A 57671-nucleotide genomic window follows, 5' to 3' on the forward strand; every position below is an offset into this window, starting at 1 on the left:
GCGACTTGAAAACGCTGAACCCACAACGACACACAGCGACTTGAAAACGCTGAACCCACAACGACACACAGCGACTTGAAGCCGCTGAACCAAATCCATAATCGACTCGATTTTTCAGGTCGATGTATAGCGCCAGACACCTCGGTCGGCCCCCTCTCCCCCCGGGAGAGGGCTGGGGTGAGGGTAGCTCTTGATTCAACCCTCTAGGAGCAACTCCCCCAGAGGACTACAATCCCCACCCCGCCTCAATGGCCGATCTCCTTCACCCATGCTGACCTGCTCCGTACACCCACTCCCCTATCGCGCCAACCCCGCCGGATTTTTCGCGGCAATTCGTCATGCCCCTGGCGCCGTACTGCTCGACAGCGGCCGGCCAAGCGCCGAACGCGGCCGTTATGACCTGCTCAGTGCCTGGCCGCTGGAACAACTGGCCATAGCACCCGACGAAAATGGCGGCGATTTCCTGCAACGCCTGCGCGATAACCTGGCACGCCTGGGCGAAGCCACTATCCCCGAGCCATTTGAACTGCCCTTCGCCGGCGGCTTGATCGGCTACCTGAGCTACGACTTCGGCCGGCATCTGGAAAACCTGCCGAGTCAGGCGCTGGATGACCTGCAACTACCCGATGCGCGTTTCGGCCTCTACGACTGGGCGCTGATCAGCGATCACCTGCGCATGAGCAGCCAACTGGTATTCCACCCGACGCTGGCGGACAGCGAGCGTCAGCGCCTGATCGACCTGTTCAGCCAGCCTGCCCCGCAAACGCTCGAGCCATTCCACTTGCAGGCGCCGATGCACGCCGACTTGAGCGTTGATGAATATCGCCAGGCCATCGAGCGCATCCAGCAATACATCCAGGCTGGCGACTGCTATCAGGTCAACTTCGCCCAGCGTTTCCGCGCGCCCTGCCAGGGTGATCCGTGGACCGCGTACAACGCGCTGCGGGCGGCGTGCCCGACACCGTTTTCCGGTTTCCAGAGCCTGCCCGACGGCGGCGCGGTGTTGAGCCTGTCGCCCGAGCGTTTCGTCAAGGTCAGTGAGCGCCAGGTCGAAACCCGACCGATCAAGGGTACCCGCCCCCGCGGCCGGAACGCCGAAGTAGATGCGGCGAACGCCGCCGAATTACTGGCAAGCCCAAAAGATCGCGCAGAGAACCTGATGATTGTCGACCTGCTGCGCAACGACCTCGGGCGCACCTGTCGTATCGGCTCGGTACGGGTGCCTGAATTATTCAGCCTGGAAAGCTATCCGAATGTGCATCACCTGGTGAGCAGCGTCACCGGGGAACTGGCGCAGGGCCGCGATGCCCTGGACCTGATCGCCGGCAGTTTCCCGGGCGGCTCGATCACCGGAGCGCCGAAGATTCGCGCCATGCAGATCATCGACGAACTGGAACCGACCCGGCGAGGCCTGTACTGCGGTTCATTGCTGTACCTGGACGTACGCGGCGAGATGGACAGCTCCATCGCCATTCGCAGCTTGCTGGTCAAGGATGGCCAGGTGTGTTGCTGGGGCGGTGGCGGGATCGTCGCCGATTCCGAGTGGCAGGCCGAATATCAGGAGTCGATCACCAAAGTGAAGGTGCTGCTCGATACCCTGCAGAATCTTTAAGAGCTTCGCGGGCAAGCCCGCTCCCACAGGTTACATGTTGTTCACAGATTTTGTGATCAACGCAAAACCACTGTGGGAGCGGGCTTGCCCGCGAAGGCGTCAGTTCAGACGACTACAGGCTCAAAGTCCGATTCGAAGCCTTGATAAACTCCTGCTTGAGCTCCTCGAACGTGTGCACTGCCGGGAACTGCGGGAACTCGGCAATCACGTTGTCCGGCGCATGGAACAGGATCCCGGCATCCGCCTCGCCCAGCATGGTGGTGTCGTTATAGGAATCACCCGCCGCAATCACCCGGTAGTAAAGGCTCTTGAACGCCAACACCGACTGGCGCTTGGGGTCTTTTTGGCGCAACTGGTAACCCGTCACTCGCCCGCTCTCATCAGTAATCAGACGATGGCAAAGCAAGGTCGGGAAACCCAGCTGACGCATCAGCGGCTGGGAGAACTCGTAAAAGGTGTCCGACAGAATCACCACCTGGAAGCGCTCGCGCAGCCAGTCGACAAACTCGATGGCACCGTCCAGCGGCTTGAGCGTGGCGATCACTTCCTGGATGTCGGCCAGCTTCAGGCCATGCTCGTCGAGAATCCGCAGGCGCTGTTTCATCAGCACGTCGTAGTCGGGAATGTCCCGGGTGGTGGCCCTGAGGGATTCGATCCCGGTTTTTTCGGCGAAGGCGATCCAGATTTCCGGGACCAGCACACCTTCAAGATCCAGACAGGCAATTTCCACAAGACACCCCATTTGTATTGATTATTGAGTCGAGCGTGTAAAAAGACTGCCGAACTCTAGCGACTCGGGCCTGCCTGCGCAACGCAGTGGGCCCCCGATCCGCCCGGCTTTTTGTTACCATCGGCCCATATAGAGCGCCCAGCGCCACCGACCTGTAGGAAGCCGCCCTGATGAGCCCAACGTTCGACGTCGTGGAACTCGCCACGACCTATGCCAACAAATCCGCCCAGGACATCCTGAAACTGGCATTTGCCGAGTTCGGTGATGACCTGTGGATATCCTTCAGCGGTGCCGAGGACGTGGTACTGGTGGACATGGCATGGAAGCTGAACAAGAACGTCAAAGTGTTCAGCCTCGACACCGGCCGCTTGCACCCCGAGACCTACCGCTTCATCGATCAGGTGCGCGAGCACTACAAGATCGACATCGAACTGGTGTCACCGGATTACACCAGGCTCGAACCGTTCGTGAAGGAAAAAGGCCTGTTCAGTTTCTACAAGGACGGTCACGGCGAATGCTGCGGCATCCGCAAGATCGAGCCGCTGCGGCGCAAGCTGTCCGGCGTGAAGGCCTGGGCCACCGGCCAGCGTCGGGACCAGAGCCCGGGCACCCGCAGCGCCGTCGCCGTGATGGAAATCGACTCCGCGTTCTCCACCCCGCAGCGCACCCTGTACAAGTTCAACCCGCTGGCGCAGATGACCAGCGAAGAGATCTGGGGCTACATCCGCATGCTGGAACTGCCTTACAACAGCCTGCATGAGCGCGGCTTCATCAGCATCGGCTGCGAGCCGTGCACCCGCCCGGTGCTGCCGAACCAGCACGAACGCGAAGGCCGCTGGTGGTGGGAAGAAGCCACCCAGAAAGAATGCGGGCTGCATGCCGGGAACATCATCGGCAAATCCTGATTCCACGCGTTCTGCGGACGAGTGTGGACGCGAGAAATTAGCGATTGGCAGATAGACCGAGGCGCTGCCATCGGTCTGTTGCCTGACTCAAACCGCACTAAATCGCCGCCCCAACCCCTGCTCGGCAAACTGTTCAATAATGAAATCGACAAACGCCCGGGTCTTGCCCGGCATCAACTTGTGCTCGGCGTAATAGATGGAAATGTTGCCGTCATCGACATACCAGTCCGGCAGCACTCGCTGTAAAGCACCTGCCTCCAGGTACCCCACCGCGAAAGGCATGCTCACCAGCGCAATGCCCAACCCTTGGGCTGCCGTGGCACAAGCGGCTTGCGAATCACTCAGGGTCATCCGCGCTCTGAGACTCAACGGACAATGCTGCTGACTTCGGCTGGTCAACTGCCAGGAACGCACCCTTCCGGTCTGCGGCGAGCGGATCAGGATGCCATCGTGAAGCTTGAGATCATCAGGCTCGACAATCGCGGCATGGCTCGCCAGGTAATCGGCGGACGCCACCAACACCCGATGCGCCGGGGTCAGCTTGCGTGCCACCACCCCCTGGGGCAGTTCGAACCCGCCGCCGATGGCCGCGTCGAAACCCTGGGCGATAAGGTCCACCTGGCGGTTATCGAAATGCCAGTCCGGATTGATCGCCGGATAGCGCCGCAGAAATTCACCCAGCAGCGGCACCACGTACAGGCACCCGAACACCGTGCCCATGCTGACTTTCAACGTTCCCGCCGGACGCCCTTCGGCGCTGGCCAGGTTGGCCACGGCATTCTGGATGGTTTGCAGGCTGGCGCTGACTTCGCCGAGAAACAGCTGACCGGCCTCGGTCAGCGTCAGGCTGCGGGTACTGCGCTGGAACAACCTGACACCCAGGCGCGCCTCAAGCTTGGCAACGCTCTTGCCCACCGCCGCCGGGGTCAGGCTCAAGCGCCGCGCCGCTTCGGCAAAGCTGCCGACCTCGGCACTGCGCACGAAGCATTCGATACTGCTGAAGGTTTCCATACAAGCCACTATAAACTTCTGGTTTACTCAGACTATAGCAATTACCGTCTACACAGCCTGTAATCCTTTATCGATACTAGGCTCCATCAACCGGGACATCTCGCCTCGGGAAGTTGGAGATCGATATGACTACTCAGAATCTCAGCGGCAAAGTGGCCTTGATTCAAGGCGGCTCTCGCGGCATCGGCGCGGCCATCGTCAACCGCCTGGCCGCTGAAGGCGCAACCGTTGCCTTCACTTATGTGAGCTCCACGGCCAAGGCCCGGGAACTTCAAGACAGCATCACCGCCAATGGCGGCAAAGCGCTGGCAATCAAGGCTGACAGTGCAGACGCCGAGGCTATCCGCAACGCCGTGACCGCCACGGTAGAAGCCTTCGGCCGCCTGGATATCCTGGTCAATAACGCAGGCGTACTGGCCGTCGCGCCGCTGGCCGATTTCAAACTCGAAGACTTCGACCAGACCCTGGCCATCAACGTGCGCAGCGTGTTCATTGCCTCTCAGGCGGCGGCAAAATACATGACTGAAGGCGGCCGCATCATCAATATCGGCAGCACCAACGCCGATCGCATGCCCTTTGCCGGTGGCGGCCCCTATGCCATGAGCAAATCGGCGCTGGTCGGCCTGACCAAAGGCCTGGCCCGCGACCTTGGGCCCCAAGGCATCACCATCAATAACGTGCAGCCTGGCCCGGTCGACACCGACATGAACCCGGCCCATGGCGATTTCGCTGAAAGCCTGATTCCGCTGATGGCCGTGGGTCGTTACGGCAAAGCTGAGGAGATTGCCAGTTTCGTGGCTTACCTGGTCGGTCCAGAGGCCGGCTATATCACTGGTGCCAGCCTGACGATTGACGGTGGCTTCGGCGCTTGAAGAGTAAACACAATCCAAAATGTGGCGAGGGGGCTTGCCCCCGTTGGGCTGCGTAGCCGCCCCAAAACAGTGTTTTGGGACTACTGCGTAGTCCAACGGGGGCAAGCCCCCTCGCCACACAGGCTCACTCCCACAAGGATTTTGCTAACTTCGGCAACGTCCAACGATCAAGTCCATTCAAGCGCCGGCAAGCCACAAACACCCGGCTCGAACGCCTTCAAGCTACGCAGGATGCCATCGGCATGGGCGTACTTTTCATCGGCCATCGCCGCATCGGGAATCGCGATCGCCGTCATCCCCGCCGCTTTCGCCGCCGTGACGCCAAATGGCGAATCTTCGAACACCAGGCAGTCCTGCGGCGCAACACCCAGGCGACGCGCCGCCGTCAGGAAGATATCCGGCGCCGGTTTGGCCGCGCCAACCTCCGGGTCATCGGCGGTGACGATGAAGTCGAACATGGCAAACCAGTCGCGATGCAAGGTGGTTTTCTGGCTGAACGACTGACTCGAGGAACTGGTCCCCACCGCAATGGGGATGTTGTTGGCCTTCAGATGCCGGACCAACTGCTGTGCACCAGGCATCGCCTGCGCCCCGGGAAAACGCTCCCGCATCAGGGGTTCGCGAATCACCAGGAATTCTTCAGCGGTGATAGGTAGCTCCAGCGCCTCGACGACATAGCGCGCCAGATCACCTGCACCGCGTCCGATGATGTTCTGTTTGATGCTCCAATCGAAAGTCCGGCCATAACGCGCGGCAATGATGGACGTGACTTCGGTGTAAATGCCCTCAGTGTCCAGCAGCAAGCCGTCCATATCGAAGATCACAGCTTTGATCGGGCCGAACTCTTTGAGCGGTGCATTCATCACGTCTGATCCGTTTCCAAAGGCATCCCGGATGGCCCAGACAGGGGCGCTTCCAGGTGGATTAAAGGTTTCAGCAGCATAGCGAGCCAAGATGGCCCAGGGCAATGCGAAATCCTGCAGTTCGCCAGCCAGATAGCAAGAAGCCCGGCATCAGCCGGGCTTGTGCATTGCAAAGTCACGCCGCACTAACCTCCCGTCCCCCCTCCTCCACTGCCGGTGCCACCGCCGGCACTTCCCGTGCCGCCACCACTGCCCTCGGAACTGCCTGAGCCGCCAGCCCCGCTTCCGGAACCACTGCCCATCGTATTTCCCCCACGCATCGGTTCACTGGCCGCTCCTGGATTGGTGCTGCTGCCATTGGCATCGGCACCATTACCGCCACCGATAGAACCCGGCGGCAACGCATTCTCAGGCCCCGGGCCGGCATTCATTTCCGTGGACGGTGGCATTCCGCCCTTGTCGACGGGGGCGCCGTCTCCGGCAAACACCGCCCATGAACTGACCGATAACAATCCGGCCAGCGCCATGCCTGTCCATTTTGATTGGTTCATGGTGCACCTCCTTTAAAGGTTGCTTACCTCACTTCTGGCAGCTGTCACTTTTCAAGGGTACCGCTCAATCGAGGAGCGCAAATGCAGGACAGCCAATCCATCAGCGCGGTTCAGCCGAGCCGTCCTCGCCCGCATCGTCCGGGTCAGAGGGAATGGCCTCGACATCACCGCGCTCCACATTATCGTCAGGGACTTGTTCGACGCCTGCCTCATCGTCGGGCGGACGTTGATCGCGACTCAGGGAATCGGTCGGGGAAGGCAGCGGGTACTCGGGGGTTTCGTCAACGTTGCTGTCTTTTGGATCGGCGTTCATCTCGCACCTCTCAAGGGGCCTGAAAGGCAGGCCTTGATACTTCGAGGACGGTGCGATGGGCACGTTCGCCCGGGGAGACAATCGGTCCATCAAACATGAAGACGATCAGTGGTCATCGTCTTCCTGGGCTTCATTTTCTTCGTGCTCGATATTGCCCACGTCACCCGCTTCATCCGCATCGTTGAGCGGTACGGTCGCATCGTCCATCAATGAACCCGGATCTTCGTTGCCGGGATCATTGATGAACGGTAGTCCGCCTGGGCCTTTTTCTTCCTCGCCTTCGGTTTCAGGGGTCATGGCATGCCTCACACCCGCCAGAGACAGGGCTCGTGGTTACTGTCGTATCAGTGATGCTTGTTATGGTGCTTGTTTTTGTGCTTATGACCGCCTCCGGAGTGGGAGTTGTCGTTGTCGCTGCCCAGGTTGTTGCCGATGGCACCACCAGCTGCACCACCCAGACCGGCACCGATGGCCGAGCCGGTCGAGCCGCCCAGACTGTTGCCGATTATCGAGCCACCCGCCGAACCCAGGCCACCACCCACGGCCGCCTCAGTGCGACTGCCTTTGGGTGCCGCGACCGCGCTACCTGCCGCGCCGCCAAGGCCGGCGCCGACCGCGGCACCGGTACTGCCGCCCACTTGTCCACCCACAACGTTACCCAATACGCCGCCAAGCCCACCCCCTACCGCCGCGTCGGTATTACCCGACGCCAGGGCCACCGGTGCAACAAACATGGCGAAAACCAGGGCGGGCAACGTCAAGCGTCGTGCATTCAGACTGCCATTTGCGCATTTATTGTTGTTGGATACGGGCTTCATGGTGTGCCTCACTTTCTTCCGGGGAATGTAGATTTGAGCCGTTAAACTGAATTTCGTTCATCAACGAAAAAGCCCGGCATCAAACCGGGCTTTTTCGCAGGATCCATCGGGATCAGTGATGCTTGTGACCTTTGGCCATGTTGTTGCCCACGCCGCCGCCCAGTGCACCACCAAGGCCTGCGCCGATGGTCGAACCGGTCTTGCCGCCGAGGCTGTTGCCGATGACCGAACCACCGGCCGCGCCCACACCGCCGCCTATGGCAGCGCTGGTGCGGTGGCCTTTTTTGGCGGCAACGGCACTGCCTGCTGCACCCGCGACACCCGCACCAATCGCTGCGCCCGTGCTGCCACCCATTTGGTGACCAACAACGTTACCCAACGCGCCACCCAGGCCGCCACCCAGCGCAGCAGTGGTGTCGCTGGCCATTGCACCTTGAGCAACCAAAAGCCCCAGAACCAGAGCGGGCAGTGTTAAACGCATGACAAACCTCAAACAATAGGATTAAGCATAAGGGGGCGAGATTGAATGCTTTCGCGCAGACAAAGTCCAGCATGCCGGTTCAACTTCGCGATGGGCGACAGTTGGACAGCATTATCGGGAAAGGTTTTATCACAGGCAAAAAAAAGCCCGCTGGGGAACGGGCAGGTATTGCTTTCTAACGGATGAGCTCAGACTACGTCGGGGGTCGTGAAAAGTTTGTGAAAAAAAGTACCGTTAGTCATCCGATCAAAAATTCTTCACCTATGAAAAACCCCGCTCAATGACGTAACGCTGTTCACTTAAGCTGGGGCACACACATATGTGGCGAGGGGGCTTGTCGGACCGCCGCATCGCCCCGTTCGGCTGCGAAGCAGTCGTAAAACCATCACTCGCGGTGTGCTTGGTACACCTCGATGGCTGGTTTTGGGGCCGCTTCGCAGCCGAACGGGGCGATGCGGCGGTCCGACAAGCCCCCTCGCCACAGATTTTGTACTTGCCTGATGATCGTGTTAAGTGAACAGCATTACGCTCAATGACAGGGTTTGTTGGTGGCTCAATCACTTCCTGATCGGGGCCGCGACCTTGGGTAGAAACTTGCCCTTGAGTACCCGGCAGGCTCGGCTCCTGATCTTGTCGACCTCGGTCTTGTCCTCTCCAAAGCCGGATACATAGTGGGTCTGGCCACACTGTACATAGTTGTTGATCGGAAACTCTGCGCCATCGTCTTCGATATATGGATCAGCCATCACTTCACCCCTCTCAAAAACGGGATCGACACCGGCAAGCCCTTTGCCTGAAAAATATCGACCACCAAGTTTTTCAGACTAGCCGGTCACTACTGGACTTGTAATTCACAATCCTCGATCCCCGACGAATGGCCGATACCGTGGCTCATCTCAATTTGACCGCCGTTCCTGTTACAAAAACCACCACCATCCCCCCCTTGCCGGCGGGCATGCTGATTTCATAATCGAGCCCTACCACTGCATCCGCCTGCAGTGCCCGCGCCCGGTCCTTGATCTCTTCAGTCGCCTGAATGCGCGCTTCCTGCAATGCCCGCTCCAGGGTCTGGGAGCGCCCGCCAAAAATGTCGCGCATCCCGGCAAACATGTCTCGGACAACGTTGATGCCTTGTACCGACTCGGCGCTGACGATGTCCAGGTAGGCGGTGATGGAGCGGCCTTCAACGGCATGGGTCGTGGTTGTGATCATCGGATTTCCTTGTTGTCCGGGTAGTGAGCCAGCGCAGCAAAAACCGGCAGCCTCAGCCAATCGCACGAAGACGATTGTGTTCGAAAGTGGCGGCCAGTCTACAGGTGTAACCAAACAGCCTGAAGACCGACTCTGCCCGGCAAGGCCGACTCGCACGCGAGAGCAGTACAACGCGTGGAAAATATCACTGGGTAGAAACCGAAAAACCCCCGACTTCCTGGCAAAGTCGGGGGTTTTGTCTGGTCGAACTGGCGGTTTATCAGCCTTGCAGGTTGCGGTGTCGCAACGCCCCGAGCCTAGCGAATGCCGGCACCGGCCATGGACTCTGGAATCCACTGCGCCGTTGAAAGCGGATCGGTGTAGCGGATACCACCATGGGGGCCTACCACGCCATTGATGTTGTAGGTGCCACGGGACAGATCGTAAGTCATGAAAGGAGTGGCATCCGGAACCTGCTGGTCATAGCTCTGACTGAGGAAAGCAAAGGAGCCACGGTATAGCTGGCCACCGGTGTCGTACTGATCGGAAGCCACAGCGGCCCAGGTATCTTCATCCAGGTAAAAGCGGCGCTTCTGGTAGATGTGCTTTGCACCGGGCTTGAGGTTGCCCTCGACGACGTAGACCCGGTGCTTTTCCCAGCGTACGAAGTCCGGGGAAATGAAATTGGGAGTGGTCAGCGACTTGGCTTCCCGTGCGTAGGTCAGTTTGTAAGTGTTGTAGGGCACAATCATTTCTTGTTTGCCCACCAGCGTCCAGTCGTACAGCTCCAGGGCACGGGCCGTGCCGGGGTTCGGCGTGTCGTAGGCGAGGATCGAAATCTGTTTGACCCGGCGTTGGGCCGGCATGTACTGCCAGGCACGGCCAGGGCGCTGCAGCGGGTTGGTGGCGTTCTTGAGCATGATCGACTCGCCAGCTCGCCGCGCAGGTGCGCTATAGGACAGTTTTAACTGGTAGTAGATGTCGGAGTTGTCGATGGGCTTCGACATATTTTCATAAATTGGAAAGGAGACGAACGCCTCGCCCGTGACAGCCAGGCTCGGCACTCCCGACGTGTCGACGCTCCAGGAGTCGTACTTGGAATGGATGTTGACGCCCTGGTAACGCAGCAGGAAATTCCACATCGCCTCGGCGCCCGATTGCGGGATCGGGAACGGCACACCAGGCAATACATTTTCGAAGGCGATGCCGCCGTTGAGGGACCTGGCACCGGTGGCGTTCTTGCGGCTGTTTTCCTGTACCGCCTGGGGCAGCGCTGCGGTGCGATGGGTCGGATACACGTCAATGCGGTAGCCGGGATAGCGCCTGGCCAGCTCGACGGTGGTGGCCGTGAGCATGCCCTTGTACTGGTCAATGTTCTTGCCATTGATCACCAGCAACGGTTTTTCGTCCGCAAAGGGGTCCGGGCGCATGCTGTCGCCGCTCTTGAAGCCGGCCGGGGCCGTTTTCAGGCCACCGCTGTAAGGTGGGATGGAGCCATCGGCATTACCGGTTTTTTCAGCGCCTACCAGAGTCAGGCTGGTGCCCAGCCGGGCCGCTTCCTGACTCGATACCAATGCCTGAGCATCAATCGCCACACTCAGCAGGAGTGAAGCAGCCAGAAGACTTTTCACGAATTTCATATTGTTATTCTCCGGCCTGGCGGACCAGGCACTTTGTACTCAGGCGCAGCAGTCGCATCCGTCGGCTCAAGCGGCAGTTCGCTGTACACCCTGCCTCAGATATCGGCCTTCCAAGGCTGGCAGTGCATTCAAACAGGACTGGAAAACTCTTCGCGTTGCGCCGGCTTGCAGTTGCTCGCCCGGTTTAGGTCGCCTTGTGAGCGACCAGACTGGCTCAATCGCCAGATGTTTTTTTATGGCTGACATTAAAGAGCCCCCGAATCGAGGGGGCTTTTCATTCGACGACAGGCGCTTGGCTATTGATGACAGCACCCGACGATCCCGCGGACGACCTCGCGCCCGTGGTGGCTTGCGCCAGGACCAGCAGCGCGTTTTCAAAGTCGTACTGTTCGATGGCGTGATTCAGCTCACGGAAATGCTCGGGAAAAACCGTGGCCAACAGTGCTTTGTGCTCCTGCAGCAGTTGTTCCGCTTTCGGATTGTCGTCACGCAGCAAGGCATCCAATTGAGCAATCACCGTATCGCCCAGCGACAAGTCAACCGGACCGCATACCGTTGCCACCGGCTCGGGCAAGGCCCGGGCAATGCTGGTTATCTGTCGCTCCAACAAGCCCTGCAGCGACTGCAGAGTGTCGATGGAGGCCGCGCCATGGCGGCCATCGACATCTTGGCGCAACTGCTGTTCAAGGTTGTTGGCGTGGCGCTGCAACTCGTACGCGCCGATCATCCCGGCCAGGCCCTTCAGCGTATGCGCCAGGCGCTCGGCGGTGGAACGATCGTCTCGCGCCAGCGCGTCGCGTATGTCCTGCATCGTGGATGACTGGCTCGTGGAAAATCCGCGCAACAGGCTGATGTAGCGATCGGGTTTGCCCTGCACCGTGCGCAGGCCCACCTGGATATCGAGACCGGGAATGGCCGCCGGCAGCACGTCAACCAGGGACCCCGTATCGACCGCTCCAGCTCTCAGCGCACAAGGCGCCACGCCGGTCGGTTTGATCCAGCGCAACAGCGTGCGAAACAGCACCTCTGGATCGATCGGCTTGGCGACAAAATCCACCATGCCCGCGCTCAGACAACGCTCCCGATCTACCTGCATGGCGTTGGCGGTCATGGCCACGATCGGCAGATCACCCTTGCCTGGCAGATCCCTGATGGCCCGCGCCGCGCTCACGCCGTCGAGTACTGGCATCTGCATATCCATGAGCACCAGGTCGTAGTCAGCCGTTTGCACCCTGGCGACAGCAATTTGTCCATTGTCGGCGATATCCACCAGCAAGCCGGCGTCGGTCAGCAATTCTGTCGCCACCTGCTGGTTCAGTTCGTTGTCTTCGGCCAGCAGGATTCTCGCACCACGGATCGTTGCCATGGCGTCCTCCACTGCCCCATCGTCAGGCATTGACTCGACTTCACCCTGCGTGTTGCTGAGCAGTTTGCCCATGGCGTCAAACAGCGTGGAGGGGCTGACCGGCTTGACCAACACGGCCTCCAGCCCGGTGTCGCTCGCATCGGCCAGCAAGTTGTCGTGGCCGTAAGCCGTCACCAGCGCCATGCGCGGCACCTTGCCAGCATGCCCACGCTTGATCAGTTTCGCCGTCTCAATGCCGTCCATGCCTGGCATCTGCCAATCCAGCAACACGACATCAAATGGCGTGCCTGCAACATTGGCGTCGCGCAGTGCGCCGATGGCCATCACCCCCGACTCCGTGCTGAGTACCCTGAAGCCCATCTCGGTCAACATTTCCGAGAGGGTGTGTCGGGCGCTGGCATTGTCGTCCACTACCAGTACCCGGCGACCATGCAGGTCCGGGCGTTGAAGCTTTCTGCGCGCGGTGGCCACAATGCCGACACGGGCCGTGAACCAGAAGGTCGAACCCTGACCGACAATGCTGTCCATGCCGACCGCACCGCCCATCAACTGAGCGAGTTTTTTCGCAATCACCAGGCCCAGGCCGGTGCCGCCGTACTTGCGGGTAGTCGAGGTGTCTGCCTGCTGAAAGCTTTGAAACAGACGCTGCATCTGCTCTTTAGACAGACCGATGCCGGTGTCCTTGACCGCAAAGTACAACAGCGCATCGGACTCGCCGCGCTCCTGCAGATTGACCTCGATGGTGATCTGGCCGCGCTCAGTGAACTTGACGGCGTTGCTGGCATAGTTGACCAGAATTTGCCCCATGCGCAGCGCGTCGCCCAGCATCACCGGCGGGACATCGCGGCCTACATCGAGGATCAACTCCAGATTGCGTTGCGCGGCGCGGGTCCCGACCAGATTCACCACATTGTCCAGCAGTTCCTCAAGAGTGAACTCGCCCTGGTCGACGTTAAGCATGCCGGCTTCAATCTTGGAAAAATCGAGCACGTCGTTGATGATGCCCAGCAAATGCCTGCCGGACTGCTGGATCTTCTCGATGTAGTCGCGCTGACGAGGATTCAGGTCGGTTTTCAGCGCCAGGTAGCTCATGCCGATGATTGCGTTCATTGGCGTGCGGATTTCATGGCTCATATTGGCCACGAAGTCGCTTTTGTGTTGGTCGGCGATTTCAAGCTGGCGGTTTTTTTCCTGAATCTCGATGAAAAAGTGCCGCAACTGCTCACTGGCTTTGTTCGTTGAATCGATCAGATCCCTCAACTTGTCGGCCATTATCCGCACACGACCCAACGCACTGTTGGCAGGCGCTTGCGCAATCAATACGCCCAAATTGCCGGTAGCCAGCTCGTTCAACACCCGATTAAGTTCGCCAGGAGCGCCCCCCAGCAATTCGAGGATCTGTCTGCGCCCGAAATAGATCAGGAGGCAAAACTCAGCAATCAGTAGCAGCAAAATTGCCACGAACAGGTTCTGCGCAAAATCAAGGGCACTGTTGGACTGAGCCACTTCCCGCGAAGTCCGAGCGTCCATCAACCCGAAGAACTCATCCACCGGCTTCATGATCTGTGCCTTGAAGGCATGGTACTGGGGGCTATACAGAAGTTCCCGGGCCAGCGGCAGGTCAGGCTCGCCTTCCACCGTGTAACTGCCCCGGACATTGGCAAACCGGCCCTTGACCGCGTTCATCGCCTGAACCTCAAGGCGCACCAGATTATCGGAATGGGCCTGGGCGTCCGTGAGCTTGGCGAACTCCTCATCGGTGAACCCTTCGCGCCTGAGCAGCGTCAGCAAGGCCACCGGCGCCTCATCGGGGCGCGGCTGCCAATCGCCCGCCGCGACAAAGTCCCAGTAGATGCGGTGATAGTCCTTGGGGCGTGGCGCATCGCCTTTGCGGATATCAATGATCTTCAGGTATTGGCGTTCAAACTCCGGGTTCACCGTCACCACATAAGTACGTGCCAGGCGGGTCAATTCATCGGAGCTGCGGCGCAGTTCTTCGGCCAGTAAGTAAGACCGGTAACGCTTCTCGCTGGCTGCATGGGCATCGTATGCCGCTTGTTTGATGCTGATGAAGGTATAGAGCAGACCTGCGAACGTAATCGCGATTGCAACAAGTACGTACTGGATGACTTTCGAACTTTTGGTTGATTTCACTTTTTTTGTGTTCCTGACGCCAGTACATACCAATCGTGATTTTAGGGGAAAGCCTGGAGTCGCTCCGGCCCCTACTTTGGCTCTTCGCTATCGGTGTCGGCGAAGCACCGGGCAATCTGTTCGAACTTCTCTTCCAGGACCTTGAACGCCGCAACCACGTCCGGATCAAAATGCCGACCGGCCCCGTCATAAATGATTGCCGCCGCGGTCTGGTGGCTCATTTCCGATTTGTACACGCGCCGGCTGATAACCGCGTCGTAGACGTCGGCGAGCGCCATCAGGCGGGCACTCACGGGAATAGCGTCGCCGACCAGGCCACGGGGATAGCCGCTGCCATCCCATTTTTCGTGGTGGCACAGGGCGATTTCCTTGGCGATGCGCAGGAAGGGAACCTGCGCGCCCAACAACTCTTCGGCATGGACCAGCGCCTGATAACCCAACTGCGCGTGAGTCTTCATGATTTCGAATTCGGCCGGCTCGAAGCGCCCCGGCTTGAGCAAGATATGGTCAGAAATACCGACCTTGCCAATGTCGTGCAAAGGAGCCGACTTGAACATCAACTCAATGCTCTGTTCGTCCAGATCCGCACTGAAGCGCGGGTGATGGCGCAGTTCCTCGGCCAGCGCCCGCACATAATGCTGTGTTCGCCGCAGGTGGTTGCCCGTCTCGTTGTCACGGGTCTCGGCCAATGACGCGAGCGCCAGGATGGTCACGTCATGGGTGGCTTGCAGCTCGCGGGTACGCGCCATCACTTGCTGATCGAGAAAAGTATTTTGCAGGCGCAACTGATCGGTCGCGACCTTCAGGCGAATCTGCGTCTGCACCCGCGCCAGCAGTATCGGCGGACTGATCGGCTTGTTCAGATAGTCGCTCGCGCCCAGTGCAAACCCCAGGCATTCATCCTCGTCCTGGTTCCTGGCGCTGAGAAACAACACCGGCACGTCACACGTTTTGGGATCTGCCTTAAGTCGACGACAGACTTCATGGCCATCCATTTCTGGCATCATCACATCCAGCAAAATCAGATCGGGTATGGTTCGATCGACAATGCGCAATGCCTGCGCACCGCTGGTAGCGACACGCACCTGGTAATGCTCCTGCAGCAACTCACTTATCAGGCGCAGGTTGGCCGGCACATCGTCGACGACCAGCACGGTGGGTTTGTGGGGTGGGAGACTCAACGGAACTTCCTTACGGGGGCTCACGAATGCCCGGCTCAAACAGCCAGTGCAAACGCTGGTGCCGCAAATGCACGAACAAGAGAAAAGCGACGCAAAGTCGAATTTGTCATTGCCGTCAGTAACTCACGCCCCGTACCAAGCTGCTCTGAATTGGACTGAGCCGCATCCGGCGCAACGCTGAAAAGCGCTGAAAAATTCTGATCCGCACCCTGCAGAGCCATACGCCGCCTGCTTTCCGAACATTTGCAGCCAGTACTTTGCGCATGCTTCTCAGCGCTGGGCCGAGACGCGCCTGCGCACGTTCATAAGCTTCGCAAAGGCGACAGCCGATTGAAAAATTTCGCTCGTGTTATACTCACCGGTTAGAATACGGGAACAATAATGACCACAAATATCCCAAGCACTGTGTACGGTTCCCAAAAATCCACGCCCGAAATAACTCGCTGTCCGCCGCGAAGAGCTCTCGCCATGTTCAATTCGGAGCTCGCATGAGCAGGATGTTGATCGACAGCCGACTGGTCTTCGACGAAGACAACTTTCTACTTTTTCTTGCCGACGACGCTTCCGTTGAGCCTTATCGGCTCAACGCGATTTCCAGTCGTTGCCTGGCCCAGTTACTCAGGTCGAATGGGTCTGTAGTACGCAAACGCGAACTTATCGCCGGTGCCTGGGGGCAATATGGACTCGAGGTGACCGATAACAGCCTGGCGCAGGCCGTGCGGCAACTGCGGGTGGCCATCGACAGGTTCCAGCCAGGCCTTGACCTGATCCAGACCCATCCTCGTATCGGCTACAAACTTGCCGAGGGCGTTCAGATTGTCGAACTGGCTGCGGCACCACCAGCGAACGACAGCGACAATCCCTTGCCCTGCGACGAGCCCTTGACCGAAACAATGGCACCCGCGGCATTCCCGACTCATGCCCCTGCCGCAGCGCCATCGGCGCCCCGAAGAAGCAGAGTCGGCATAGCCTTGATTCTGGGCGCCGTCACGCTTTGGGGGGCCCTGGTATTTCAGCTGACTGCATCCTGGTATGCGCAACCATTGCGTGCCCAGCCATTCGACTTTGCCGCGCCGCAAGCCATGGACAACACCCGGGTGCACTTGCCCAGCGGCGTCACCATCCCGCCGGAACGGTTGCAGAGAGTGCTGCACACGGGCAAACAGGTAGCCAACTGGATGGGTATGGCCAACGACAGCAGGCATCTGTACCTGCTACCCGATTATCTGGGTCGCCACTTCCTGCTGTGTGCAGGTGAAATGAAAACGGCCAACAGCCAATGCATCGGAGTAAATCTGCGTGATTAGCCTGAACAAGCGTTGGGCCTGGTGCGCGGCTTTTGTTGTGGTCAGTGCGGCCTGCGCCTGGGCGGGGGCGCGCTGGGGTCAACACACGGCCGGACTCGATCTGATGTGTACCGCAGAAAGCGTGTACGCACAGCGTGGGGCAAAACAGTCGGAATTGGTGTTAGCGCGTTTAAGTGTGGATCTGAATAAAGACAAACTCAGCTATCTACGCATGGCCATTGAACGCGTTGACACCGACCAGGGGCGCATAACAGACGTCATGCAGCGCTACAGCACATTCACGGCAAAGCGTGAGGGTGACCGCTTGCTGGTTCAGGTCAAGGAAGCAGGCAAAGGCCAGACAGATACACAGTTGCCTTTTGAATATCCCAGACTCGGACTCTTCATTTTTCAGCCAGGCTCCAGCCTCAGCTATCACCTACGGGTACTCGACGAATCACATTATCTGATCGAAAACGGGACCGAATTGATTGTCCTGTGTAACCGCAATCGCGACGTTGTGGCAGATAAAAGCAGCGAAACCCGCCCTTCAACGCTATAACGCCTGGATGCCAAGCTCCTCGTGCAGCAGTTGCACCAATTGCTCCGGGTCGAACGGCTTGAGTAAAAAATCGACGACATCCAAATGCATGGCATCGATGGCATCCCGAACACCCGCATCACCGGACATGATCACAATGGGCATCTGCGCCCGGTCTGATTCGCGAATATAGCGTATCAGCGTCAAGCCACTTTGCGGATGCATCCGCAGGTCAGTGATAACCAGCCCGATGGACTTGTCAGTGGCAAGCCAACTCAAAGCCTCGGCGACACTTGCGGCGGCCAGACATGAAATACCATTGAGCTGCAGAATTTCAGCCAGCATCTCGCGGGTAAACTGATCATCCTCGACGATCAGGACCGTTTGATGGAGCAAATCTGTTTCGTGCATGACGGCATTGATTGCTTCACGCTCGGCATCACTCAAAATTTCGTAATCGGACATCATCCCCAACCGTCTGCAGTCGCTGGCCACCTGGCTGTTTTGTTGCCTGTGCCAGGCGATTGCATTAACGCATGCAGTACGTGAGCCCGCTGTGAAAAGGCATGAATCGTCTCAGGGTTGGGGATGAAAAACGCTGAAAGCTTCTGCTGTATCCCCGAAAGTGGCGGTTGGGGTCAGAGCAAGATAAGGCGGGCGCGGTTGCGCGAGTTGCAATTGGGTTCCAGCACTTTTACACAAAGCTGGTTTATCGCCTTTACCGACCTTCGCCTCAGGCATGCGCCTCTCGATCAAGAACGTCCGCCACCCATTGATTGATGCTCTTGTGAGCTAACTGCGCTTTAACCGCGACTGTTGCGTGGAGCGCAGGCGCCAAGCGCAGGTTGAGATTGCCTGAATAGGGTTTTTGCGGTGAACGTCCGAACCAAGGGTAGGGGGAGATAAAGCGCTACATGGAGCAGAGAGACATTACGCCTATAGGAGTCGACATATTCACTCCGGACTTCATAGCAATCGCACGCGGATTTGGTTGCATAGCGGAGCGCGCAAACGATCACCAGCATTTGCAAGAACTGCTGAGAAACGCTCCTACTGACAGATGTTTTTGAATGCTACGGTGAACGCTTCACGGAGGATTATCGATGCCAAACTCTGATCTGCTTCCTCCCCTACTGTACAAGCTCAACGAAAACCAGCTCACCTTGGAAGCCGCCATCATGGAGCTTTCGAATTGGGTCAAGCAGCGCGGATCGCCCTGGAAGCCATAGATAAAAATGAAGACTTCATCAAGATGACGCTCGCAGTACGGATGATTCCGGAGTGACAACGATCGGTCGATTGCAGCCCTTCACAGAGGGCCGCGCTGGGTCGTTAGTAGCCCAGCGCGACAGGCTGTAATCGGCCAAATGGACGCGACTCTGGCTCAACGTGAATCATTTTGGTTTCGCTTGATTGAATCGAGCGAGTCTAAAGCATTGGTCGCGGAGTTGAACAAGCAGGGCGTTGCGCCAAGGTCGAACGGGCGAAGGGCAATCCGCGCCGTCAAACGTTGGTTGATATACGACTAATTTCAGCCCCTACGTTTACGTTTTGGCTCTTCATTATATTGCTCACCACGACCACTTATTAACCACTCCCGGTGAACACCGAGCCGTTTTGCCAGCAACCTCAACAATTGACTTGATGGCACCGACTCCGCATTAAGCCAACTGCGTGGTACATAAACACTTACTCCGACAAGCCCCGCCAAATAGCTAAGGCGTTCGGTTTCCTCAATACCTCGTTCAGCCAATACCCCATTCAATCGGCATGAAAATGACTGACGAATCACGAAAAGTTTATCCACCTAAATAGATTTCCAAAAAAGTTGGGCTCTCCGCCGGGACCGCCGAAATTTCCGATGGAGAACGCCATATAATGAAAAACCAGCAACGTAAGTTGCTGGATTTGTTGTACTAATAACTTTTCCCTTTGGTTAAAAGCTGTATTCCACGCCAACCATTGCGGATGTCGTTGCGGATGCGTCTCTGTAGGCTTTTCCACCAACCTGTACGCCCACATTGCCCCACAGACTAAGCCGCGAGTTAAGCTGCCCTTCCACACCGGTTTTAACTTCTCCGATGTTTTTGGCTCCGTCCTGGCTCAGGCTGACCCCATCCATTCGCGTACCAAAGCTTTGGGTATTGTGTATCCAGTTCACTTCGACAAACGGCTGGATGATGGAGTCTTTACCATCATCCTTTTTGTTGTGTCCTTTCATGTAGACGCGCGCACCCAGACGAGTTTGAACGTTGCCGTCACCTTCGCCCGCGACGCGAGTGCCGTTGCTTTCAATGTGGTCGTCTGCTTCAACGCCCATCCAGATTGCTTGCGCCTGAGGCTGGATAAACCACTCATTCAGCAATCCCTGGCTTCCGGCAATCTCCCCTAATTTATGCGTATAGCCCAACTCCAGCGATGTGGTTATGCCGCTCGATTTGTAGGACTCACTCTCGACATCCTGACCAGCCACTCTGTTGTTAAACCGGCCGTACTGTGCCCAGCTGTCCACATAAGCGCCCTGACGTGTTTCGTCATTCTGATACCAGGTGGCATACATTCCAGCACTGTAACCATCCACCGAACCTTTAGAGTCATAGCCCGTGACTCTGGAGTTGCTTTTACTGCTGTTGCTACCGTAACCCGCCATTACGCCCAAGTGCAGGCGTTGCAGGCCATCCGAACTCCACTGAGCGATATCGCCACCCAACTGCGTGACATAACGGTTACTTCGGGTCTCAATCTGCCCACTGCTGTCTTTCCAGCGGTTATGCCCCCCAACCTGGCGCAGCCATATGTTGCTGACTTTCTCCTCACCGGTCAGCTCATCGGTATACCGAGTTCCACCCGAACGGTCGTGCAGACTGGTGTTAAACATAGTATTGGCCGCCGCCAGATTGGCCGTGTAGCTTGCCGATTCTGGGCGCACCGTTGGATTGCCTTTTTCCTTCGGCTCTGGTGAAGGCGCCCCCGGCTTAGCCGTCGTATCGAGACTTGTCAGGAACCAGTCAGCACCTTTTTTCACCAGGCTGTAATCATACGCCCCGGCAACAATACGTCCTGATTTAGTGAAAGTACCGTCAGACTGGCCTTTAACTTCCACCACCCGGATCCCTTCTACCGTCTGCGCACCGCCACCACCCGCGTTGTTGACCTTCATGAAGGTATTGCCGCTGGTATTGCCGTTGACTAACAGTTTATCCGTTACGGAATTGTCATCACCCAGCACAGTGTTCAGCTCGATGGTGCCGCCCTGGCCATTCCAGTTATTCGCCGTCAGCGTACGACCTGCTGTCATAGGCGAGGAACCCGGAGCCACATAACGCAGCGTACCCGCGAGGTTGACATCATCGACCAGTGAATCTGCCGTCATATTCCAGGCACTGGATGCGTCAATGTTCACATCCGTCGGGTCAATCCAGCCTGTCAGGCTGGCACCATTACGCAGGGAAAACGCGGTGTTGTCTTTGGCAAGGATATTACTGACCAACTGTGCACCGCCATTTGAGCCATCCAGTGTCAGTTCACCCTCATCAATCAGGGTGTTGCCCGTCCAGTCTGTTTTACCTGTCAGAACCACTTCACCGGCACCGCGTTTAATGACTTCACCCGTGCCGTTGATGGTGTTGTCCATGGTTCCGGTGGCGCCACTAAGCACTAACGTACCGTTTGTCGTGACTTCGCTGCTGCCCAACCCCTCAACATTGTTGAGCTGGACACTCGCACCTTGGGCGATATTGGTTGCTGCACTGAGCGCACTATTTGCGCCCTGTACATCAAGTGTTCCACCGTTGACATTGAGCTTCCCGGCACCCGCCAGTGCGCCTGCTGCGGTCCCGCCATTGCTCAGATTCAGCGTGCCGCCATTAAGATTCAGCCTGGAGCCCGTTTCACCGTTCAGCGCACCAATGGTCTGGGTTTTGCCGTTGAGATCAAATCCACTGGTATCTGCGAGGTTTAACTTGCTGGTCTGGCCGAGCGCGTTATCGCTGCCTGCCTGCAATGTGCCTGAGTTAACACTGGTTTCGCCGGTGTAGTCGTTGGTGACGTTAGTTAACGAGACCACTGCGCTACGGCCGTCAATCGCCAGGTTACCCGTACCGGTGATCTTGGCAGACATATCGGCTGATGCGCCGTTTGTTCCCGCATCCTGCGCCAACGTCAATGTCTGGTCTGCTTGCAGATCCAACTGCTTCAGGCCGTAGTTCACATACAGACCATCGTTCTGTGTGCCAGACGTCAGACGGTAATCGTAAGTCCCCTTCGCGACCAGGTTGCCATTCTGACTGACATCAATCTCGCGTGCCGCCGTGATTTTCTGGCCATTCTGATCCACCAGATCCAGTGCACCACCCGCGCCAGTGACATCGTTCGATCTCACCAATTGCACGCCTGTGTCACCTTCATCCTGCATCAACAGGTTGGTGGCATTCGGCGTATCCGGCGCGCTTGAGTTAAGCGGCTCTGGCAGTTTCACCATCACGGTACCGGTGCGGTTGATGTCCAGTGCACCCGCCGTGATCAGGCTGGTCGCCACACGTTGATCCGGTGCAGTGGCGTTGAACTTCACGGTACCGCCGTTAATCGCCAGCCCGCCGATCTGCTGATCACCGTCACCGACAGTGGTCACGTTGCCCGCGCCCACTTCCAGAGTTGCATGGGTCAGTGCCGTGGTGTTGTCACCCGACAGCGCAAAGGTGTTGTTGGTCAGATTCGCCGTACCGGCAAAGTCTGCGCCCACACCGCTACCAAAGTTAAACGCCTGCCCGCCGTTGGAGGCATTCAGCATGCCCGCGCCAGTCAGTGCGTTGTCGAAGCTGAACGCACCGGTAGTTTGGGCATTGACCGTGCCACCTGTGGCAATGTCCACGTTGCCCGAACCCAGATTGGTGTTGCTGCTGGTCGTTGCACTGTCTACCGCCAGCGTGCCACTACCCGTCACATTCCAGTTACCGGTGTAAACGGAGTTATCCGCCGTGACGGTGGCCTGCGCCCCGCTCACGGTAGTCGCTCCGGCACCTGCCAGCTGGTTATCAAAGACGCTGGCCGTGGTCAGCGCCAACTCAAGATTTGCTGCCGCGTCGATATTCACCACGCCAGTGCCTGTGCCATCAGCGTTCGTCAGCTTCAGCACCCCGCCAGAAATCGTGGTCGGGCCGCTGTAGCTGTTAGCACGTGCGATGGTCAGTGTGCCTGTGCCGTTCTTGGTCACCGCACCTGTGCCATTAATCGCATTATCCAGCGTCCAGTCGGTCGCGGTATCGACGTTAAAAGTACCGGTGTTGTTGATAACCGCCGTGCCCAGATTCGCCGCTTCCGTTGCGGTCAGGCGGGTATCTGCATCAGTGTTCCAGGTACCTGACACCGCATTCGTGCCAGCCAGCGTCACATCAGCGGCGTTGCTCAGTTGCACCGCGCCCGCGCCATTGATGACGTTATCCAGCGTGCCAGTATCACCGTTCACCAGCAGCGTACCGGCAGTGGTTATTTCACTGCTGCCCAGCCCGTCGACATTGTTGATACTAACCGTCGCACCGCTGGCAATAGCGGTGGCCGCCGTCAGTCCAGTGTTCGCGCCCTGCACATCGAGTGTTCCACCGTTAACGTTCAACTGACCTGCACCGGTCAGTGCACCAGCCGAGGTCCCGCCATTGCTCAGATTCAGCGTGCCGCTGTTGACGTTCAGCGTTGAACCCGTCGCGCCATTTAGCGCACCGATGGTCTGGGTTTTGCCGTTGAGATCAAAGGTGGAGGTATCCGCGAGGTTTAACTTGCTGGTCTGGCCGAGTGCGTTGTCACTACCCGCCTGCAATATCCCGGTGTTAACACTGGTTTCGCCGGTGTAGTCGTTGGTGGCGTTAGACAGAGACAACACATCGTCACGAGCATCAATGGCCAGGTTTCCGGTGCCAGTGATTTTGGCTGACATATCAGCTGAAACGCCAGTTGCACCCGTGTCCTGAGCAAGCGTCAGCGTCTGGCCTGCCTGCAGATCCAGTTGTTTCAGGCCGTAGTTCACATACAAGCCGTCGTTAAGTGAGCTGGAGGTCAGTCGGTAATCGTACGTCGCCTTCGCTACGGTATTACCGTTCTGGCTGACGTCTACCTCACGTGCCGCCGAAATGACCTGATCATTTTGATCGACCAGTTCGAGCGCACCGCCGCTACCCGTCACATTACTTGATCTCACCAACTGTACGCTGACGTTCTCCTCATCCTGCTTCAGCAGGTTGGTAGTGTTAGGTGTATCGGGTAGAGCCGGATTGAATGGCGTTGGCACATTCACGCGCACGGTACCGGTGCGGTTGATGTCCAGTGCACCCGCCGTGATCAGGCTGGTTGCCACAACCTGCTCCGGTGCAGTGGCGTTGAACAGCATTTTGCCGCCGTTAATCGTCAGCCCGCCGATCTGCTGATCACCGTCACCGACAGTGGTCACGTTGCCCGCGCCCACTTCCAGAGTTGCATGGGCCAGTGCCGTGGTGTTGTCACCCGACAGCGCAAAGGTGTTGTTGGTCAGATTCGCCGTACCGGCAAAGTCCGCACCCACACCGCTACCAAAGTTGAATGCCTGTCCATTGTTGGAGGCATTCAACGTACCCGCTCCGGTCAGGACGTTGTCGAAGCTGAACGCACCGGTGGTTTGGGCATTGACCGTGCCACCTGTGGCAATGTCCACGTTGCCCGAACCCAGATTGGTGTTGCTGCTGGTCGCTGCACTGTCTACCGCCAGCGTGCCACTTCCGGTCACATTCCAGTTACCGGTGTAAGCGGAGTTATCCGCCGTGACGGTGGCCTGCGCCCCGCTCACGGTAGTCGCTCCGGCACCTGCCAGCTGGTTATCAAAGACGCTGGCCGTGGTCAGCGCCAACTCAAGATTTGCTGCCGCGTCGATATTCACCACGCCAGTGCCTGTGCCATCAGCGTTCGTCAGCTTCAGCACCCCGCCAGAAATCGTGGTCGGGCCGCTGTAGCTGTTAGCACGTGCGATGGTCAGTGTGCCTGTACCGTTCTTGGTCACCGCACCTGTGCCATTAATCGCGTTATCCAGCGTCCAGTCGGTCGCGGTATCGACGTTAAAAGTACCGGTGTTGTTGATAACCGCCGTGCCCAGATTCGCCGCTTCCGTTGCGGTCAGGCGGGTGCCTGTTGCTGTGTCCCAACTGCCCGACAGAGTATTAATGCCCGCCAGCGTCACATCAGCGGCGTTGCTCAGTTGCACCGCGCCCGCGCCATTGATGACGTTATCCAGCGTGCCTGTCGCACCGTTCAACGCCAGCGTGCCATCAGTCGTGATCTCGCTGCTGCCCAGACTGTCGACATTGTTGATATTCACGGTGGCACCGTTGGCGATAGCCGTCGCAGCGGTCAGCCCGCTGTTCGCGCCCTGTACATCGAGTGTTCCACCGTTAACATTCAACTGACCTGCACCGGTCAGTGCGCCAGCCGAGGTCCCGCCATTGCTCAGATTCAGCGTGCCGCTGTTGACGTTCAGCGTTGAACCCGTCGCGCCATTCAGCGCACCGATGGTCTGCGTTTTACCGTTGAGGTCAAAGGTAGTGGTATCCGCGAGGTTTAACTTGCTGGTCTGGCCGAGTGCATTATCGCTGGCTGCCTGCAACGTCCCGGTATTAACACTGGTTTCGCCCGTGTAGTCGTTGGCGTCATTAGACAGCGACACCAGGCCGTTACCCGCTTCAATCGCCAGGTTACCGCTACCGGTTAATTTGGCAGACATATCGGCAGACGTGCCATTTGCGCCGCTATTTTGTTCAAGCGTCAGAGTTTGCCCGGACTGCAACGCCAGTTGGCTCAAACGGTAGGTAGCGTATAAACCATCCACAGCGCTGCTACCCGCAGCACGGGTTGCCAGACCATATGAATAGGTGCCCACCGCCACGGTATTGCCACCCTGCACGATGTTTGATGTGCCGGAGGTCAGATCATTGCCCGCCAGATCTTTCAATACCAGATTGACTTCAGAACCATTCACCGAAGTGGCAGAAATCAGCTGCTGAGTGGTCCCTTCATCCTGCACCAGCAAATTGCCGGAGGTGCCAGCGTTTTGCTGATCAAGTTCAACATTGCCTGCTGTTAAGTTCAGGGTATTGGTTGCAACCGTTCCGGTCGGCAGATTAGAGAACTTCATCGTGCCGCCATCAAATGTCAGGTTGCCGACAGCCTGGTTACCCGCATCTACAGTCGTGACGTTGCCCGCGCCCATATTCAGCGTAGCGTTAGTCAACGCGGTGGTGTTATCGCCACCAAGATTAAAGGTGTTGTTCGACAGATTGACGATTCCGCCAAAGTTAGCACCCACTCCGCTTCCAAAGTTGAACGCCAGCCCACCGTTGGAGGCATTAAGCATGCCGCTGCCAGTCAGTGCGTTGTTAAAGCTGAACGCACCCGTGGTTTGGGTATTCAGAATGCCACCCGCGGCAATGTCCACCGCCCCTGTCCCCAGGTTAGTGGTACTGCTGATCGCCGAGTCAGCGACCGCAAGCGTGCCGAGGCCAGTGACACTCCATTTACCGGTGTAAGCCGAATTGTCAGCCGTGATGGTGGTCTGTGCCCCGCTCACGGTGGTGGTTCCAGCACCCGCCAGTTGGTTATCGAAGACACTGGCAGATGCGAACGCCAGTTCAAGGCCCGAAGCTGTGTTGATCGTGATTGCACCGGAACCCGCACCATCGGTGTCAGTCAGTTTCAGCAAACCGCCAGAAACGGTGGTGCCACCGGTGTAAGTATTGGCAGTGCTCAGCAACAATGTGCCTACATCCGCTTTGGTCAGTGCACCTGTGCCTGCAATATTGCCGGTCATGGTAAGCGTAGTGCCACTGTCCACATCAAACGTTGCCCCAACCGCGTTGATTGTTGCGGCACGTGCAGATGTCATTGATGCGGTGGTTTCCAGGGAGCCACCATTGAAGATTAATGCCCCCGAGGTCGCACCAAGGTTGGCATCGCTGGATATCTGGATTTTGCCTGCGTTTAAGTTGGTGCCGCCGCTGTTAGTGTTAGCCCCCGCCAGCACCAGGGTGCCGTTATCGGTTTTGGTCAGCGCACCGCTGCCATCAATGACGCCATTCATCGTCATAGTGATCGCATTATCAACATCAAACGTTGCGCCACCTGCATTGAGCGTGGTCGCACGAGCCGAGACCATGGTGCCAGTGGATTCGAGTGTCCCGCCATTGATACTGAGCGCACTGCTCGCCGCACCCAGGCCGCTATCACTGGCCACACTCACCGTACCGCCGTTGATATCTGTACCGCCGGTGTAAGTATTTGTACCACTCAGAACCAGCTTGCCAGCATCGGTTTTGGTTAGTTTGCCTGCACCGTCGACCACACCGCTCATAGTCAGTGTATGTCCGGCGTCGATATCAAACGTGCCACCCTTAATCGTCAGCGTGGTTGTACGGGCTGTCGTGAAGGTGGCCGTGCTTTCCAGAGAACCACCGTCCAGACTCAACGCGCCAGTAGAAGCACCCAGGTTACTGTCGCTGGATACACTCAGCGTCCCGTCATTAATCGCGGTTCCACCGCTGTAGGTATTGCTACCCGTCAGCACCAACTTACCTTTATCGGTCTTGGTGAGTTTGGTGCTGCCTTGCAGAACGGAGCCAATCGTCGCCACATAACTTGCACCGATATCACTGTCGTCACCAACACGAACAGTGGTGCTTTTCGTACCGGAATCAGTCTCAAGGAGGTCTATCGCCCCACCAACAAGTGAGTACCCATTAACCGCAAACTGTAACCCGCTCGTGGAGATCGGGCCGAGACTGTTGTCGACCGTCACTACTCCAGGCGTTCCCTGGAAAATCACGAACGACGTCGGGGTATAGGTTGAGTTGGCGGAACTGTTTTCATCCCCCCAGGATTGGTTCGCCAGGCTTCGGTTCCAGACACCGGTGCCACCATCCGCCGCGCCGTTGTTATATTTGGCAGGGTTGCTGCCATCCCAAACAGCGGTGAGAACACCGGTGGTGTTAATCAGGTTGATTTGCCCAGGGACACCAGTTTGCAGAGCCACCGTGGTAGAAGGCGGCATGTTACCCAGCGCCAGGCCGTTGTTGGTCAGGGCACCGTTATAGTTAAAGATGCGATAGATACCTGGGTCGAAAGTACCACCTGTCGGGACAGTGACATCCAGGCGACCGTCGAGGGTCAGGTTTCCGCCAACGTTGGTCAGGCTGTTTTTCGACACGCCATTGAGCGAACCGAAGGTATAACGCAGGACTGACGTGCCATTGAGGGCAAGATTCCCCTTCACCGTCAATGTGCCGCCGGTCCCATCGGTGTTACCTGGTTTCAGAATGCCATCATTGGCAATGGTGACGTTACCGCCAATCGTGCCGGTACCGCCCAGCGCCGCATTGGCCGCGATGGTTGTCGCCCCTGTGGCAGCCGACTGATCGCCATTCACAATCAAGCGACCCGTGGAAACCGTGGTTGCCCCTTTGTAGCTATTGTTCGCCGTCAGGATGATATTGCCCGAACCATTTAGCAGCAGGCCACCGGTACCTGAAATAGTGTTATCAACGGTCACCGTATCGCTACGGTTGAAGGCCAGTTTGCCGTTGTTAAGGATATCGCCGGTAATTGAGCCGGTGGTCCCGCCATTGCCGAGCTGCAAAGTGCCCGCATTGATGGTGGTAATACCGGAATAAGTCTGTGCCCCCGTCAATATAGTAGTGCCGGTACCATTTTGTTCTACCGCGCCGGAACCGGAAATGACGCCGGCATAGGTGTAGGCATCGCTGCGATTAAAAGAAAAGTTGCTGTTATTCGTCACATTGCCAGCAATCGAGCCCGTTGTACCACCATTGCCAAGTTGTAACGTGCCAGCATTAACGAGGGTAGCACCGGTATAAGTATTCGCGCCGGTCAATGAGGTGGTGCCGGAGCCGTCCTGCTGAACGACACCAGTGTTGAAAATGGTGCCTCCATAAACGGAACTATCGGTGCGATTAAAGGAGACCGTACCGTTGTTATTAATATTGCCAGCAACCGTTCCTGAGGTGCCACCATTGCCAATTTGTAGCTTAATCCCGTTGACGGTCGTACCGTTCTGAGCAGCATTCCCCCCCACTATTACCGTACCGTTTCCGCTACCTGTATTGCTAAGAAAGAGACCAGCCCCGCCTGTGATTTGCCCGTTTAACGTCAGCGTCGTGCCGTTGACAGTCTGAATATTGCTATTATTGTTAGAGGCAGAGATATTGCGTGAAGTGCTGAAACTGGTAAGCGCTTGCAGAGTACCGCCATCCAAGCTCACGCCGCCGTTCAGCGCACCCAAACTGGCGTCGTTCGTCACCCCCAGAATACCCCCGTTGACGTAAGTGCCTCCGGTATAGGTATTATTCCCCGTCAGAAGAACCATACCTTGCCTGATACCCAGCAAACCTCCACCTGAGATGTTCCCGGCCAGGGTCAGTGGTACTGCAGTGCTTGCACTACCGAAACTCCCTTGAGCACCTGAGTCAATAATGACATCACGCGCCAGTGTGGTTGCAGCATTCGCCACAAGCCAGGCGACATTAGTATTCCCACCGAAATGTATTCTGCTTGACGCTGCACCAAGATTGGAATCACTTACTACATAAAGCCGGCTGGTAGCGCCACCGGTCAGGTTTGTGTCACCCGTATAGGTATTTGTTCCATAGAGGTTAAGCGAACCGCTTAGCTGAGTAACCGAGCCACTACCGGAAATGGCACCCGAAAACGTATAGCCCGCATTGCGATTGAAGATCAGGCTGCCATTGTTGGTCACATTCCCCACGATAGAGCCTGCCGCACCTCGGCTCCCAAGCTGCAACGTACCCGCGTTAATGGTCGTGCCACCAGTGTAGGTATTGTTGCCCGTCAGTATCGTAGTACCACTGCCATTCTGCACCAGGTTACCGCTGCCGGAAATTGTACCCCCATAGCTGTAACCGTTGTTGCGGTTGAAAGTCAGTGTGCCATTGTCAGTTACTGCACCCGCGCCCAGTGCACCAGTAGTCCCGCCATTCCCAACCTGCAACGTGCCGGAAGAAATAGTCGTGGTGCCGCTGTAGGTGTTAGCCCCCGTCAGTACCGTGGTTCCCGTGCCAGCTTGCTGGACAGTACCGATACCGGAAATGACGCCACTTATTGTGGAGGTGTCACTGCGATTAAAGATAAGCGCGCTGTTATTGAGGATATTACCAACAACCGCCCCTGACGCGTCCCCATTACCAAGCTGTAGCGTGCCTGCGCTAATGGTAGTGCCGCCGGTATAGGTATTGTTACCCGCTAATACCAACTTGCCGAGGTCAGTCTTCGTCAGGCCGGTAGCCCCTTGGAGCAGAGTATCCACGGTAGCAGTATATCCGCTCCCTGCACCCGTGCCGTCCCCGACGCGGAATGTGGCGCTACCCGCCCCTGGCGTGGTTTCGACCAGGTCGATGGCATTACCTGTCACATGGTAACCGTTGGTGGCAAACTGCATCCCCGCCGAGGAAACGCCCCCAAGGCTGTCGTCTACGGTGACCGTGCCTGCCGCCCCCTGGAATACCGCGAAACCAGGACTATAGGCACTATTGGTCGAGCCCGAAGCATTAGTCCAGTTACTGTTGCCCCCCGTACCGCTGTTCCAGATACCCGTGCCGCCATTCACCACGCCGTTGTCCGCATTGCCCGCTGTAGCACCGTCCCAGAATCGCATATTAGCCAATGTATTGATCAGGTTGACCTGTCCATTGACTGAGGTCTGCAATACGGTGTTTGCGCCAGCAGGCATGGTGCCGAGAGCCAAACCATTGTCAGTCAGCGTCCCGTTATAACTGATAATGCGGTAAACCCCTGCACCGAAGACACCGCCAGGGGTTGTAGTACTGACATTCAGGGTGCCATCCAGCGTCACATTCCCGTCGACAACAGTCTGGTCGTTATACCGACCACCAACAACATCGGCCTGACCGAGGTTGTAATTCAGAATCGAGCCACCTGACAGCAGCAAATTACCGCGAATATTAAGGACGCCAGCGGCAGCGGCTGAGCCCCCTGGGGCCAGGGAACCGCCATCCGCGATGGTGACAGAACCGCCAATGGTGCCTGTACCGCCCAGAGTGGCACCAGATGCAACAGTCGTCATCCCGGTTGCCGCTGTCTGGTTGCCATTGATATACAAAGTGCCTGCCGCGACGTTTGTCGCGCCAGTATAGGTGCTGCTGCCGGTGAGTGTTGTCGCACCAGAGCCATTTTGCGTCAGAGTGCCAGCACCCGAGATTACGCCGCCATAGCTATAGCTGTCGTCTGAGCGGTTAAAGACCAGTGCACTATTGTTGGTGACATTCCCCGAGCCCAGCGCACCTGAAGCGCCACCGTTGCCAACCTGTACTGTGCCAGCGTCAATAATCACGCCACTGCCGGAGGAGCTGGTTCCAGCAAGAATCAGCGTACCCGTGTTGGTTTTGCGTAATGCAGAGCCGCTACCGTAAATATCGCCATTGACCGTCAACGTCGTGGTAGGGGCCACGTCCACGACGGCACCGCCAGCACCGAGTCCAATCCTATTGATGGCGAAGCTCCCCGTAGTGGCGAGTGTCGCGTTGTTTAGATTCGCTTCTTTCGCGCTACCCAGATTGGCGGCGTTAGAGACGATAACTTTGACCCCGCCCTGCATATAGGTAATGCCGGTGTAAGTATTAGTGCCATTCAGTACTATGGTACCGCCTGGGGTAAAAGCGCTGTTCAGAAATAAAGTGCCGCCGCCCGAGATGGTCCCGTTCAATGTTAACGTTGAGCCAAGGAAAGTTTCGAGAGTACCCGAACTGCTCAGAAAAATATTGCGGGAGGTCGTTAAGTCCGAGAGTGCCCGCAACATACCACCGGAAACGAAGTTCACATTACCGGACGCCGCACCAAGATTGGCGTCACTGGACACCGACAACCACCCGCCCCAGATATTGGTGCCACCGGAATAGGTGTTATTGCTCGTCAGGGTGACATTCCCGCTATCCACACCAAACGCGCCGGCACCGGAAATAACACCATTCAGGGTCAACGCGCCGCCCGCATTTGCACCGGCATAGGCGTTAACACCACTATTGATAAGAATATTACGTGCTGTGGCAAACCCGGTTGATGCACGGAAATTACTGCTGCCAATGAAATGTATCTGGCTTGACGATGCCCCGAGATTGCTATCGCTGGCAACTTGTAACAGACCCGCGCGGATCTGCGTTTCGCCAGTGTAGGTATTGATACCAGACAGGTTTGTGGTACCGCCATTTTGCAGCACCGAACCACTGCCGGAAATTACGCCCGCTTGGGTGTAAGCATTACTGTGGCTGAAGCTGAGTACACCATTGTTGGTGATATCACCCGTGATTGACCCGGTCGCCCCGCCAGCGCCGATTTGCAGTGTGCCTGCATTAATGGTGGTGCCGCCAGTGTAGGTATTTGCACCCGTCAGTATCGTGGTCCCGAGACCGTTCTGTACCAATTGACCGGTACCGCTAATCGCACCCGCATAGGTGTAGCTATTGCTGCGGTTGAAAGCCAGGGTGCCATTGTTGGTCAGAACACTACTGCCCAGGGTTCCTGTCGTACCGCCGTTACCAATTTGCAGGGTGCCGGATGAGAGAGTCGTGGTACCGCTGTTGGTATTCGTGCCCGTCAGGATCAACGTGCCTGCACCATTGAGGGTGAGCGCACCGCTGCCACTCATCACTCCGCCGATGGTCGCCGTCGCCCCCGATGCCACATTGACAGTACCGCCGCCCTGGGCAAGTGCGACATTACGCGTACTAATGAAAGGCCCGCCGGTGATAGCCAGTGTGCCTCGAGTCGTCAAATTACCGAGGGTGAGTAAACCTGTTGCCAGCCCTAAATTGCTATCTGAGGATACTTTCAGGGTGCTGTTATTGGTGATGGTGGTGCTGCCGTAGGTGTTAACACCACCCAGTACAAGCGTACCGCCGCCATTGACGTCAACACGTCCACTGCCGGCGATAATAGAATTAACCGTAGCCGTTTTACCGCTGCCGACGTTGATCGCCATCGTGCCTGAACTGGTCGTCAGGGTGCCGCCGTTAATAATGTAACCATCGACGGTGAATAACAGATCCTGAACGGTGATCGGACTAACAACCGTGATGGTCCCCGCCGTTCCTGCAAACTGAGCACTGTCCCCTGCAAGGTTGTTCCACGGTAAAGTAACCGTACCGTTGTACCATTCATTGCTGGTCACATCCCAGTTACCCGATCCCCCGGAGCCTTGCCCGGTCGGGGACCACGAAACCGTTGATGCAGTCACTGTTCCGGACATGGCAAACAACGCCAAGGCAACGGCACTTGGGCCCGTTTTGCTTCGGGAGCTTTTGCTGCGGCCTTTGGCCAACTCAGAGACGGCCACCCAGCATTGCTTTGCCACGCTCCATATAATGAGATAAACGGTATTCATAATTCAATTCACTGTCGGTAGTGTGTGAAATGGGCTTACTTTGGTTCCGTTTTTGGTGTGCCCATCTCTTTGTTGACGACAACTTCCGGTAATTTGCCGTAATCCACCTTGGTGTTGGCAAGCAGGGGAATGATGTCCTGACTGATGTCAGATGTCGGGTTGGACACAACAATCTGGCTACTGTCGAACACGATCTCGAGTTTATGGCTGGTACGATAGTTTTCGAGCACTGCCGCGATGGCCTTTACGCTTTTCACTCGTGCGCTGCTGCGCTCAATATCCCATTGACGGTTTAAAGTCTCTGCATCACCTTGACGAGCTTTCTGTTGTTGATCCGCAGGCATGTTTGTGTAGTTTTCCTGCGCATCTTTATCTGCTTTAACTAGCACATCTTTGACTTTCTGGTTCCACTCTTGCTCCTGCTTACCCACAGCAGACGTTTCCAGTATTTTCCCCATATTCACATAGGCTATTTTTTGTTGGTTCAGCCCCATTTGATCGCAACCTGCCAGGTTCAACAGAGCGATACAAATAGACACTTTAACCAACAAGCTTTTATTCCACTTCATTACATCCTTCTCCATTAGGTTTTGCACACCCAGGCAACGAGAAATTGGACTGGGAGTTAACACCGCCTTCATAGGAATTTGATGTAGGAAATTTCTGAACGTTAGCTTTTGAAAGCGCCCCGTATCCATCTCACTGGCGACTGAGCTCATACGTCATGAGCTGCGGTTTATTCAGAATCACAGGGTGGGGATCGCCCGGACAAGCCTCCTGCAACACCACGCAACGTCGCTCACGCCGGCAGTCCAGGGAGTCCTTGAATTTGAAAGCGCACTATTTACCCCCAGCCACTTCAAGAGCACGTGAGCCCAAGGGAAATGCCGCGGAGGTTTCTGTAGGCCTGTTCCGAAAGAAACAGCTCCATCGCCAGTTATTTTTTTGCTGTCACACCGATGACTCCTGTAGCCAGCGCAACAAGTCGGTGCCGCTCATGGGGCGGGCAAGCAGATAGCCCTGGCCCTGGGTACAACCCAGTTCCAGCAACTGCTGGTGCTGCTCCTCGGTTTCGATACCTTCGATCACCACCGACATCCCCAAGGCCTCGCCCAGAGCAAGGGTGCTGGCGATCACCGTCCGGCAACGCGGTTCATCCTCGAGGGTACGCACGAACTCGCCGTCGAGCTTGATCTCGTTGAACGGTAACTGGCACAGGCGCTGCAAAGACGAAAACCCGGCGCCGAAGTCATCAATGGACAATCGACTGCCCATCATTCGCAGGCGCACCAGGTTCTCCAGGCTGGTGGCCGAGGCTTCCAGCAAACCAGTTTCGGTCAGTTCGAACGTCAGGCTGGAGCCGTGCGCACCGTAGTCGACCAAAATGCCCTTGATGGTTGACATCAACTCGCCATTAGCCAACTGCGCGGCTTGCAAGTTGAACGCGATGTTCAACGAAAAGCCCCTATCCCGCGCCTGTCGTTGCAGGTCGAGCGCCTGATGCAACTGACTGAACAGCAACTCATCCATCAAGCCACAGCGTTCCAGCACCGGGATGAATGCTGCCGGCGAGAGCGTACCCTTGGAAGGATGCTGCCAACGGCTGAGCACTTCGACACCACACACTTCACCCGTCAGCAGGTTGAACTTGGGCTGATACCAGGCCTGCAATTGCTGCTCGGCCAAGGCCTGATGTACCAGCTCTTCGTCAGCCTGTTTGACCGCAGGCAACGTGACCGGCTCGACACCACGGGCCTTCAGGTACTTTTTCAGCAAAAACGCCAAGTCCTCGGGGCGCAAAGGCTTGCCGACATCGCCAAGGACGTCGAGGCCCAGCAGGGAAACGATCTGACACGCCGCGCGGCGCAGATCCACCGACAACGAACTGCCGATGATGATCGACCCGACCAGACCGGCCTGAGCTGCACGCTTCAAGAACTCCAGGCCATCCATACCCTCCATGCACAGATCGCACAGGGCGATGTCCACCGCCCCAACCTCCTGCAGAATCGCCAGCGCCTGAGCACCATCCGCTGCCTTGAAGACTTCGCTGCAGCCTGACTGCTTGAGCATGCTCACCGCGAAAGAGCGCTGGAAGGCGTGATCTTCGAGGACCAGAACACGTAGCGGGGGGATGGGCATCGTTGACGACTCGCGGCAAACAAAGTGTGCCGCGATTGTCCCAAGAACGAACACTGACTAATTTAGGAAAGTTCTCAAAGCTTGTAGGAAATTTCCCAAAAACGAGCTCTATTGCAATCTAACTGATGTAAGCAGCAAAACCCGCCATGACGGGTTTTGCTGCAACGGATCAATCACTGGCTTATCACAATAAGAACCAAGGCGTCGCATGTAGCCGGATTCCCGGCAATTTGCTGGAGCTTTCCTAGAGCTGGATCTAATCCAGGCAGTGCTGCAACCGCTGCTCGAGGCGTTCCATGGCCTGATGCAGTTGATCCACCGCCTCAGTCAATTGTGCCGAATCTAGCCCTTTGCAGGCCTCTTCGAGGTTTTCGCAGCAATGAATCAGCCATTGAGCCTTGATGATCCGCGCTCCTCCCTTGACCCGGTGAGCCAGGTCAGCGAGCGCCGGAAGGTCATGCCGGGTGAACAGCTGGAGCAATCGCGACATGTCGTCCTCATTACTGCTGACCAAATCGCCCAACAGACTTTTGATCGAAGCGCTGTCACCGCGAGTCAGTTGCTCAAGGTTGGCCAGGTCAATCTTGTCACTCGGTTCCAGTCGTTCTTCTTCGGTAGGCGCTGACACGCTGCTGGAGACGACCGACGCCAACTGCACCCGCAGATCCTCAAGGCTGATGGGTTTGAACAAACAAGTGTCCATTCCCGCTCCGAGGCAGAGCGTGCGCTCCTCCGGCTGAGCGTTCGCGGTAAACCCGAAGATCAGCCCTGGGGCGATGCCTCGTACGCGCTCTTCATGCCGAATCACCCGGGTCAGTTCATAGCCATTCATGATCGGCATATTGCAGTCAGTGATCACCACATCGAAATGCTCACTGCGCCAAGCCCGCAGGCCTTGGGCACCATCTTCTGCGTCCTTGACCCGATGCCCCAGATAAGTCAGTTGCTGAGACAGCAGCAAGCGGTTGGCCGGGTAATCGTCGACCACCAGAATGTTCAAAACCTGTGACTGCGCCAGCGGTGCTTTCTTGGTTTCCGGCGTTTTATCCTCCCGCGCAAGACTCGGGAGATCGAGACAAACCTCAATCTGTGTACCCTGGCCGAGCTGGCTGGACAACTGAAGCTGCCCACCCATCTTTTCACACAGGGTACGACTGATGATCAACCCCAACCCCGAACCAGCGCGTGCTGACTGAGCATTGTTGTCGACTTGAAAGAACGGGCTGAATAGCCGTTTCTGGTCAACCACCGAGATGCCACACCCGGAGTCCTCGACCCGCAGCACCAGCCCCAATTGCTCATCGTGGACGTCGGGTTTGATTCGAACGCTGAGGCGAACTTCACCCTGAGCGGTGAACTTGATCGCATTACTCAACACGTTCGAAACAATTTGCTTGAAACGCAGCGGATCGATCAGTACGTCACGATTGACCCCGGGATCAATGTCCAGCAATAGCTGCAACTGCTTCTGCTTGGCAAGGCCTTCGAATACCCGAACGACCGATATAATCAAATCATGCAGATTGGCCCGCTCCAGGGCCAGCGATAACCGTCCGGACTCGATGCGCGTTATGTCCAGAATATCGCCGATCAGATCCAGCAACCCTTGTGCCGCTCCCGACGCGACTTCAATCGCGAAGCGGTCGAGCACGCCTTGGCCAGCCTTTTTCATGGCCAGTTCGAGCATGCCGATCACCGCGTTCATGGGGGTACGAATCTCATGACTCATGGTGGCCAGAAAGCTGGTTTTGGCGCGGTTGGCGGCATCGGCCTCGTCCTTGGCTTCACGCAACTGTTCGAGCAGTCGCTGACGCTCACTGACGTCAATCCAGCCGGCGATCATGCCGTGGACCTGACCGTCACTGCCACGATACGGCAGCATCCAGTGATAGATGGTTCGCACGTCACTTTCAGACAGGGTCAGTTTGCGATCACGCACCCGTGGCAAGCCCTCCTCCATCACCTGCAAGTACTCTTCGTAAAAGTCCTTGGCCTCGACCAGGCTTTTGAGTTCACCGCCGATCACGGTTTTACCGATGACCGTGTCACGCTCGACCCCAAACACCTCCAGGTACCCGTTATTGCACGCCATCAAACGCCCTTGGCGATCACGGACGTAGATCGGATGGGGCGTACCATCGATCAGTGCACGCATGAATTCGAGCTGGTCGCTCAGGGCGATTTCGGCCTGTTTGCGCTTGCGCATCAACAGCCTCAAGTAGGCGATCCAGCCCAGCGCCACCAACAGCAACAGGGCTGCAATAGTGAAGCCCTGAATAATCCCGGTGCGGTTGCGCAGCCAATAGCTGTCATTGACCACCACTTCGCTGCGCCAGCCATTGGTCAGCGAATCCATCTCCTCTGGAGGAATGCTCAACAGCGCCTTGTCCAGAATAGAATACAGTTCCAATGAACCACGAGCGGTGGCGAAAGCCAGATTCGCCGGGCTGGTCCCCACCGTGCTGGCCACCCGCAGTCGATCACGGTATTGCCGGGAAATCACGTAGTTGGCCGCTGGCAACAAATTGACAGCCCCATCGGCCTGACCATTGGCGACCATTGCCATGATCTGCTCGATATTATCCACCTCGACCAATCGGATCTGTGGATACTGCTCGACGAGCAGTTCGCGCGCGGGGCTGCCGCGAACTACCGCCAGCCGTTTACCGTTCATGTCATCAAGCGTACCGGGGCTGCCAGTACCTACCCGGCTGACCAGCACAAAGGGCGTCGCGAGGTAAGGTCTGGTGAAACGCAGGCTTTTTTCGCGATAGAGGCTTGGCGTCAGTGCAATCAGCAGGTCAGCCTGGCCATGGGTGACTCTATCGATCAACTCAGGCACTGAATGCCCTCGCTGAAAGTCGAATTTCAACCCGGTGCGTAGTGCCACCTTGGCCAATACTTCCGCAGCAATACCCGAAAACTCACCCGCCTCGTCATAGAACGACAACGGCAGAAAGGTATCCTCGACCGCCACGCGCAAACGCGGATGCCTGTCCAGCCAGCGTTGTTCACTGACGCTTAAGTTGAGCTTGTGCAAACCTGAGATGTTCGCACCACCCGCGCTCCAACGAGACAGAATAGTCATGCGCTCGCTGGCCGGGATCACCGTCAGCGCGGCATTGACGATACGCAGCAGTTGCTGGTTTCCACGGGCGATGGCGAATGAAAAATTACTGACTTCCATGCGTGAGAAATCCGCCAGCTGCACGTTGTTCAAGTCGTTTTTATTGATCAGGTAATTGGCGCTGATAGAGTCCCCCAGATAGACATCGGCCGTACCGAATGCCACCGCGCCGATGGCGCTCAGGATCGAGGGAAAAAGCTGCAACGTGGCCTTTGGGTAAAACGCTCGTACGGCATCAGGTGGCAAGTAGTGATCAAGCATCGCCACCCGCTTGCCCGCCAAATCCGGGGCCAGTGTTTGGCTGTCGTCAACCTTGCTGACCAGCATCGGCTGAACATCGGCGTAAGCTTTGGACGTTGCCAACCCTGAGTCTGCAGCTTCGTAATCGTTTGATGCCGCCAGCAGATCGACCTCTCCGCGTTTGACGGCCTCGATGACCTCACTGCGTGACGGATAACTACGAACGTCGATGCGGATATGCAACAGCTCGGCGAGTAGCTGTGCGTAATCAGAAGTCAACCCTTCGAAATCGGCGCCATTGCTGGTGATTGTAAAGGGCGCGTAATCGGGTGCCGACGTACCAAGCACCAGGGAGCGCTTGCTGCGCAACCAGCTCCAGTCGCTCTCGCTGAGGTTGACGCGGTACTCGTTGACGCTGGAGCGTCCCAACAGCCGCAGGGATTCGGGTTGGGCCAGCACCGCGGGCCCCGTCAGACATGAACCCAGCAGGAACAACACCGCCAGGCCTCTGCGCAGAAAAGTATTCATTCAGAGCAGATTATTACGCCTGGCAAAGTCTGCCAGGTACACCACTGACTTGACCTTGAGCTTCTCGATCAGACGGATTTTGTAGGTACTGATGGTCTTGTTGCTGAGCAGCATGGTCTCACCGATCTCCTTGTTGCTGCGGCCATGGGACAACTGCTGCAAAATCGTCAGTTCACGATCCGAAAGACTCTGGATCAAATCCAGGTCGCTCGCTTCGACGTCACTGCGGCGTACCGAGCTGGTGGAAAGATTGGGGAAGTAAGTATAACCGGACATCACCGCCTTGATCGCCTTGACCAGCTCATCCAGATTATCGGACTTGGAGATATACCCCACCGCGCCGGCTTTCATGCAACGCGTCGAAAAAAACTGCGCGGACTGTGAGGTCAACACGATGATCTTGCTCGGCAAACCGTGGGCGCTGATGCGATTGATGACTTCCAGGCCATCAAGGCTGGGCATGCCGATATCCAGCAAGATCAAGTCCGGTACATGCTCACGGGCCAGTTGCACCGCTACAACACCGTTGTCCGCCTCAGCGACCACGTCGAATTGTTCATGTTTCAAGAGCATCTTGACCGATGCGCGAATGAACGGGTGATCGTCCACAACCAATGCTTTATGCATTCAAAAAATTATCCACGCTACGGAATTCGGGAATACTAGCGGCTGTCGATAAGTCTATCGTAGGAATTATCCTACACGCGTGTAGGAAATTTCCCAAAATCCAGGACATAGCCCGCAGCCCTCGCCGGATTCTGTACGGGTTACCGGGAAAGGCGCTGTTGATCTTCATGAAAAAGAACTCGCTATCCCGGTAGCCGCCAACAAATCTTGCAAGTGAACCTGTTGCTGCGGCGTTTTCAGATTCTGCGGATTGCGCAGCAACAGCCATCGCGCCTGCTTGATGACCTTGCGAGCCGGCTTGTCGTGGCGCAACCGGTTACCCGCCGGCCTGACAAGTCCCCTGCAAACGTCCCATAAAGTCCCTACAACTCCCTGACAGTCCCGCCGGCCGCGCAGCTGCCTCAAGCAATGGCAAAAATACAGGCACGCTATGGATTCATACATCCGGTGCAAAAGGGGCGCCCTTTGAATCCCGAAAAACCGCCTCTACGAGTCGAACAGCAAAAACTTGGGTGACACCTGAGTTCGAGTACGCATCGGTGGCAGAGCGACTTAAGTGGCTGGATTTTTTAGATTCATGTGTAGGAAGCTTGGACGCCTGTGAATCCAAGGGCTGTAGATAAAACAGTCGCCCGGTATGTTGATATGTCAAAGGAAACCGCACGACTTCAACGGGAAGCGGCCAAACAAACGAACGCCATGCTCAAACGCCAACTGGACGAGGCGATGAAGCACCTAGTACGTCACGTGGAACTGCTAGTGATGTGGGAATCGTCGATGGAAACCAATCCCCCCCTTCAATGGCGATGAGGCTGATGCACATCGAGAGGTCAAAAAGCGGATGAAGGGAATCAAGCGGTCGCTCAACCTCATTGCGTTTAAACATGACGTTGTTAGTGAAAGGTTGATCTGAGCTGAAGCAAGAACACGTGCCGAAAAGACTACCTGCAACTCGAATCGATGCAAATACCACACGCCGTGACGATAGATAGGTTTACAGCGGAAAACATCGACCGGCCTCCCAGGAAAGAAACTCCTCGAAATCCAGATGGGGGAACAAATGGGGGAACAAAATACAGCGAGCACAAAAAAGCCCCGTAAAAACGGGGCCTTTAGGTATAAATTTGGCGGTGAAGGAGAGATTCGAACTCTCGATACAGTTTCCTGTATACACACTTTCCAGGCGTGCTCCTTAAGCCACTCGGACACTTCACCGTATCTCTTCAAACAAGTTCTGTCTGTCGAGGCGCGCTAATGTAGTCGAAAGCTTTTCCGATGGCAAACATTTTTTTGAGAATTTTCATGCGCTTAACGCAATTCGCCATTTGCGGGCAATCAGGGACATGGCAAACCGGTCAATCTCCGTCTTCACGCCCTCCTTTATATAGAGAGCAAAGCACGGCCGGCGCGGCGGGCTACCTCAGATAGGCGGGGAAAGGGTGACTGGCGGGTCAGTCACGGCGCTTTACCTGGCCTGCAGCGGTGGGTAACGTCTGCCCATCTTTATTGAAAGGAATGGCGTCATGAGTGAGTTGATTTCCTACCATCTCGAAGACGGTATCGCGACCCTGACCCTGAGTAACGGCAAGGTCAATGCCATCTCCCCGGACGTGATTGCTGCGTTCAATACTGCGCTGGATCAGGCGGTGACTGATCGTGCGGTAGTGATCATTACCGGGCAGCCGGGCATTCTGTCCGGCGGCTACGACCTGAAGGTGATGACTGCCGGTCCTAAAGAAGCCGTGAGCCTGGTGACCGCTGGCTCGACGCTGGCCCGTCGTCTGTTGTCGCATCCATTCCCGGTGATCGTGGCATGTCCTGGGCATGCAGTGGCCAAGGGCGCCTTTTTGTTGTTGTCAGCCGACTATCGCATTGGTGTCGAAGGCGCGTTCAGCATCGGATTGAATGAAGTGCAGATCGGCATGACCATGCACCACGCAGGGATCGAGCTGGCCCGCGATCGACTGAGCAAGGCGGCGTTCCACCGCTCGGTGATCAACGGTGAAATGTTCACTCCCAAGAGCGCAGTGGATGCCGGCTTCCTTGACGTCGTGGTCACGGCCGAGGAGTTGCAGGGTGCCGCGCTGGCAGCGGCTCGTCAGCTGAAAAAAATCAACATGACGGCGCACAAAAATACCAAGCTCAAAGTGCGCAAAGCCTTGCTGGAAACCCTGGATAACGCTATCCGTCTGGATCAGGAACACCTGGTTTAAGCCGTAAAGCTGACACAGTGAAAGCCCGACCGTCGTGTCGTAATGCTGTTCACTTAAGCGGGGCAATACACCTTGTGGCGAGGGGGCTTGTCGGACCGCCGCGTTGGGCCGCGAAGTGGCCCCAAAACCTGCCACCGAGGCGTACCAAATACACCGTGTGCAATGGTTTTACGACTGCTTCGCAGCCGAACGGGGGCAAGCCCCCTCGCCACATGTGTGTGCCCCAGCTTAAGTGAACAGCATTACGACCGTCGTGTCGGGCTTTTTTCTTGCAGGTGCTACTTATAAGCCTGGAACCGCTCTACTTCGCAGCTGACCAACAAGTCGGAAACATGCGTACAAACATCGGCCATCTCCCAGCTCTATAACGGCAATTGCCGAAAACAGTGCACATCCGTACACTGCGCCACCTTTTGTCCCGGTGGGGCCTGTAAATGCTGTTTGTTTTGCGTATGTCGTTGATGGGGCTGCACTTTATCGTGGCTGGTGTGCTCGGGGTGATTCTCGGCCTGTGCCGGCCGTTCAACCCGGACAACAGCCGACTGTGCGCGCGCCTGTACGCATGGCCGGCCATGTGCATTTTGCGCCTGCGGGTGAAGGCCGAGGTCGGGCCCCTGATAGACAAACCCGACAGCTGCGTGATCATCGCCAATCATCAGTCCAACTACGATCTTTTCGTGTTCGGCAACGTGGTGCCGCGCCGCACCGTGTGCATCGGCAAAAAGAGCCTGAAATGGGTGCCTCTTTTCGGACAATTGTTCTGGCTGGCCGGCAATGTGCTGATCGACCGTGGCAATGCGCAGAAGGCGCGCCAATCGATGCTGACCACCACCCATACCCTGCAGAACAAGGACACCTCGATCTGGGTCTTTCCGGAAGGTACGCGCAATCTGGGTGAAGAGTTGTTGCCGTTCAAGAAAGGCGCATTTCAGATGGCAATCGCCGCCGGGGTGCCGATCGTGCCGGTTTGTGTGAGCAGTTACGTCAAGCACATGCGCTTGAACCGCTGGAATAGCGGGAAAATTCTGATTCGCTCGTTGCCGGCGATTCCTACGGCCGGGTTGAGCCTGGATGACATGCCGTTGCTGATTGACCAGTGTCGTGAGCAGATGCGTGAGTGTATTGAATCGATGGATCGGCAGTTGCAGGCCGCCTGAAGAAATCCGCTGGTTCAAAGTACAAATCCATTTCTGCGATAACGGCTACTGGCGGTTCCGCCCATAGAGCGGGCCCAAAGTAACCATAGGGCTTAGCCCACCGCCATCGCAAGCAAGCTCGCTCCCACAGGGATCGAGCGGCCACTCAAAAGCTGTGGGAGCTGGCCTGCCAGCGATAAGGCCGGCACTTCCACCATCAATGTCGCCTGACCTACCGCCATCGCGAGCAGGCTCACTCCCAGTAGCCGTTTGCGCAGAAACGGTTATATACACAATCAACATTCCCCCCACCACCCGCGAACTCCACAGATTTTACTGACTCTTAAACACCAGACCCGGCTAAGCTGACTACGGCCTGCCACTGTCATCTTTGCTTACATAGCTGCCACCAAGAAGTGAACCACCATCATGGGTAGAGTTGTTGCTGCTGCGGTTTATAGCGCTGGTAAAAAAGTCACCAATATCACCCTCGACGAAGGCGCGGCCTGGGCTGCAAAGCCTGATCACTTTGTCTGGATCGGTCTCGAAGAGCCAGACGCCCAGGAGCTGGCCAACCTGCAACGCCAGTTCAACCTGCACGAACTGGCCATTGAAGATGCCCTGGAGAAACACAGCCGGCCCAAGCTGGAAACCTTCGGCGATGCGCTGTTCATTGTCACGTACTCGCCAATCCGCAACGAAGGCAAACTCCAGTTCATCGAGACACATATCTTTGCCGGCAACGGCTACATCATTACCGCTCGCAACGGTCACTCAGCATCCTACGCCTATGTCCGCCAGCGCTGTGAGGCGCGCCCGCTGCTGCTGGAGCACGGGGAAGATTTCGTACTCTACGCCCTGCTCGACTTCGTGATCGAAAACTACCAGCCCATGGGCGAAGCGATTCATGCCGAAATCGACGAACTGGAGCGCAACGTCCTGTGCAGTGCTTTGAATGAGCGCGATATCCAGAAACTCCACGGCCTGCGTCGAGATGTACTGCGCCTGCGCCGATACGCCGCGCCGATGGTAGAAATCGGTGAGGAACTGCAAAAACTCAACTTCCCGTTCATCGACAAGAACATGCGTCCGTACTTTCGCGATGTGCAGATTCACGTGACCCGGCAGATGGAAGATCTGACGACCCTGGCGGATATTGCCAGCCAGACGATCGAAATCGGGGTGCTGCTGGAGGCGTCGCGTCAGAGTGTGGTGCAACGCAAGTTCGCGGCGTGGGCAGCCATTCTGGCGTTTCCGACGGCAGTCGCGGGGATTTACGGGATGAACTTCCAGAACATGCCGGAGCTGACCTGGCACTACGGGTACTTCGGGGTGCTGGGGTTTATTGCGGTGGGGTGCGTGGGGTTGTGGGCGAGTTTCAAGAAGTCCGGCTGGCTTTAGAACCAGGCGAGGGCTTGGATGGCGTTGCCAGGCATTGTGCCTGGCCGGCTTTCCTGTAGCAGCGAGCAGGCTCGCGATGGTCGTTAACGATAACGTGGGGAGTCTGGTTCCCCGCGGTGTTCTTGAGTCCATCGTCGGAACGCCGCCCGGAGCCTGCTCGCTCCTACAGTTGACCGCATACCCCTGTAGGAGCGAGCAGGCTCGCGATGGTCGTTAACGATAACGTGGGGAGTCTGGTTCCCCGCGGTGTTCTTGAGTCCATCGCGAGCTTGCTCGCTCCTACAGTTGACCGCGTTCCCATGTGGGAGCGGCGTTTGCCTTTAAACAGCTTCTGACTGTGGTTTATGCGCCACAAACCGCATCATCCACTCGGCCACCGTGGTGCCATGGTGCTCCTGCTCAAGGCTGGCAATGCCTTTGGAGTAGACCGGCTCGCCCAGTACTTGCTGGCGTATCTCCAGCAATGCCCGGGAATAGTCGTGAATGAACTCAGGATGGCCCTGGAAGCACAACACCTGATCGTTGATGTGGTACGCGGCAAAAGGGCAGAAATCGCTGGAAGCGATCACTGTGGCATTTTCCGGCAATGAGGTGACCTGATCCTGGTGACTGATCAACAGAGTCAGTTCTTCGCGCACCGGACTCATCCATGGTGCCTTGGCTGCCAGTTTGTAGTTGTGTGTGCCGACGCCCCAGCCCTGAGTCGCCCGTTCGCTCTTGCCACCGAGCAGCAGCGCCAGCAACTGATGGCCGAAACACACACCCAGCAGTTTGTCGCCACGCTCGTAGCGGGTCATCAAATAGGCCCGTAGGGTTTCGATCCACGGGTCGGTGCCGAAGGAGTCGGCCTTGCTGCCTGTCACCAGATAGGCGTCGAAGGTCAGATCATCACTTGGATATTCACCTTGCAGCACGTTGTAGACGGTGAATTCGGCGGCAATCGGTTGCTGCGAAAACAGGTGTTTGAACATCTGCCCGTAGCCCTGATATTGGTCAACCAACTCCGGACGCAGGATGTCGGTTTCCAGAATGCAGATGCGTAACGACATAAAAAATACCTGACACGTGATGGGAATAATGCACACCCCAGAGCCTGCCTTGAAACAGGGTGACAAGGCAAGCCCCGCAATGTGTCCCCTCCCCTTAGAACACCGTGCCCTTGGCCGCCTTCTCCAGCAACAGCGCAGGCGGTGCGAATCGATCCCCGTACTGCCCGGCCAGATACTGGGCGCGGGCGACAAAATCCTGCACGCCATACTGATTGATGAATTGCAGTGCGCCACCGGTCCAGGCGGCGAAGCCGATGCCGAAGATCGAGCCGACGTTGGCATCCGCCGTTGAGGTCAGCACGCCCTCCTCCAGGCAACGCACAGTTTCGATGGCTTGCACAAATAACAGGCGATCACGCACATCCTTGGGTGAAATCTGCCCGTCGGCTTTCTCGAAGCGGGTTTTCAGCTCCGGCCACAGATGCTTCTGGCCACCGGCCGGGTACTCGTAGAAACCCCCTCCGGCAGCCTTGCCTGCACGCTTGTACTCATTGAGCAGCAAGTCAATCACGGCGAACGCCGGATGCTCTTGCAGCGGCGTGCCTTGCGCCTGCAGGTCTTTGGCGGTTTGCTGGCGAATGTGGCTCATGAGGCTCAGGGACACTTCGTCGGAGATCGCCAGGGGCCCGATGGGCATACCGGCCTTGCGTGCTTCCGTTTCGATCATCGCCGCGCTGATGCCTTCGCCGAGCATGGCGATGCCTTCGTTGGTAAAGGTGCCGAACACTCGCGAGGTGAAGAAACCACGGCTGTCGTTGACCACAATCGGGGTTTTCTTGATTTGCAGGACAAAATCAAAGCCGCGAGCCAGAGTTTCATCGCTGGTGTTGGCGCCCTTGATGATCTCCACCAATGGCATTTTTTCCACCGGACTGAAGAAATGCAGGCCGATGAACCTGCTCTGGTCGGGTACGGCGGTGGCCAGGCCGCTGATCGGCAAGGTCGAGGTGTTGGAAGCGATCACGGCGTCGGCACCGACCACTTGCTGCGCGGCCAGGGAGACCTTGGCCTTGAGCTCACGGTCCTCGAACACAGCTTCGATGATCAGATCGCAACCGGCCAGGTCGGCATCGCTTTCGCTCGCCTGGATGCGTGCCAGCACCGCCTCGCGCTGCTCGGCGCTCATCTGGCCGCGCGCGACTTTCTTGTCCAGCAACGCCGCCGAATGCGCCTTGCCCTTCTCGGCGGCGGCGAGACTGATGTCCTTGAGCACCACCTCCACCCCTGCCGATGCGCTGACAAAGGCGATACCGGCGCCCATCATCCCGGCACCCAGCACGCCCACTTTGCGCGTGACATAGGGTGCAAATCCCTGGGGTCGCGAGCCTCCGGCATTGATTTCGTTGAGCTGGAACCAGAAGGTGCCGATCAGGTTTTTCGATATTTGCCCGATGGTCAGTTCGGTGAAGTAACGGGTTTCGATCAGATGCGCCGTGTCAAAATCCACCTGGGCACCCTCGACCGCGGCACAGAGGATTTTCTCCGGGGCAGGCATCGTGCCCTGGGTCTTGCTGCGCAGGATCGATGGCGCAATGGCAAGCATTTGCGCGACTTTCGGGTTCGATGGCGTGCCACCGGGAATCTGGTAACCCTTCACATCCCAACGCTGCACCGCCGCCGGATTGGCGAGAATCCACGCCCGTGCCCGGGCCAGCAAGTCATCCTGGTCCGTGGCGAGCTCATCGACAAGCCCAGCCTGCAACGCCTGCTGCGGCCGCACCTTCTTGCCTTCGAGCAGATAAGGCAGGGCCTTCTCCAGGCCGAGCATGCGCACCATGCGCACCACTCCGCCGCCACCCGGCAGCAGACCGAGAGTCACTTCCGGCAGGCCAAGCTGCACCGACGGATGATCCACGACCACCCGGTGATGACAGGCCAGGCAGATTTCCCAGCCTCCACCCAGGGCCGCGCCGTTGATCGCCGCGACCACCGGTTTGCCGAGGGTCTCCAGGGTGCGCAACTGCCCCTTGAGGGTCAGGACCATGTCGTAGAAGGCCTTGGCCTCGGGCTTGCCGACCTTGATCAGTTCATTGAGGTCGCCGCCGGCAAAAAAGGTTTTCTTCGCCGAGGTGATGATCACGCCGGCGATGGCGTCCTTGTCGGCCACCAGCTGCGCGACGCAGTCAGCCATGGCCTCGCGGTACACGGCATTCATGGTGTTGGCGCTCTGGCCCGGCATGTCGATGGTCAGGACAACAATGCGATCCTGGTCCTTTTCGTAACGAATGGCTTGGGTCATGTCACTTTTCCTTGAATGGCGGGCTCAGAGGCGTTCGATGATGGTGGCAATTCCCATGCCGCCGCCGACACACAGAGTCGCGAGGCCGTAACGCAGGCGCCGGGTTTCCAGTTCATCGAGCAATGTGCCGAGGATCGCGCAGCCGGTGGCGCCCAGCGGGTGGCCCATGGCGATGGAGCCGCCATTGACGTTGACCTTGTCCGGGTCGACGGCCATGTCCTTGATAAACTTCAACACCACGGACGCGAACGCCTCATTGACCTCGAACAGGTCAATGTCTTCGACCCGCAGCCCGGCCTTGGCCAGCGCCTTGCGGGTAGCCGGCGCGGGGCCGGTGAGCATGATGGTCGGGTCGGTACTGGTGACCGCCGTGGCGACGATTCGCGCCCGTGGCTGCAAGCCCAGCGCCCGGCCCTTGGCCTCGGAGCCGATCAGCATCAAGGCCGCGCCATCGACGATCCCGGAACTGTTGCCGGGAGTGTGGACATGATTGATCCGTTCTACATGGCTGTAGACCCTCAGCGCGGTCGCGTCGAAACCCATCTGCCCCATCATCTCGAAACTCGGCTTGAGCTTGCCCAGGCCTTCCAGGGTCGAATCGGCGCGAATGAATTCATCGTGATCGAGCAGGATGATGCCGTTCTGGTCCTGCACCGGCACCAGCGACTTGTTGAACGAGCCATCCGCCCGGGCCCGCGCCGCTTTCTGCTGGGAATGCAGCGCATAGGCATCGACGTCCTGACGGCTGAAGCCTTCAAGGGTGGCGATCAGGTCGGCGCCCACACCCTGAGGGGTGAAGTGACTGTGCAGGTTGGTTGCCGGGTCCAGTGCCCAGGCACCGCCATCGCTGCCCATCGGCACCCGCGACATCGACTCGACGCCACCGACCACTACCAGGTCCTCAAAACCGGAACGCACTTTCATGCCGCCGAGGTTCACCGCCTCCAGCCCCGAGGCGCAGAACCGGTTGATCTGCACCCCGGCCACGCTGACGTCCCAATCAGCCACCTGAGCCGCAGTCTTGGCGATGTCGCTGCCTTGATCGCCGATCGGCGTCACGCAACCGAGCACCACATCATCGACCTGGCTGGTGTCCAGGGCAGTGCGCTGTTGCAGTGCGGTGAGCAAACCTGCCACCAGATTCACCGGTTTGACGCTGTGCAGCGCGCCATCGGCCTTACCTTTGCCACGGGGCGTGCGTAATGCGTCGAAAATCAAAGCCTGGGTCATGACGTCCTCGAACCTGATGGTGATGAAGAACAGGCTTCCACCTTATTCCGAGCCCGCATCGATTCAATGACCGCAACGCTCACTGACGTTGACGTGCACGCTCAGACGGACGGTCATTGGTCCGCGGATGAACCGTTTCAGGACGCCAAGCTGTCTAGCTAACGGGCGCGCATGTTGCTGGCAATATGCCTCATGCTTTTTTTAAAGCTATTAGTACTTAAAACATACGAAAAGGATCTAAACCAAGCGTGACGCGGGCTCTAAGGTGAAGTTGTACGAAGTTGTCGTCGGGTTTTGCCGAGGCGCTCGTCGTTACAGGATGTGCAACGCACTGCCGTGTGGAGCAATTGGGGCAGGCATCAACTAATAACAAAAAAGGCGGTCAAGCCATGTTCAAACAACCAAAAGTGCGTCAAGCCGGACTCATCCTTTTCGCCACCACGCTGTTATTGATCTTGCCGAACCTGACCAAGGTGCTCGGCTAGTTGCTGGAAAAAACGGCGTCACGGTTATTTGTATTGCCACGTTGAAAATGTGACTGGCCCGCTATCGGGGCCTGCGTGACTGTGCCAATCTTTTTCGCACTTTCACGACACGGACGGCGATCCATTGAAAATGCTCATACTGCTCGGGGCCCTGCTGATCGGCACGCCCCTGTATGCCGCACAGCTGAATCTGGAGCTGGGCGCTAACAGTCGCACCTGGCAGACCGAGCAGTTGCTCAAGCATCCCCAGGTTCAAACCATCAACATCCGCAACGACGTCTCCTACAAGCGGGACATGAGCTATCGCGCCGTACCCCTTTCGGCGCTCTTGCAAGGCATCACGCCCGAGGACCATCTGCAGGCCGTGGCACTGGACGGTTTTGCCGCGGAAATGGCCGCGGCGCCTTTGCTCAACTCCCAGGGTGCGCGGGCCTGGCTGGCGGTTGAAGACCCGGCCCAACCCTGGCCACCCCTGTCAGCGGGCAAACCTGGTGCCGGGCCCTTCTATCTGGTCTGGACCGACCCAGAGGCCGGCAATATCAGCCCCGAACAGTGGCCATATCAGGTCGCCAGCATCAAGCGCATGGCGCCTGTGGCCGAGCGCTTCCCTGCCCTGCTGCCTGATCCGGCATTGAAGGCCGACGATCCGGTGAACAAGGGGTTCGCGTTGTTTCAGAAGAACTGCCTGGCGTGCCATCGATTGAACGGTGCCGGGGACGCGCAGTTCGGGCCGGACCTGAATATTCCGTTCAGCCCGACCGAATACTTCGGGGCGGACTTCCTCAAGCGCTATATCCGTGATCCACAGAGTCTGCGCCAGTGGCCGCAGGCGAAAATGCCCGGATTTACGGTGCAGGTCCTGCCGGATCAGGATCTGCAGATGCTGGTGGGGTATTTGCAGCATATGGCCGGACGCAAGGTGAAACCCTGACCGGCCGCAGCCCTTTAAGAGCTACACAATACCCAACCTTGCTACAGCACCATCGCCGCTACCCAGCCAAACACCAGCAACGGCAGGTTGTAGTGCAGGAAGGTCGGGACCACGGTGTCCCAGATGTGATGGTGCTGTCCATCGATGTTCAGGCCGGAAGTCGGGCCGAGGGTCGAATCCGAGGCGGGCGAACCGGCGTCACCCAGCGCACCGGCAGTGCCGACAATGCAGACGATCGCCAGCGGGCTGAAGCCCAGTTGCACGCACAGCGGCACGAAGATCGCCGCCAGAATCGGCACGGTGGAGAATGACGAGCCGATGCCCATGGTCACCAGCAGCCCCACCAGCAACATCAGCAAGGCGCCGACGCCTTTGCTGTGATCGATCCACGAGGCGGACGATTCGACCAGGGTCTGCACCTCGCCAGTAGCCTTCATTACTTCGGCAAACCCCGAGGCGGCAATCATGATGAAACCGATCATCGCCATCATCTTCATGCCTTCGGTGAACAGATCATCGGTGTCGCGCCATTTGACGATGCCCGATACCGAGAAGATCAGGAAGCCGGTCAGCGCACCGATGATCATCGAGTCCAGCAGCAACTGAATGACGAACGCGGCGGCAATCGCCACCCCAGCCACCATCAGGCTCAGCGGGTTGTATTGCACCGCCACCTGCTCGACCTGCTCGATCTTTGCCAGGTCGTAGACGCGCTTCTTGCGATAGCTGACAAACGCGATCAGCAAGCCTGCCACCATGCCCAGTGCCGGAATGCCCATGGCATGGGTCACGTTGATCCCGCTGATGTCCACACCGCTGCGGGCGACATTGGCCAGCAGAATCTCATTGAGGAAGATGTTGCCGAAGCCCACTGGCAGGAACATGTACGGCGTGATCAGACCGAAAGTCATCACACAGGCGATCAGGCGGCGATCCAGTTGCAGCTTGGTCAGCACGTACAACAGCGGCGGGACCAGCAACGGAATAAAGGCGATATGAATCGGCAGAATGTTCTGCGAGGCGATAGCCACCGCACCTAACAGCCCGATCAATAGCCACTTGATCTGTCGGCCACCGCTGGCGTGCTGCCGCTCAACCATCGCCAAGGCCTTGTCCGCCAGGGCATGGGCCAGGCCGGACTTGGCGATGGCCACGGCGAAGGCGCCGAGCAGCGCATAGGACAATGCCACGGTCGCACCGCCACCCAGGCCGCTGTTGAACGCCTTGAGCGTCGCGTCGATGCCCAGGCCGCCGGTCAGCCCGCCCACCAATGCGCCCACGATCAGCGCGATCACCACGTGCACGCGGGACAGGCTGAGGATCAGCATGATGCCGACCGCGGCAATCACTGCATTCATTTCACTACCTCGAGACAAACGGAAAGAGTCCGTCCGGCAGTCTGCATGAGCCGCCAGCGGAAAAAGTAATGGGTTTTATTAGAGGGCGCGCACTTTGAATGAAGCAGCGACAAGCTGCAAGTGCGAAGGTGCAAGCGTGTGTGTTTTTCACTGGCAGCTTGCAGCTTGTAGCTCAAGAAAGCTGTTTTGAGGCCGTTAAAGGGCAAAGTCTTAGATATTTATCGAATAAAGGACGCCGCCATGTCACTCAGACACCTTTCCATTCAATGGAAAATCACCCTGCTAGCCGGCCTGTGCCTGGCGGGTATCGTGACCCTTCTGGTCGGTCTTTCACTCTATCGCATGGAGCACAGCTCCGAGCTGGTGAAAGCCTCGAGCATGGAGATGCTGACTGAAGCGGCTCAAGCCCGGATCGAATCCCAGAGTGAAAACCAGGCGCTGGGGATTCGCCAACAGTTCATGGACGCCTATCAATATGGTCACGGTTTTTCGCGCCAGGTGCTGTTTCTGCGCGAGCAGGCCGAGAAGCGCTTTCTCGACGCCTTCGACCTGCGCGAAGACCTGACCCGCCAAGTCAAGGCGGCCCTGCAGGCCAACCCTGAATTGCTGGGCCTGTCTCTGGTATTCGAAGCCAACGCGCTGGACGGCAAGGATGAACTGTTCAGCGGCCAGGCGGAGCTGGGCAGCAACGACAAAGGCCGTTTTGCGCTGTACTGGTCGCAACCGACGCCGGGCAAGGTGACCTCCATGGCGTTGCCGGAAAATGAACTGGCCGACACCAGAACCGGCCCCAGCGGCGAGCCGGCCAATGCCTGGTTCACCTGCCCGCGCACCACGCTCAAGCCCTGCGTGATTGAACCCTACTTCTATCAGATCGACGGCCAGAACGTGCTGATGACCAGCATCGTTTTTCCGCTGATGGTCAATGGCAAGGTCATCGCCTCGCTGTCGGTGGACATCAACCTCGACAGCCTGCAAAGCCTCAGCCAGAGCGCAAGCAAAAAACTCTATGACGGCCAGACCAGCGTCAGCATCATCAGCCCTGCCGGTTTGCTCGCCGGCTACAGCCCGGACACCAGCAAGCTCAGCCAGCGCCTGGAGGCCGTGGACAAGGTCAGTGGCGCACAGTTGCTGAGCCTGCTCGCTTCCAGCAGCAAGACCACCAGCCTGCACAGTCAGCAGCAGTTGAAAGTGCTGGCGCCGTTCCAGCCGATTCCCGGTGGCAAGTCGTGGGGCGTGTTGCTCGACGTGCCGGAGAAAGTCCTGGTCAGCCGCGCCGAAGCCCTGAAACAACAACTGGATGAAAGCAACACCGCCGGCACCCTGGTCGAACTCGGCCTTGGCGCCCTGGCGGCCTTGATCGGTTTGCTGCTGGTGTGGCTAATGGCCCGCAGCGTCACCCGGCCGATCCTCGGCGTGGCGCACATGCTCGAAGACATCGCCAGCGGCGAAGGTGACCTGACCCGCCGCCTGGCCTACGACAAGCAGGACGAACTGGGCCAACTGGCCGGCTGGTTCAACCGTTTCCTCGACAAGCTGCAGCCGGTCATTGCCGAGGTCAAGCGCTCGGTGCAGGACGCGCGCAGCACCGCTGACCAGTCGGCCGCCATCGCTACCCAGACCAGCGCCGGCATGGAGCAGCAGTACCGCCAGGTCGATCAGGTGGCCACCGCGTCCCACGAAATGAGCGCTACCGCCCAGGACGTCGCCCGCAGCGCGGCGCAAGCGGCCCATGCCGCACGGGACGCCGATCAGGCGACCCGCCAGGGCCTGACCGTGATCGACCGCACCACCGCCAGCATCGACACCCTGGCCGCCGACATGAGCACGGCGATGGCCCAGGTTGAGGGGTTGGCGGCCAACAGCGAGAAGATCGGCTCGGTGCTGGAAGTGATCCGCGCCATTGCCGAACAGACCAATCTGCTGGCCCTCAACGCGGCGATTGAAGCCGCTCGAGCCGGTGAAGCCGGGCGCGGTTTTGCCGTAGTGGCCGATGAAGTACGCAATCTGGCACGACGCACCCAGGAGTCCGTGGAAGAAACCCGCCTGGTAATCGAGCAACTGCAAAGCGGCACTCAGGATGTGGTCGGCTCGATGAACAACAGCCATCGTCAGGCCCAGGGCAGCGTCGAGCAGGTCAGCCAGGCGGTGACCGCGCTGCGCCAGATCGGCGATGCAGTCACCGTGATCAATGACATGAACATGCAGATCGCCAGCGCCGCCGAGGAGCAAAGCGCGGTGGCCGAGGAAATCAACAGCAACGTGGCGACCATCCGCGATGTGACCGAGTCACTGTCGGGCCAGGCCAATGAGTCCGCGCGGGTCAGCCAGTCACTCAACAGCCTGGCTAACCAGCAGCAGAGCCTGATGGATCAGTTCCGCGTTTAAACCCGGCAAAATGCCCCTGTGGGAGCGGGCTTGCTCGCGAAAGCGCAGTGTCAGTGAGAAATCTACTACCTGACACTGCGCTTTCGCGAGCAAGCCCGCTCCCACATTTTTTTCTGCGCACGGCTCAACAAAATGATGGCAAGTGGATATATGCCACAAGCCGATTATGCTTCATGGAATCTTGCAGCGTTTTCTGGCGTCAACCTGGAATGCAAGCCCCGTAATCCGACGACATCAGCCCCAGGGCCAGGGTGCGAAGATACTCAGTGAAGGTACTCCGGCCTACAACAAGAAAAACGGAGAACCCTCATGGCGGCAATCGACAATGCAACCTCGGGCAACGCGTCCGGGCACGGGATCACCAAGGAGGAGCGCAAAGTCATTTTTGCGTCGTCACTGGGTACCGTTTTCGAATGGTACGACTTCTACCTGTACGGCTCACTCGCTGCGATCATTGCCAAGCACTTCTTTGCCGGCGTCAACGAAACCACCGCCTTCATCTTCGCCCTGCTCGCTTTTGCCGCAGGCTTTGCCGTACGCCCCTTCGGCGCCATTGTGTTCGGCCGCTTGGGCGACATGATCGGGCGCAAGCACACCTTCCTCATCACCATCGTGATCATGGGTATTTCCACAGCCGTGGTCGGCCTGTTGCCAGGTTATGCGACCATAGGCGTTGCAGCCCCGGTCATCCTGATTACCCTGCGCCTGTTGCAAGGCCTGGCCCTGGGTGGCGAGTACGGCGGTGCGGCGACCTACGTCGCGGAGCACGCCCCAAAAGGCAGGCGCGGCTTCTTCACTTCATGGATACAGACGACGGCGACCCTCGGCCTGTTTCTGTCGCTGCTGGTGATCCTCGCCTGTCGCACCTTGCTTGGCACTGAAGCCTTCGAAGCCTGGGGCTGGCGTATTCCGTTCCTGCTGTCGATCCTGCTGCTGATCATCTCGGTGTATATCCGCCTGCAACTCAGCGAGTCGCCAGTGTTCCTGAAGATGAAGGCTGAAGGCAAGGCTTCCAAGGCGCCGCTGACCGAGTCCTTCGCCCGCTGGGACAACCTCAAGATCGTCATCATGTCCCTGCTCGGCGGTACCGCCGGACAGGCCGTGGTCTGGTACACCGGGCAGTTCTATGCGCTGTTCTTCCTGCTGCAGACGTTGAAGATCGACCCGCAGACCGCCAACCTGCTGATTGCCGGCTCACTGCTGATCGGTACGCCGTTCTTCGTGATCTTCGGCAGCCTGTCCGACCGTATAGGCCGCAAGGGCATCATCATGGCCGGCTGCATCCTCGCGGCACTGACCTACTTCCCGATCTTCCATGCCTTGACCCAGTACGGTAACCCCGACGTATTCGTTGCCCAGGAAAAGAACCCGGTCACGGTCATTGCCGATCCCGACCAGTGTTCGTTCCAGTTCGACCCGGTGGGCAAGGCCAGATTCACCAGTTCCTGCGACCTGGCCAAGACCCTGCTGGCCAAGCGGGCTATCCCCTACAAGAACGAGAAGGCCGAACCGGGCAGCGTTGCCCAGGTGCGCATCGGCGATAAAGTGATCCAGAGTTTCGAAGGCAGCAGCCTGCCCGCCGCCGAATTCAAGACCCGCAACGACGCCTTCACCGCGACCCTTGGCGGTGCGCTCAAGGAAGCCGGCTACCCGGAAAAAGCTGACCCGGCCAAGACCAACTACCCGATGGTGTTGCTGTTGCTGACCATCCTGGTGATCTACGTGACCATGGTTTACGGCCCGATTGCCGCCTGGCTGGTGGAGCTGTTCCCGACGCGCATCCGCTACACCTCGATGTCCCTGCCCTACCACATCGGCAATGGCTGGTTCGGTGGCTTCCTGCCAACAGTGGCATTCGCCATGGTGGCGGCCACGGGGGATATCTACTACGGGCTGTGGTACCCGATCGTCATCGCGGTGATGACGGCGATACTTGGCACGTTCTTCCTGCCGGAAACCAAGGATCGGGAGATTAATAATACATAGGCCCGTTGGTCTTAGCCTGTGGCTGCCACAGACCCCCTGTAGGAGCGAGCATGCTCGCGAAAAACCTGAGAACGCCGGGGGGTGTCAGGCTTCCCGCGTCAGCGTTGACGACCATCGCGAGCAGGCTCGCTCCTACAGTGAATGCGAGCCCTGAGGCTGCCACAGATCCCTTGTAGGAGCGAGCATGCTCGCGATGGACTCAAGAACACCGCGGGGAACCAGACTCCCCGCGTCAGCGTTGACGACCATCGCGAGCAGGCTCGTTCCTACAGATTGCGGGCGGGCAACTCGATGAGCACCTTCAAGCCGCCCCACTCGCTCTCGAGCAACGACAGTGTCCCGCCCCAGGCGTCGACGATGTCACGCACGATTCCCAACCCCAAGCCATGCCCGTCAGTCTGCTCATCCAGCCGCGTCCCCCGGCTGAACACCTGATCGCGGCGATCTTCGGGAATCCCCGGGCCATCGTCTTCCACGCTGAGTTCAAAGCCTTGCACAGTCTCGACCACACTCAGGCGAACCTCGGCGTCCGCCCATTTGCAAGCGTTGTCCAGCAGGTTACCCAGCAACTCCAGCAGATCTTCACGATCCCACGGCAATTGCAGGCCGGTCGGTGCGCGGTAACTCAGCTCAAGGTGTTCGCCGTGGATCATGTTCAGGGTCGCCAGCAAACCTGGCAGTTCCCCATCGCAATCAAACAGCGCACCAGGCAGCGCGTCGCCGGACAGGCGCGCGCGATTGAGTTCGCGATTGAGCCGCGTCTGGACCTGTTCCAGCTGTGCCTTGAGGGTCTTTCGCAGTTGCGGATGCGCGTCGAGCTGCTCACTGGATGCCAGGCTCAGCAAGACTGCCAATGGTGTTTTCAGGGCATGGCCGAGGTTGCCCAACGCATTGCGCGAACGCTTGAGACTGTCTTCGGTGTGGGCCAGCAGATGGTTGATCTGCGCCACCAGTGGCTCCAGTTCCACCGGCACCCGGTCGTCGAGTTGCGAGCGTTGCCCCTGCTGCAGCTGGGCGATCTGCTCACGGGCAGTTTCCAGCGGGCGCAAGGCGCGGCGTACGGTGATCCGTTGCAGCAGCAAAATCACCAGCAACCCGGCCAGGCCAAGGCCCAGACCGATCTGGCGGATGCGCCGAAAACTCTCGCGCACCGGGGTGTAATCCTGGGCGACGCTGATGGAGATCGATTGGCCTTGGCGCCGATAGTCCGTACGCAACACCAACAACTGCTGGCCATCCGGACCTAGCTGCAGGTTGCTGTTTAATCCGGGTTGGGCCAGTGGCGGCAGCTCCTGGTCCCATAACGAGCGGGAACGCCAGTGGTTGTCGGCAAAATCGATGCGGAAGTAATGCCCGGAAAACGGCCGCTGATAGGCCGGCGACAGGTGGCGCTCATCCAGTTGCAAACCCTGCGGCCCACGTACCATTGCCAGCAGCAGGCTCTCACTGTCGTTGCGCAATCCATCTTCGAGGTAACGCTGCAAGCCTATTTCGAACAGCCACAGGCTGGTTTGCGCCATGACCAGGCCGACCACCACCATCACGCTGATCAGGCCCAGGCTCAAGCGGCGTTGAATCGACCTCACCGGCCTTGTCCACCGAACAGATAACCCTGGCCACGGCGGGTTTCGATCACGCTG

Annotated in this window: 37 protein-coding genes, 1 tRNA gene and 5 pseudogenes (1 of these 43 running past the window's edge); 14 read left to right on the plus strand and 29 right to left on the minus strand. The window is 57.9% G+C overall.

Annotated features, from left to right (window positions below; translation table 11 throughout):
• The first annotated feature begins 268 nt into the window (after positions 1 to 268).
• Positions 269 to 1612 carry an aminodeoxychorismate synthase component I gene (gene pabB, locus AC07OG_RS10900; RefSeq protein ID WP_495067011.1) on the plus strand — a complete coding sequence of 448 codons (1344 nt, stop codon included), beginning with the start codon at positions 269 to 271 and terminating at the stop codon, positions 1610 to 1612.
• A gap of 112 nt (positions 1613 to 1724) precedes the next feature.
• On the opposite strand, the gene thrH is transcribed toward pabB, so the two are convergent.
• Positions 1725 to 2342 carry a bifunctional phosphoserine phosphatase/homoserine phosphotransferase ThrH gene (gene thrH, locus AC07OG_RS10905; protein ID WP_495067012.1) on the minus strand — a complete coding sequence of 206 codons (618 nt, stop codon included), beginning with the start codon at positions 2340 to 2342 and terminating at the stop codon, positions 1725 to 1727.
• A gap of 170 nt (positions 2343 to 2512) precedes the next feature.
• Between thrH and AC07OG_RS10910 the strand changes: the two genes are divergently transcribed.
• Entirely contained in the window at positions 2513 to 3247 is a 735-nt protein-coding gene (locus AC07OG_RS10910) for a phosphoadenylyl-sulfate reductase (RefSeq protein WP_495067013.1), read from the plus strand.
• 87 nt (positions 3248 to 3334) lie between these two features.
• Here the strand turns inward: AC07OG_RS10910 and AC07OG_RS10915 are convergent, their stop codons facing one another.
• Entirely contained in the window at positions 3335 to 4258 is a 924-nt protein-coding gene (locus AC07OG_RS10915) for a LysR family transcriptional regulator (RefSeq protein ID WP_060539834.1), read from the minus strand.
• A 125-nt stretch (positions 4259 to 4383) separates the two neighbouring features.
• Here AC07OG_RS10915 and AC07OG_RS10920 point away from each other — a divergent pair, with 125 nt between their 5' ends.
• Complete coding sequence (locus AC07OG_RS10920) at positions 4384 to 5130, plus strand: 3-oxoacyl-ACP reductase family protein (RefSeq protein ID WP_218424524.1); 747 nt, start codon at positions 4384 to 4386, stop codon at positions 5128 to 5130.
• Positions 5131 to 5297: 167 nt separating this feature from the next.
• On the opposite strand, the gene AC07OG_RS10925 is transcribed toward AC07OG_RS10920, so the two are convergent.
• The 12 genes from AC07OG_RS10925 to AC07OG_RS10980 all read right to left on the minus strand — a co-directional run bounded on the left by AC07OG_RS10925 (position 5298) and on the right by AC07OG_RS10980 (position 15909).
• Positions 5298 to 5993: an HAD-IA family hydrolase gene (locus AC07OG_RS10925; RefSeq protein WP_218424525.1), complete on the minus strand. Its 696-nt coding sequence runs from the start codon at positions 5991 to 5993 to the stop codon at positions 5298 to 5300.
• 185 nt (positions 5994 to 6178) lie between these two features.
• On the minus strand, positions 6179 to 6544 hold the full coding sequence (locus AC07OG_RS10930; RefSeq protein ID WP_495067014.1) for a hypothetical protein: 366 nt from the start codon (positions 6542 to 6544) through the stop codon (positions 6179 to 6181).
• A 100-nt stretch (positions 6545 to 6644) separates the two neighbouring features.
• A complete protein-coding gene (locus tag AC07OG_RS10935) occupies positions 6645 to 6857 on the minus strand; it encodes a hypothetical protein (protein WP_218424527.1) in 213 nt (70 codons plus the stop codon).
• Positions 6858 to 6962: 105 nt separating this feature from the next.
• Positions 6963 to 7154 (minus strand): hypothetical protein, encoded by a 192-nt coding sequence (locus AC07OG_RS10940; RefSeq protein ID WP_495067015.1) that lies wholly within the window; start codon positions 7152 to 7154, stop codon positions 6963 to 6965.
• A gap of 47 nt (positions 7155 to 7201) precedes the next feature.
• A complete protein-coding gene (locus AC07OG_RS10945; protein WP_495067016.1) occupies positions 7202 to 7675 on the minus strand; it encodes a glycine zipper domain-containing protein in 474 nt (157 codons plus the stop codon).
• A gap of 112 nt (positions 7676 to 7787) precedes the next feature.
• On the minus strand, positions 7788 to 8156 hold the full coding sequence (locus AC07OG_RS10950; protein WP_060539839.1) for a glycine zipper domain-containing protein: 369 nt from the start codon (positions 8154 to 8156) through the stop codon (positions 7788 to 7790).
• A 557-nt stretch (positions 8157 to 8713) separates the two neighbouring features.
• Positions 8714 to 8902 (minus strand): hypothetical protein, encoded by a 189-nt coding sequence (locus tag AC07OG_RS10955; protein WP_495067017.1) that lies wholly within the window; start codon positions 8900 to 8902, stop codon positions 8714 to 8716.
• Positions 8903 to 9047: 145 nt separating this feature from the next.
• On the minus strand, positions 9048 to 9368 hold the full coding sequence (locus AC07OG_RS10960) for a YbjQ family protein (RefSeq protein ID WP_060539841.1): 321 nt from the start codon (positions 9366 to 9368) through the stop codon (positions 9048 to 9050).
• 296 nt (positions 9369 to 9664) lie between these two features.
• Positions 9665 to 10987: a DUF1329 domain-containing protein gene (locus AC07OG_RS10965; RefSeq protein ID WP_060539842.1), complete on the minus strand. Its 1323-nt coding sequence runs from the start codon at positions 10985 to 10987 to the stop codon at positions 9665 to 9667.
• Positions 10988 to 11261: 274 nt separating this feature from the next.
• Positions 11262 to 14507, minus strand: a complete 3246-nt coding sequence (locus AC07OG_RS10970) for a hybrid sensor histidine kinase/response regulator (RefSeq protein WP_495067018.1) — start codon at positions 14505 to 14507, stop codon at positions 11262 to 11264.
• A 71-nt stretch (positions 14508 to 14578) separates the two neighbouring features.
• A complete protein-coding gene (locus AC07OG_RS10975) occupies positions 14579 to 15688 on the minus strand; it encodes a response regulator (protein WP_495067019.1) in 1110 nt (369 codons plus the stop codon).
• A 35-nt stretch (positions 15689 to 15723) separates the two neighbouring features.
• Complete coding sequence (locus AC07OG_RS10980; RefSeq protein ID WP_495067020.1) at positions 15724 to 15909, minus strand: hypothetical protein; 186 nt, start codon at positions 15907 to 15909, stop codon at positions 15724 to 15726.
• Positions 15910 to 16176: 267 nt separating this feature from the next.
• On the opposite strand from AC07OG_RS10980, the gene AC07OG_RS10985 reads away from it, so the two are divergent.
• Positions 16177 to 16995, plus strand: coding sequence for a winged helix-turn-helix domain-containing protein (locus AC07OG_RS10985; RefSeq protein WP_082457456.1), 819 nt, complete (start codon positions 16177 to 16179; stop codon positions 16993 to 16995).
• Positions 16988 to 17536 carry a hypothetical protein gene (locus AC07OG_RS10990; protein ID WP_495067021.1) on the plus strand — a complete coding sequence of 183 codons (549 nt, stop codon included), beginning with the start codon at positions 16988 to 16990 and terminating at the stop codon, positions 17534 to 17536. Before AC07OG_RS10985 ends, AC07OG_RS10990 begins: the two co-directional genes overlap by 8 nt.
• On the opposite strand, the gene AC07OG_RS10995 is transcribed toward AC07OG_RS10990, so the two are convergent.
• Both AC07OG_RS10995 and AC07OG_RS11000 read right to left on the minus strand, forming a co-directional pair.
• Positions 17531 to 17980: a response regulator gene (locus AC07OG_RS10995; RefSeq protein WP_495067022.1), complete on the minus strand. Its 450-nt coding sequence runs from the start codon at positions 17978 to 17980 to the stop codon at positions 17531 to 17533. The genes AC07OG_RS10990 and AC07OG_RS10995 overlap by 6 nt on opposite strands.
• A gap of 268 nt (positions 17981 to 18248) precedes the next feature.
• Positions 18249 to 18398, minus strand: a pseudogene (locus tag AC07OG_RS11000) (toxin-antitoxin system HicB family antitoxin); the annotation flags it as partial.
• Between the two features lie 13 nt (positions 18399 to 18411).
• On the opposite strand from AC07OG_RS11000, the pseudogene AC07OG_RS11005 reads away from it, so the two are divergent.
• Both AC07OG_RS11005 and AC07OG_RS11010 read left to right on the plus strand, forming a co-directional pair.
• Positions 18412 to 18585, plus strand: a pseudogene (locus tag AC07OG_RS11005) (5-guanidino-2-oxopentanoate decarboxylase); the annotation flags it as partial.
• 33 nt (positions 18586 to 18618) lie between these two features.
• A pseudogene (locus AC07OG_RS11010) lies at positions 18619 to 18800 on the plus strand (hypothetical protein).
• A 651-nt stretch (positions 18801 to 19451) separates the two neighbouring features.
• Here the strand turns inward: AC07OG_RS11010 and AC07OG_RS11015 are convergent.
• The 7 genes and pseudogenes from AC07OG_RS11015 to AC07OG_RS11045 all read right to left on the minus strand — a co-directional run bounded on the left by AC07OG_RS11015 (position 19452) and on the right by AC07OG_RS11045 (position 40830).
• A complete protein-coding gene (locus tag AC07OG_RS11015) occupies positions 19452 to 32951 on the minus strand; it encodes an autotransporter outer membrane beta-barrel domain-containing protein (protein ID WP_495067023.1) in 13500 nt (4499 codons plus the stop codon).
• Positions 32952 to 32986: 35 nt separating this feature from the next.
• Entirely contained in the window at positions 32987 to 33520 is a 534-nt protein-coding gene (locus tag AC07OG_RS11020; protein WP_495067024.1) for an OmpH/Skp family outer membrane protein, read from the minus strand.
• A gap of 382 nt (positions 33521 to 33902) precedes the next feature.
• Entirely contained in the window at positions 33903 to 35093 is a 1191-nt protein-coding gene (locus tag AC07OG_RS11025) for an EAL domain-containing response regulator (RefSeq protein ID WP_495067025.1), read from the minus strand.
• 256 nt (positions 35094 to 35349) lie between these two features.
• Complete coding sequence (locus AC07OG_RS11030; protein ID WP_495067026.1) at positions 35350 to 38988, minus strand: transporter substrate-binding domain-containing protein; 3639 nt, start codon at positions 38986 to 38988, stop codon at positions 35350 to 35352.
• Positions 38989 to 39615: a response regulator gene (locus AC07OG_RS11035; RefSeq protein ID WP_495067027.1), complete on the minus strand. Its 627-nt coding sequence runs from the start codon at positions 39613 to 39615 to the stop codon at positions 38989 to 38991.
• Positions 39616 to 39807: 192 nt separating this feature from the next.
• Positions 39808 to 39933: pseudogene (locus tag AC07OG_RS11040) on the minus strand (ISL3 family transposase); the annotation flags it as partial.
• Between the two features lie 807 nt (positions 39934 to 40740).
• A tRNA-Ser gene (locus tag AC07OG_RS11045) sits at positions 40741 to 40830 on the minus strand.
• Between the two features lie 308 nt (positions 40831 to 41138).
• On the opposite strand from AC07OG_RS11045, the gene AC07OG_RS11050 reads away from it, so the two are divergent.
• From AC07OG_RS11050 to AC07OG_RS11060, 3 genes are all read left to right on the plus strand, one after another.
• The gene (locus AC07OG_RS11050) at positions 41139 to 41828 is read left to right on the plus strand and encodes a crotonase/enoyl-CoA hydratase family protein (RefSeq protein WP_060539851.1); all 690 of its coding nucleotides are present in this window, start codon (positions 41139 to 41141) and stop codon (positions 41826 to 41828) included.
• Between the two features lie 434 nt (positions 41829 to 42262).
• Positions 42263 to 42985 carry a lysophospholipid acyltransferase family protein gene (locus AC07OG_RS11055; RefSeq protein WP_060539852.1) on the plus strand — a complete coding sequence of 241 codons (723 nt, stop codon included), beginning with the start codon at positions 42263 to 42265 and terminating at the stop codon, positions 42983 to 42985.
• A gap of 408 nt (positions 42986 to 43393) precedes the next feature.
• A complete protein-coding gene (locus AC07OG_RS11060) occupies positions 43394 to 44365 on the plus strand; it encodes a magnesium and cobalt transport protein CorA (RefSeq protein ID WP_060539853.1) in 972 nt (323 codons plus the stop codon).
• Between the two features lie 320 nt (positions 44366 to 44685).
• On the opposite strand, the gene AC07OG_RS11065 is transcribed toward AC07OG_RS11060, so the two are convergent.
• From AC07OG_RS11065 to AC07OG_RS11075, 3 genes are all read right to left on the minus strand, one after another.
• On the minus strand, positions 44686 to 45414 hold the full coding sequence (locus tag AC07OG_RS11065) for an amidotransferase (protein ID WP_495067028.1): 729 nt from the start codon (positions 45412 to 45414) through the stop codon (positions 44686 to 44688).
• Positions 45415 to 45508: 94 nt separating this feature from the next.
• Positions 45509 to 47653, minus strand: a complete 2145-nt coding sequence (locus AC07OG_RS11070; RefSeq protein ID WP_495067029.1) for a 3-hydroxyacyl-CoA dehydrogenase NAD-binding domain-containing protein — start codon at positions 47651 to 47653, stop codon at positions 45509 to 45511.
• 24 nt (positions 47654 to 47677) lie between these two features.
• Entirely contained in the window at positions 47678 to 48883 is a 1206-nt protein-coding gene (locus tag AC07OG_RS11075; RefSeq protein ID WP_495067030.1) for an acetyl-CoA C-acetyltransferase, read from the minus strand.
• 615 nt (positions 48884 to 49498) lie between these two features.
• On the opposite strand from AC07OG_RS11075, the gene AC07OG_RS11080 reads away from it, so the two are divergent.
• Positions 49499 to 50299 (plus strand): c-type cytochrome, encoded by an 801-nt coding sequence (locus AC07OG_RS11080; RefSeq protein WP_495067070.1) that lies wholly within the window; start codon positions 49499 to 49501, stop codon positions 50297 to 50299.
• 41 nt (positions 50300 to 50340) lie between these two features.
• Here the strand turns inward: AC07OG_RS11080 and AC07OG_RS11085 are convergent, their stop codons facing one another.
• Complete coding sequence (locus AC07OG_RS11085) at positions 50341 to 51657, minus strand: Na+/H+ antiporter family protein (protein WP_495067031.1); 1317 nt, start codon at positions 51655 to 51657, stop codon at positions 50341 to 50343.
• Between the two features lie 459 nt (positions 51658 to 52116).
• On the opposite strand from AC07OG_RS11085, the pseudogene AC07OG_RS11090 reads away from it, so the two are divergent.
• The 3 genes and pseudogenes from AC07OG_RS11090 to AC07OG_RS11100 all read left to right on the plus strand — a co-directional run.
• Positions 52117 to 53187 (plus strand): annotated as a pseudogene (locus tag AC07OG_RS11090) (methyl-accepting chemotaxis protein); the annotation flags it as partial.
• A 102-nt stretch (positions 53188 to 53289) separates the two neighbouring features.
• Positions 53290 to 54045: a methyl-accepting chemotaxis protein gene (locus tag AC07OG_RS11095; RefSeq protein WP_371318071.1), complete on the plus strand. Its 756-nt coding sequence runs from the start codon at positions 53290 to 53292 to the stop codon at positions 54043 to 54045.
• A gap of 309 nt (positions 54046 to 54354) precedes the next feature.
• The gene (locus AC07OG_RS11100; protein ID WP_495067032.1) at positions 54355 to 56031 is read left to right on the plus strand and encodes an MFS transporter; all 1677 of its coding nucleotides are present in this window, start codon (positions 54355 to 54357) and stop codon (positions 56029 to 56031) included.
• Positions 56032 to 56297: 266 nt separating this feature from the next.
• On the opposite strand, the gene AC07OG_RS11105 is transcribed toward AC07OG_RS11100, so the two are convergent.
• Both AC07OG_RS11105 and AC07OG_RS11110 read right to left on the minus strand, forming a co-directional pair.
• Positions 56298 to 57617 (minus strand): sensor histidine kinase, encoded by a 1320-nt coding sequence (locus AC07OG_RS11105; RefSeq protein WP_060539861.1) that lies wholly within the window; start codon positions 57615 to 57617, stop codon positions 56298 to 56300.
• Positions 57614 to 57671: the final stretch of a response regulator transcription factor gene (locus AC07OG_RS11110; RefSeq protein WP_060539862.1), read on the minus strand. Its footprint extends 611 nt past the window's final position; only the last 58 of its 669 coding nucleotides appear in the window; its start codon lies off the right edge, out of view — the gene reads right to left on this strand; its stop codon occupies positions 57614 to 57616. Before AC07OG_RS11110 ends, AC07OG_RS11105 begins: the two co-directional genes overlap by 4 nt.

This window comes from Pseudomonas sp. GW821-FHT09H03, assembly GCF_059415945.1.

Bases quoted from the DNA above. Each gene is read 5' to 3' on its own strand.
- pabB (WP_495067011.1), top strand. From the start codon at position 269: ATGCTGACCTGCTCCGTACACCCACTCCCCTATCGCGCCAACCCCGCC.
- AC07OG_RS10910 (WP_495067013.1), top strand. From the start codon at position 2,513: ATGAGCCCAACGTTCGACGTCGTGGAACTCGCCACGACCTATGCCAAC.
- AC07OG_RS10915 (WP_060539834.1), bottom strand. From the start codon at position 4,258: ATGGAAACCTTCAGCAGTATCGAATGCTTCGTGCGCAGTGCCGAGGTC.
- AC07OG_RS10920 (WP_218424524.1), top strand. From the start codon at position 4,384: ATGACTACTCAGAATCTCAGCGGCAAAGTGGCCTTGATTCAAGGCGGC.
- AC07OG_RS10925 (WP_218424525.1), bottom strand. From the start codon at position 5,993: ATGAATGCACCGCTCAAAGAGTTCGGCCCGATCAAAGCTGTGATCTTC.
- AC07OG_RS10930 (WP_495067014.1), bottom strand. From the start codon at position 6,544: ATGAACCAATCAAAATGGACAGGCATGGCGCTGGCCGGATTGTTATCG.
- AC07OG_RS10935 (WP_218424527.1), bottom strand. From the start codon at position 6,857: ATGAACGCCGATCCAAAAGACAGCAACGTTGACGAAACCCCCGAGTAC.
- AC07OG_RS10940 (WP_495067015.1), bottom strand. From the start codon at position 7,154: ATGACCCCTGAAACCGAAGGCGAGGAAGAAAAAGGCCCAGGCGGACTA.
- AC07OG_RS10945 (WP_495067016.1), bottom strand. From the start codon at position 7,675: ATGAAGCCCGTATCCAACAACAATAAATGCGCAAATGGCAGTCTGAAT.
- AC07OG_RS10950 (WP_060539839.1), bottom strand. From the start codon at position 8,156: ATGCGTTTAACACTGCCCGCTCTGGTTCTGGGGCTTTTGGTTGCTCAA.
- AC07OG_RS10955 (WP_495067017.1), bottom strand. From the start codon at position 8,902: ATGGCTGATCCATATATCGAAGACGATGGCGCAGAGTTTCCGATCAAC.
- AC07OG_RS10960 (WP_060539841.1), bottom strand. From the start codon at position 9,368: ATGATCACAACCACGACCCATGCCGTTGAAGGCCGCTCCATCACCGCC.
- AC07OG_RS10965 (WP_060539842.1), bottom strand. From the start codon at position 10,987: ATGAAATTCGTGAAAAGTCTTCTGGCTGCTTCACTCCTGCTGAGTGTG.
- AC07OG_RS10980 (WP_495067020.1), bottom strand. From the start codon at position 15,909: ATGGCTCTGCAGGGTGCGGATCAGAATTTTTCAGCGCTTTTCAGCGTT.
- AC07OG_RS10985 (WP_082457456.1), top strand. From the start codon at position 16,177: ATGAGCAGGATGTTGATCGACAGCCGACTGGTCTTCGACGAAGACAAC.
- AC07OG_RS10995 (WP_495067022.1), bottom strand. From the start codon at position 17,980: ATGTCCGATTACGAAATTTTGAGTGATGCCGAGCGTGAAGCAATCAAT.
- AC07OG_RS11015 (WP_495067023.1), bottom strand. From the start codon at position 32,951: ATGAATACCGTTTATCTCATTATATGGAGCGTGGCAAAGCAATGCTGG.
- AC07OG_RS11020 (WP_495067024.1), bottom strand. From the start codon at position 33,520: ATGAAGTGGAATAAAAGCTTGTTGGTTAAAGTGTCTATTTGTATCGCT.
- AC07OG_RS11025 (WP_495067025.1), bottom strand. From the start codon at position 35,093: ATGCCCATCCCCCCGCTACGTGTTCTGGTCCTCGAAGATCACGCCTTC.
- AC07OG_RS11030 (WP_495067026.1), bottom strand. From the start codon at position 38,988: ATGAATACTTTTCTGCGCAGAGGCCTGGCGGTGTTGTTCCTGCTGGGT.
- AC07OG_RS11035 (WP_495067027.1), bottom strand. From the start codon at position 39,615: ATGCATAAAGCATTGGTTGTGGACGATCACCCGTTCATTCGCGCATCG.
- AC07OG_RS11050 (WP_060539851.1), top strand. From the start codon at position 41,139: ATGAGTGAGTTGATTTCCTACCATCTCGAAGACGGTATCGCGACCCTG.
- AC07OG_RS11055 (WP_060539852.1), top strand. From the start codon at position 42,263: ATGCTGTTTGTTTTGCGTATGTCGTTGATGGGGCTGCACTTTATCGTG.
- AC07OG_RS11060 (WP_060539853.1), top strand. From the start codon at position 43,394: ATGGGTAGAGTTGTTGCTGCTGCGGTTTATAGCGCTGGTAAAAAAGTC.
- AC07OG_RS11065 (WP_495067028.1), bottom strand. From the start codon at position 45,414: ATGTCGTTACGCATCTGCATTCTGGAAACCGACATCCTGCGTCCGGAG.
- AC07OG_RS11070 (WP_495067029.1), bottom strand. From the start codon at position 47,653: ATGACCCAAGCCATTCGTTACGAAAAGGACCAGGATCGCATTGTTGTC.
- AC07OG_RS11075 (WP_495067030.1), bottom strand. From the start codon at position 48,883: ATGACCCAGGCTTTGATTTTCGACGCATTACGCACGCCCCGTGGCAAA.
- AC07OG_RS11080 (WP_495067070.1), top strand. From the start codon at position 49,499: ATGCTCATACTGCTCGGGGCCCTGCTGATCGGCACGCCCCTGTATGCC.
- AC07OG_RS11085 (WP_495067031.1), bottom strand. From the start codon at position 51,657: ATGAATGCAGTGATTGCCGCGGTCGGCATCATGCTGATCCTCAGCCTG.
- AC07OG_RS11095 (WP_371318071.1), top strand. From the start codon at position 53,290: ATGGAGCAGCAGTACCGCCAGGTCGATCAGGTGGCCACCGCGTCCCAC.
- AC07OG_RS11100 (WP_495067032.1), top strand. From the start codon at position 54,355: ATGGCGGCAATCGACAATGCAACCTCGGGCAACGCGTCCGGGCACGGG.